We start from the raw sequence: 56,590 nt of genomic DNA, 5'->3' as shown, positions 1-56,590 counted from the left end.
GCTGTGACCGTCCCACGAGAGGCGATTTCGCGGGCCTGAGCGGCGGCCTCGTCCGGAGTCAACGTCCCTGCCTCCTCGTCGAGCAACCGCCGAACGTATGCCTGGAGCGACTGCCCTGCGCGCGCGGCGCGCACCTTCAGGGTCGTAAGAGTGTCCTCGGACACGTCACGTACGTGAATCGTTGCCACGCAAGCATATTGGTCCCCATGCTTGCGTGAAGCTGACGGGTAGGCGCGAGAGCCGCCTCGGGCCGTTCTCGGCCTGGCCGTCGGTCAGCGATTCGCCGGGGAGGAGGGTGAACAGCCAGCGGTCGGCGGCCTCGCAGTCGGGTGGACGACGTCACCGCCCCCGCCTACCGCCGGCCGCGCGGGTGTGGAACGGCCCCGTTGTGGGCGCGGGGCGAACCTCATATCGTCATCCGTCATGGATGGGTCCACTCGCCCGATGCGTGCCCTGGTCCTCGACCGTCCCGGCCCGCCCGACACCCTGCGCCGCGCCGAACTGCCGGTTCCCGAGCCTGGTCCTGGCCAGGTGCGGGTGCGGGTCGAGGCGTGCGGCCTCAACCCGGTGGACTACCAGGTCGCCGCGGGTGGGCACCCCGACTGGGGCTGGCCGCACGTCCTCGGCCTTGACGTGGCCGGTACCGTGGACGCCGTGGGCGAGGGCGTGACCGGGGTTGGTCCCGGCGAGCGGGTCGCTCATCATGGCGACCTGCGTCGCCCCGGTGGTTTCGCGGAGTACGCGCTGGCCGACGCGTCGGCCCTGGCCCACGTGCCGGAGGCGCTTGACCCGGTGGTGGCCGCCGCGTTGCCCTGCGCCGGAACCACCGCGTACCAGGCGGTGGTGCGGCGGCTGCGGGTGGGCGCGGAGCACACGGTCCTGGTGACCGGCGGCGCGGGCGGCGTCGGCGGCTACGCCGTGCGACTCGCCGCGCTGGCCGGGGCCCGAGTCATCGCGACGGCGTCGGCGGGCAACGCCGAGCACCTGCGGAAACTGGGGGCTGACGAGGTCATCGACTACCGCACCGAGGACGTCCACGCGCGGGTTCGCGAGCTGTCGGGCGGCCGAGGCGTCGACGCGATCGTCGACACCGTCGGCCCCGACTCCGCCACGGCCGGCCTGTCCCTGCTGGCCCACGGCGGCGGTATCGCGACGGTCGCCGGCCGCCCCGACCTGACGACTCTCCCGCCGTTCGGCATCGCGCCTTCGGTGCATGAGATCGCGCTGGGCGCGGCGTACAGCCACGGCGACGAACGCGCCCGCGCTGACCTGTCGTCGATCCTGACCGAACTCCTCGCGCTGGTCGCCGACGGCCGGCTGGACCCGAGGGTGACCCGCACCCTCGCCCTCGAGGACGTCCCCGACGGCCTGACCGAACTGGCCGGCCGCCACGTGCGGGGCAAGCTGGTGCTGGCCCTCGGCTGACGCGGCCTCGGACTGCCAGAATCGGGCCGCCCGATGGCAGGACAGCTGACGAGGAACACGGTGAGCGTCGTATTGGCGGAGCACGATCCCGGCTGGGCCGAGCAGGCGACACGGGCCAGGGCGGAGCTGAGCGACGCGTTGCCCGACCTCTTCCTCGGTCTCGAACCCGTGGGCAGCACCTCGGTGCCAGGACTGGTGGCCAAGCCGGTGATCGACCTGATGGCGGCGGTGACCGCGCTGAAGGACGTCACGGCCGACCGCGAGGCGGCGCCCGGGGCCTGCCCCTGGTGCCCGTCTGGGAGGAGTGGCGTCACGGCACCATGGCGAGGACGTCAGGCCAGATCGTCGGCCGTTCCCGCAGAACGACCAGGCGACGTGGCCGGTCAGCACCGCCCGCAGGCTTACCACGACCGCACCAGGTCGTCCCGGCCGTGGTCTGCGAGACGCCCGAGCGTGGCCGCCGGCTTGGCGGCTCCCTCGTCTTCCGCCCAGGCCGACAACCGGGCGGTCTGCCGTGGTGGGCAGCTGACGGTGATGTGGGTTTCCAGCGGGCCCTCCGCAGTTGCTTGGACCCTTCCAAGAAAGAACGTGGACGCGGGCTACTGCTCGTCGGGCGCCGTGGCGCGCCGGTGAACAGCAGCTGAGTAGATACTAGCGCTATCGATAGTATTCTCGGGGATAGTATCGTCGCCGCTAGAAATGGAGTCCTCGTGCGGCGCTTTATCGGACGGCAGCGTGAGTTGGGTGTGCTTCGGGATGTCCTCGACGAGGTTCGCTCCGCTAGACAGGGCCAGTGCCTTCTCATTCGGGGGCGGCGGCGTGTAGGCAAGTCAAGCCTCGTGGAGGAGTTCCTTCGGCAGGCCGATGGTGTACCCAGCGTGTTCTACACGGCGGCGGGGCAGCTGGCCGAGGAGGAGTTGGCGGAGCTCGTCGAGGCCGTCAGGGGCTCGACCCTGCCGGACCGGGAACTTTTCGTCGAGGAGGAGCCACGGCAGTGGAGCGCGGCCTTCCGGTTGCTTGCCGATGCCCTGCCCGACGACGCCCCGAGCGTGGTGGTGATGGACGAGGTGCCGTACCTCATGAACCGCGTTGAGGCCTTCGAGGGCATGCTGCAACGAGCGTGGGACCGTCAGCTGAGCCGTAAGCCGGTGCTCCTCCTGCTCATTGGCTCGGACCTGTCCATGATGGAGGCGCTCAACAGCTACGAGCGGCCGTTCCACCAACGGGGAAGTGAGATGGTCGTCGGGCCGCTCAATCCCGCCGACATCGCTGACATGCTCGACCTCACGTCGGCCGAGGCCTTCGACGCGGCCCTGGTCACCGGAGGGCTGCCGCTCATCCTGCGCCAGTGGCGCGCCGGGCAGAACGTGTGGGAGTTCCTCCAGGCATCCCTCGACAACCCGATCTCGGCGTTGACCGTCTCGGCCGAACGGTCGCTGGCGGCGGAGTTCCCGCCTCAGGCGATGGGCAGGGAGGTACTGCGGGCGATCGGTGCCGGCGAGCGGACGTTCACCAACATCGCACGGGCGGCGGGCGGAATCGCCCACACCACCCTCACCAGGGCGACCGAGCTGCTGACGCGTAAGGGCATCGTGGCCGCCGAGCTGCCGGTCTCGCTGCGCCCCTCGAAGGAGCGCCGCTACCGCGTCGCCGACCCCTACCTTCGATTCTGGCTGACGTTCCTTGAACCGCACATGGCGGAGATCGAGCGTATGCGCGGCGACCTGACACTGGCACGGATCAGGGAACGGTGGACGGCTTGGCGCGGCCGGGCGGTCGAACCGTTGATCCGTGAGTCCCTGGCCCGGCTGCTGCCGGACGGCGACCTCCCCGCGGTCCCCGTGATCGGCGGCTACTGGACCCGGGGCAACGAGGTCGAGATCGACCTGGTGGGCGCGGACCGGCAGCCGGTCGCCAAGCGGCTGCTGTTCCTCGGCTCGATCAAGTGGCTGGAGCAGTCGCCGTTCGACGCGCACGACCTGGCCGCGCTTCACAAGCACCGTGCGGCGGTCACGGAGGATCCGGTACCGATGGTCGGGGTTTCCCGCAATGGTGTGAAGTGCGCGGGGTTGACCGCTGCCTATGGACCGGACGAACTCATCGCCGCATGGCGCCACCCGGCGGTGCGTCGGTAGCCCGAAGGCGTAAGGGCGGGGACGCGGCCGCTGTTCGACGTGCGAGCCGCTCGGTCCGGAAGGCACCAGCGGCGACGGGCAGGTGGGCGGGAGGCTCCCGGCCCCAGGGTGAGCTGTCAGCCCGGAACGGCCACGACCAGCGTCATGTCGTCGCCGGAGCGCCGTTGTTCGATGACGGTGCCCTGCTCGAAGCCGTTGTCGGGCCGATCCTCGCGGGACACGGTGAAGCCCTGGGCCTCCAGCGACGCACGCGCCTCGTCGAACTGCTGACCGAGGACGTTCGGGGTCTCCTCGGGGGTGCGCGGCCCGTCCTGGCCGGTGTCCTGCCCGTTGCCGGCGGCGGTGGCGATGACGATCTGGACGGGCGTGCCGGGCGTGGTCTGGGCGCCGCCCGCGGGGGACTGGCGGAGGACGGTGCCGGGCGTGACCGACGGGTTGACCTCCTCCGACTGGACCGGCTGAAGACCGGCGTTCACCAGCAGCGCGAACGCCGACTCGAGCGGCTGGCCGACGACGTCCGGCACGGTCACGGCAGCCGGCTCGTCGTCCTGTCCCGGCTCCTCGGTGGCGGTCGGGGTCGCGGCGACGGTGAGGGTGACGGTCTCCCCGGGCGGGGCCTCCTCGCCGGACTCCGGGTCCTGACTCAGCACGGTGCCCGGCTCGGCGTCCGCCGTCTCCTCGGTCTCCTGGGCGACCCGGAAGCCGGAGTCCTGGAGCTCGGCGAGCGCCTCCTCGAACGGGTCGCCGACCACGTTCGGGACCGGCACCGGCTGGGGTCCCGATGACATCAGCAGGGTGACGGTCTCGCCCCGCTCGATCTCCTCGCCGGTCGGCGGGGCGGTCTCGCAGACCGTGTCCTCCTCCTGGGCGCACGGCCGCTGGCCCGCCTCGGCGACCACCAGGCCCTCGGCGGCGGCGCGCTCGCGGGCCTGCGCGACCGTCAGGCCGGCCAGGTCGGGCACGGCCACCAGCGTAGCGCCCTCGGCCCCGCCGTCGCCCGCGAACAGCGGGCGCCCGATCGCGACCGCGCCGATCAGGACGAGGACCGCGCCGACGGCCAGCAGGATCTTCGGCGCGGCGGACGAACGGCGCTGCGGCCGCCGCGCCGCGCGCCGGCCGCCGTCGGAGGCGCCGGCCGCCGGCACCGGCATGGTGGTGGTCGCCGGCTCGGGGGCGGGCGCCGGGGAGAACACGGCCATCGCGGACCGGCCGTCGAGCACCGCCTCGATGTCGGCGCGCATCTCGGCGGCGCTCTGGTAACGCTGCTCGCGGTCCTTGGCCAGGGCACGGAGGACGACCGCGTCGACGCCCGGGGATATCCCCTGCGCCAGCAGGCTCGGCGGCGTCGGCTCCTCGCTGACGTGCTGGTACGCGACCGCCACCGGAGTGTCGCCGACGAACGGAGGCCGGCCGGTGAGGAGTTCGTAGAGCATGCAGCCGGTCGAGTAGAGGTCGGAGCGCGCGTCGACCTTCTCGCCCCTGGCCTGCTCGGGCGACATGTAGTGCGCGGTGCCGATGACGGCCGAGGTCTGCGTCATGGTCATGCCGGAGTCGCCGGAGGCGCGGGCGATGCCGAAGTCCATCACCTTCACCTGGCCGGTGCGGGTGAGCATGACATTGGCCGGTTTGATGTCCCGGTGGACGATCCCGGCGGCGTGCGAGTACTCCAGCGCCTGGAGCACGCCCGCATGGATCTCGAGAACCCGCTCGGGCAGCAGCTCTCGGCCGGCGATCAGCAGGTCGCGCAGCGTCGAGCCCTCGACGTACTCCATCACGATGTACGGCATGGGGACGCCGTGGACGTGGTCCTCGCCGGTGTCGTAGACGGCGGTGATCGCGGGGTGGTTGAGCGAGGCGGCGGACTGCGCCTCGCGCCGAAATCGGGCCTGGAAGACGGGGTCGCGGGCGAGGTCGCCGAGCAGCGTCTTGACGGCGACCGTGCGGCCGAGACGGCTGTCGTAGGCCAGGTAGACCTCGGCCATGCCGCCCCGGCCGAGCACCTGCTGTAGCTCGTAGCGGTCGGCGAAGCGCGGCGGCGCGTCCATGTCGTGTGCTCTCCCCGTGGCAGGCGAAGTCCCGTGAGCCTAGCGGGAATTGCTCCCGGTTGTCCGCGAGTCCAGCGGCGACCGCCGAGAACCGGGCACGGGCGGCGGCCAGCGGCGCGTTCCGCCCGAGGAGAGCGACCTCGTCGGTGGCCGGGCCACCGTCATGGGGTTCGCGCCTGGCCGTCGCCTCAGCCGGTCAGCGACTTGGCGTAGCAGAACGTGCCGGGCCGGTCCGCGTACGTGCCGTACGGCTCGGTGCGCTGATAGCCGGAGGACTCGTAGAGGGCGATGGCCGCCGGCTGGAGGTGGCCGGTGACCAGGCGGAGCCGGTCGTAGCCGAGGTCGGCGGCCCGCAGTTCGATCTCCTTGAGGAGGGCGCGGGCGACGCCCTGGCCGCGCGCGGCGGGCGCGACGTACATCCGCTTGACCTCGCCGGTGCCGGCGACCTCCGTGGTCTGGACGGCGACGCAGCCGACCGTCTCGTCGTCCACGACCGCGACCAGGTAGTGGGCGCCGGGGCCGACGCCGGAGCGGCCCTCGAGGCCGTAGCGGGCGACCAGCTCGGCGAAGGCCGCGTCGAGCAGCCGGATCAGGGCGAGGTCCTCGGCGGCGCGCTCCTCTATAAACATGCCGAGGATTGTATAGGTATAAGGGGGTGCGGGCCAGAGAGGTAGGACTCCCCGGCCCGTGCCAGGCGGTCACCGCGCCCCCGTCAGGCGGGCGGCTCAGTCGTCGTCGTCGCCGCCGTTGTCGTCGTCACCGTCGTTCTGGTCGTCGTCCTGCTCCTGGGCGGTGATGTCGCCCGAGGCCGGGTCGATCGAGAACTCGTGCTCGGTGCCGTCAGCCGCGCGCAGCTCGATGTCCCAGCGGCCGTCGTCGAGGCTCACGCTCTCGACCGTGCCGTCGCCTGACACCCGGTCAAGCGCGATCGAGACGGCCTGGGCCACGTCCACCCGGGCGTCGCCGGCGGTCCGCGCGTCGTCCCGATCGTCGTCGTCGCCGTCGTCGTCCAGGTCCTCGTCGAGGCGGCTGTCGACGACCTCGGCGCCGTCCTCGCTCACCCGCACCTGGTACCACTGACCGTCGTCGCCGAAGATCTCGACGTCCCAGGTGCCGGCGTGGCGGCCGTCGTCCTCGTGGTCGACCTCGGTGACCACGCCGGCCCGCTCGGCGAGCGCGGTGGCCGCCGCCTGCTGGGCCGCAGAGCCGGCACCGCCCTCGGAGCGGTCGTCGGAGTTGTCGTCCCGGTCGTCGGAGCCGTCGTCCTGGGCCCCGGCCTCGGAGACCGTCAGGTCGTTCGACGCCGACACGAACTGGCCGCCGCCCGAGCCGGACGCGCTGTCCGAGGAGTCGGACGAACCGCCGCCGAGGGCGGCGGCCGAGAGGACGCCACCGCCGATCACGGCTGCGGCGGCGACGGCGGCGATGGTGACGTTGCGCTTCACTTCGGGTTCCTCCCCGGTACGGCTCGTGCTGCGAACGAGGACGACGATCCCCGAACCTTGCTGAAGGGGAGCTGAAGCCACCTGAAGAACTCTTCAGGAACCATTTGCCAAGCTTGGGCCCATGCGCCTGCTGATCGTGGAGGACGAACGACGCCTCGCCCGCTCCCTCGCCCAGGGGCTGACGGCCGAGGGCTTCGCCGTTGACGTGGTGCACACCGGCACCGACGGCCTGCACCAGGCCACCGAGAACACCTACGACCTGATCATCCTCGACATCATGCTGCCCGGCCTCAACGGCTACCGGGTGTGCGCCGCGCTGCGCGCCGCCGGCGACGAGACGCCGATCCTCATGCTCACCGCCAAGGACGGCGAGTACGACGAGGCCGAGGGCCTGGACACCGGCGCCGACGACTACCTCACCAAGCCCTTCTCCTACGTGGTGCTGGTCGCCAGGGTCCGCGCGCTGCTGCGCCGCAGGGGCGGCCGGGGCGCCGCCCCCGAACTGCGGGTCGGCGACCTCACCGTGGACCGCGCCACCCGCCGCGTCACCAGGGGCGACACCGAGGTCAACCTCACCGCCAAGGAGTTCGCCGTGCTCGAACACCTGGCCAGCAGGGCCGGGGAGGTCGTCTCCAAGGCCGAGATCCTGGAGCACGGCTGGGACCTCGCCTACGACGGCGACCCCAACATCGTCGAGGTCTACATCAGCGCGCTGCGTCGCAAGCTGGGCCCCGGTCTGATCTTCACGGTGCGCGGCGCCGGCTACCGACTGGTCGCGGCCCATGGCTAGCGTCCGCGCCAGAGCCACGCTGGGCGCCACGGCCGTGGTGGCCGTGGCGCTGGTCGTCGCCGGACTGCTCCTGCTCAACGCGCTGCGCGCCAACATCACCCAGCAGATCGACCTCGAGGCCGAGGTGGCGGCGCGCGGCGTGGCCACCGAGCTGGCCACCGGCACCGCCTTCGGCGACCTCGACCTCGACGCGAACACCCCCGTCCAGGTGGTGGACGAGGACGGCGTGGTCCGCGCGGTGAGCGAGGACCTGCAGGCCATCAGCGGCACCGGGAACGACCAGGTGACGCCCGTCCCGGCCAACCAGCGCCCCGACCTCGGCGACGACGATGACGAGGGCGATGACGAGGGCGGTGACGAGGGCGGTGACGAGGGCGGTGACGAGAGCGGTGACCAGGGCGGTGACGACGACGGCGACGACGATGACGTGGGCGAGAACCCGGGGCCCGGCGAGGTGTCCGAGATCCCGGGCTTCGGCAACGGCACGGCCGTCGTCGACGGCGACCGGAACGACTACCGCTTCGCCCACTTCGAGGTGGAGACGCCCCAGGGGACGCAGGCCGACGTCTACGCCGGCGCGCCGCTCGACGTCGAGCAGGCGGCCATCTCCAGCGCCCGGACCGCCATGTTCGTCGGCTTCCCACCGCTGCTCGCCCTGGTGGCCGTCGTCACCTGGCTGGTCACCAGGCGGGCGCTCGGCCCCGTGGAGGGGATCCGCCGCGAGATGGCGGCGATCACCCACTCCGAGGACCTGTCACGCCGCGTGCCGGAGCCGGCCAGCAGGGACGAGATCGGGCGGCTCGCCAGGACCACCAACGAGACGCTGGCCGCGCTCGAGTCCTCCGTCGAACGGCAGCGCCGCTTCGTCGCCGACGCCTCGCACGAGTTGCGCAGCCCGATCGCCTCGCTGCGCACCCAGCTCGAGGTGGGCGAGGCACACCCCGAACTGCTCGACGTGCCGGGCGCGGTGCAGGACACCATCCGGCTCCAGGGACTCGCCGCCGACCTGCTGCTGCTGGCCAGGCTCGACGCGGGCGAGCGACCGCTGGCCGGCGCGGTCCGGCTCGACCGGCTGGTCGCCGACGAACTCGCGCAGCGCGCCGGCGACCGCCTACCGGTCGCCTCCGGCGAGGTGGCGGAGGCCACGGTCACCGGCTCGCGCAGCCAGTTGGGGAGGGTGCTCGGCAACCTGCTGGACAACGCGCAACGGCACGCGGCCGGACGAGTCCGGGTGGGGCTGCGCCGCGAGGCCGACCAGGCGGTCCTGGAGGTGGCGGACGACGGCGCCGGGGTGCCGGCCGAGGACCGGGAGCGGATCTTCGAACGCTTCGTCCGGCTCGACGACGCCCGCAGCCGCGACGACGGCGGCGCGGGCCTTGGCCTGGCCATCGCCCGCGACGTGGCCGCCCGCCACGGCGGCACCCTGACCGTGACCGACGCCCCCGAGGGCGGCGCGCTCTTCACCCTCCGCATACCGACCCGCACCCCCACGGACGACCAACCACCGCCGCCGCCGTGACAACGCCCTCCACCAGCGCCACGCGGCTCCGCCGCGTTGCCCCCTCAGCCGTGGCGCCATACGAGCGTCCAGCCGCGACTCGCCGCGCGCCAGCGCGCTGCGGCTCCGCCGCGCGGGCGAGTCGGTGCGCCGTCGCGTTGAGGGTGAATGGTGCCGGCACGTGTCGCGCCGGCCGTCGCGGCCGTCTGGTAGGCGCCGGTGCCTGCGGATTCGCACCCACGAACGTCCAGTCGCGCCGGCGCCACGCGGCTTCGCCGCGAGGCCACGGGGGCGTTCGTATTCCCAGGGCGCCCTGCGGCTCCGCCGCGCGGGCGAGTAGTGGCGCGCCGCCGCTCAGCCGGGGCGCCTGGCATGCCGGTGTCTGCGCGTTCGCGCCACGAACGTCCAGTCGTGGCTCTTCGGGCGAGCGTCTGCCGGCCTCGTCGCGCGGCCTCCCGACGCGAGGCCGCGGGGGGCGTCCGTGTCGCCTGGCGCTCTGCGGGCGGTGCCACGGCAGCGCGCCGGGCCCGTCGGCCACGGCGTGGCCGGACCACTCGCGGCGTCCAACCCCACCAGGCCGTCGCGCTAGCGACCCCGTGCCTGGCCGAACCCGCCAGGCTGTCGCGCTAGCGACCCGGCGCTAGCGACCCCGTTCCTCGTGCAGGTGCTCGGCGACCGGGGTCAGGGCGCGGCGTAGGGCCGCCAGGTCGTCGTCGGACAGCAGGTCGAGGAAGTGCCGGCGGACGGACTCCACGTGGTGGGGGGCCACGTCGCGCATCGTCTCCCAGCCCTCATCGGTGAGGACCGCGAAGAGGCCGCGCTTGTCGGAGTCGCAGTGCTCGCGCCGCACCAGGCCGGCCCGCTCCATCCGCGTGATCTGGTGGGAGAGCCGGCTCTTGGACTGGAGGGTGGCGGCCGCCAGGTCGCTCATCCGCATCCGGCGCTCCTCCGACTCCGAGAGGTTCACGAGGATCTCGTAGTCGTTCATGGTCAGCCCGAACGGCTGGAGGTCACGCTCGAGCCGGTGCGTCAGCAGCTTGGTGACGTCCAGGTGGGTGCGCCAGGCGCGCTGCTCCGCCTCGCTCAGCCAGCGGGTCTCGGCGGGCGCGGTGGCGGTCTCGGTGTCCATGAAACCGACTCTAACCAACGGGCCACCCCACCCCCGAGGGGTCGGCGGCGCCCCTGAGAGAATGGTCGGCATGGACCTCAAGACCGCTAGCTCCCTGCGCCGGCTCCGGCTGGTGTCCGCCCCCGAGGCGGTCTCCTTCCTGGTGCTCCTGGTGGGCTCCGTGCTCAGGCGCACGACGGACATCGACATCGTCCCCGTCATGGGCATGATCCACGGCCTGCTCTTCGTCGGCTACGTGCTGTTCTGGCTGGACGCCTGGAACCGCACCAAGTGGTCGCTGAAGACCGCCGCCTGGTACTTCCTGATGTCCGTCCTGCCCACCGGCGGCTTCTTCGCCGAGCGTCGACTGCGCCGGGCCCAGGACGACGCCGTGATCGCCGCCCGCGCCCGCCGCGAGGGCGTCGTCAACGCCTGACGCGCGCCGGCCGCGCCGGCACCCGGCCGCGCGCGGCCCGCACCCGCCGCACGAGGTCGTCGGCCGCCGCCGGCCACCGCGGGTGCTCGAAGGCGAAGCCCGCCTCGAGCAGCCGACCCGGCACGACGCGGCGGCTCTTCAGCAGGAGCTCGGTGTCCGAGCGGACCGCGAAGGCGCCGAGCCCCGCCATCCACCGCGTCGCCGGCAGGCCGACCGGCACGCCCCAGGCGGCGCGGAGCGCGCGCATGAAAGCGCGCTGCGGCAGCGGCCCGGGGGACGCCAGGTTCACGGGACCGGCGAGGTCGTCCCGCTCCGCGAGGAACTCGACCGCGCGGACGAAGTCGCGGTCGTGGATCCAGGACACGTACTGGTCCCCGCCGGCGACCGGGCCGCCGAGGCCGAGCCGGGCCAGCCACAGCAGCCAGTCGAAGACGCCGCCGCGGTCCGGGCTCATCACCATCGCCGAGCGCAGGGCGACCTTGCGGGTGTGCGGGGTGTCGGCCAGTTCCTGCTCCCGCTCCCAGTTCCTCGCGATCTCGACGCTGTACGCCCAGTAGCCGGGGACACCCGGCTCCGAGCCGCCGATCAGGCCCGTGGCCTCGTCGTTGGGAGCGTCGAACCGGTGGGCGTAGACGGTGGCGGTGCTCATCTGCAGCCACAGCGCGGGCGGCCGGGCGGCGGCCTCGATCGCCCGGCCCACGACCCGGGCCGAGCGCACCCGCGACTCCATCATGGCCAGCAGGTTGGCCGTGGTGTACCGGCAGCTGACGCTGCGCCCCGCGAGGCAGACCACGACATCGCTGCCGTCGACGGCCTCGGCCCACGGGCCGAGCGTCCTGCCGTCCCAGTGGATCTCGCGCTCGCGCCTCGGCGTCCTGGTCAGCACCACGACCTCGTGCCCGGCGTCGGTCAGCGCGCGGTTCAGGATGTTCCCCACCTGCCCGGTGCCCCCGGGCAACACGACTCGCATCAGACCCCCACCTTCCGGTCGTCCGGTACCACGAGTCTAGGAGCGCCGTGCGGAGCCGCCGGCGGCGGCCCCGGGCAAAGGCGCGGAACCCGACGGCGGGACCTAACCAGCGGGTAGGGTCGCTGGCGTGTCGAAACCGCTCAGTCTTCCCTTCGACCCGATCGCCCGCGCCGACGAACTGTGGCGGCAGCGCTGGGGGGCCGTGCCGGCGATGTCCGCGATCACCTCGATCATGCGGGCACACCAGATCCTGCTGGCCGAGGTGGACGCCGTGGTCAAGCCGTACGGCCTGACCTTCGCGCGTTACGAGGCGCTCGTGCTGCTGACGTTCAGCAAAAAGGGTGAACTGCCCATGTCCAAGATCGGCGAGCGGCTGATGGTGCACCCCACCTCCGTCACCAACACCGTCGACCGCCTCGTCAGGTCGGGCCTCGTCACCAAACGACCCAACCCCAATGACGGCCGCGGCACGCTGGCCTCCATCACCGACGAGGGCCGGGCCGTCTGCGACGCCGCCACCCGGGACCTGATGGCCATGGACTTCGGCCTCGGCGTCTACGACGGCGAGGAGTGCCGGGAGATCTTCGCGCTGCTGCGCCCGCTGCGGGTGGCCGCCCAGGACTTCGCCGACCCAGACCAGGACCCAGACCAGGACCCAGACCAGGACACCGGCCCGGATCGCGCTTCGGATCGCGCCTCGGACCGCGACCCGAAGCCGGACCCCCGGGAAGATCGCCCCGAATGACCCGTTAGGCTCGGGGTCATGAAGCGGAGTGTGCTCACCCGGTACCGGACCATGGCGTATGTCACCGCGGTGATGCTGCTGGTCCTGTCCACCTGCATGGTCTTCAAGTACGGCTTCGACACCGGGGAGGACGTCACCCTGGTGGTGTCCCAGGTGCACGGCCTGCTCTACATCGTCTACCTGATCTTCGCCTTCGACCTCGGGCAGAAGGCGCGCTGGCCGTTCGGCAAGCTCCTGTGGGTCCTGCTCTCCGGGACGATCCCGTTCGCCGCGTTCTTCGTCGAGCGGCGGATCTCGGCCGAGACGGAGCGCCTGCTCGCCGCCGAGGACGCCGACCAGGCCGAACCGGTCAAGGCCTGACGGGCCCCACGTCCCCCCACCGGCCCCCGGCACGCCTGTCTTCTGGGTCTTCGCGGGCTCGCGACGAGCCCCCAGCCTGGCGGCTGGGAGGTCCCCCCAGGCATCTCGGCTGGCTGCGTTGCCGAATCGCGCGAGTACGGCCGAGTACGAGCTGCGATCCGGCGCCTTGCCAGCCGGGCGCCATCCGCCGCTCGCTGATCCACGAAGATCCAGAAGACAGGCTCTGTGTTCGACATGTGCTTGGACGTCCAAGTAAATTGGTTCCATGGACGCTGACGCCATCGCGGCGGGTCGCGCACGCTGGCAGGCCCGCTTTGACGCGTCCCGGATCCGGGACGCCGACTTCACCACGCTCTCCGGGGACACCGTTGAGCCCGTCTACGGTCCTCGGCCCGGCGACACCTACCAGGGCTTCGAGCGCATCGGCTGGCCCGGCGAGTTCCCCTTCACGCGCGGTCTGTACGCCTCCGGCTACCGGGGCCGCGCGTGGACCATCCGCCAGTTCGCCGGCTTCGGCAACGCGGCGCAGACGAACGAGCGCTACCGCACCATCCTGGCCAACGGCGGCGGCGGGCTCTCCGTCGCCTTCGACATGCCCACCCTGATGGGCCGGGACTCCGACGACCCCCGCTCGCTCGGCGAGGTCGGCCACTGCGGCGTCGCCATCGACTCGGCCGCCGACATGGACATACTCTTCGGCGGCATCCCGCTGGGCGAGGTCACCACCTCCATGACGATCAGCGGCCCGGCCGTCCCCCTCTTCTGCATGTACCTGGTCGCCGCCGAGCGCCAGGGCGTGGACCCGTCAGTGCTCAACGGCACCCTCCAGACCGACATCTTCAAGGAGTACATCGCCCAGAAGGAGTGGCTCTTCGAGCCCGAGCCCCACCTGCGGCTCATCGGCGACCTCATGGAGTACTGCGTCCAGCACATCCCGGCCTACAAGCCGCTCTCCGTCTCCGGCTACCACATCCGCGAGGCCGGATCCACGGCCGCCCAGGAGCTCGCCTTCACCCTCGCCGACGGCTTCGGCTACGTCGAACTCGGCCTCTCCCGAGGCCTGGACGTCAACACCTTCGCGCCCGGGCTCTCGTTCTTCTTCGACGCGCACCTCGACTTCTTCGAGGAGATCGCCAAGTTCCGCGCGGCACGCCGGATCTGGGCCCGCTGGATGCGCGACGTCTACGGCGCCACCAGCGAGCGCGCCCAGTGGCTGCGCTTCCACACCCAGACCGCCGGCGTCTCGCTCACCGCGCAGCAGCCCTACAACAACGTGGTGCGCACCGCCGTCGAGGCCCTCTCCGCCATCCTCGGCGGCACCAACTCGCTGCACACCAACGCGCTGGACGAGACCCTGGCCCTGCCGAGCGAGCAGGCCGCCGAGATCGCGCTGCGCACCCAGCAGGTGCTGATGGAGGAGACCGGCGTCGCCAACGTCGCCGACCCGCTCGGCGGCGCCTGGTACGTCGAGCAGCTGACCGACCGGATCGAGGCCGACGCCGAGAAGATCTTCGAGCGGATCAGGGAGCTCGGCGCCCGCGCCGTGCCCGACGGCCGGCACCCGATCGGGCCCATCACCTCGGGGCTGCTGCGCGGCATCGAGGAGGGCTGGTTCACGGGCCTCACCGCCGAGGCCGCCTTCCGCTATCAACAGGCCCTGGAGAAGGGTGAGAAGAAGGTCGTCGGCGTCAACTGCCACACCGGCTCCGTCACCGGCGACCTGGAGATCCTGCGGGTCAGCCACGAGGTGGAGCGCGAACAGGTCCGCGTCCTCGCCGCACGCCGCGCCGCCCGCGACGACGCCGCCGTGCGCGCCGGCCTCGCGGCGTTGGTGGACGCGGCCAGGAGCGACCGCAACATGATCGAGCCCATGCTGGCCGCCGTCCGCGCGGAGGCCACCCTGGGCGAGATCTGCGACGCGCTGCGCGCGGAGTGGGGCGTCTACGTGGAGCCGGCCGGCTTCTGACGGTTTCCGACGCGGTTTCCGCTTCGGTTTCCGACGAGCCCGCGCGCGAGATATTGCGCGCGGGTTTCGGCGGCCCCATTCTGGGAGCGCTCCCAAGCCGCCGCCGTCCCCACGAAGGGAACCCCCACATGGCAAGCAGGAGGCAGTTACTCGCCGGCGCGTTCGCCCTGGCCGTCGCCCCCACCGCGATCGGCGCCACCACCGCCCACGCCGCCGCCCAGCCGGCGGCCGCCGCCGGAGTCCGGGTCATGCCGCTCGGCGACTCGATCACCGACGGCTTCAACGTGCCCGGCGGCTACCGCATCGGCCTGTGGGACAGGCTGGTGGCCGGCGGCACCACCGTGGACTTCGTCGGCTCGATGTCCAACGGCCCGAGCAGCCTCGGCGACCGCGACCACGAGGGCCACTCCGGCTGGACGATCGCCCAGATCGACGCCAACGTCTCGCGCTGGCTCAGCACCTACTCGCCCCAGACGATCCTGCTGCACATCGGCACCAACGACATCTACGGCCCCGACCCGGCCGGCGCGCCCAACCGGCTCGCCACCCTCGTCAACCGCATCACCACCCAGCTCCCGCAGTCCTGGCTCTTCCTGGCCACCATCACCCCGCTCCCCGCCTTCGACCCGGCCGTCCGCTCCTTCAACGCGACCATCCCCGGCATCGTCCGGAACCAGGTCAACGCGGGCCGCAGGGTCCGCCTCGTCGACATGTACGCCGCGTTGACCAACGCCGACATCGCCGACGGCGTCCACCCCAACGCCACCGGCTACAACAAGATGGCCGCCGCCTGGTACAACGCCCTCCGCTCCGTCCCCGGCAGCACCGGCACGACCGCGGCGGCGCGCACGGCGTAGCGCCAAGCGGGTCACCAGCGTTGGCGCCCCGAGTCGAGACGCGGGCCTCGTCCGCCGACCGCCCAGGGGGAGCGAGTCGCGTCGCCTCTGCCGCGGCGCGCGGTGCCCGCGTCCGGTACGGGTGTGGAGTGCGACGTTCGGCCCGCGAAACCGCCAGGAAAAGGGGCCCTACGTCGCACTGTCGGACACACGTCGCCAACCCCGCCCCTCTACGCCCGGGCCACGCGGCGCGGGTCGTCCGGTTGCTCGTGGCGGGGTTGGAAGGTCGACACATCGTCGGTGAGCGGGTGACCGGGGAACGTGACGCTGGCCAGGAGCACGCTGACTCCACACGGCGTTGCCTCGTAGTGTCCTGCGGAGTGGTCCATGGTGAACCGCGCCGGCTCCGACAAGATGGCCGCCGCCTGGTACGACGCACTGCGGTCCGTGCCCGGCGGCACCGGCACGACCGCGGCGGCGCGCGCGGCGTAGCGCCAGCGGGTCACCAGGGTTGGCGCCCCGACTCGAGGTAGCGGGCCTCTTTCGCCCGCAAGGCTTCGAGTGCCTGGGCCACCCGGCGCCGGATGCGGGGGCGTAGCGCCGCTATCGCTTCCTCTGGAGGAAAGAACGCGCAGGCGGACAACTCCTCATCGTGGGGAGCGAGGCCTGCCGCCTCCTCGGGGGCCAGCTCCCCGCCGTCGAAGATCAGCACGAGCTGGTCGTCCCACGGTCCGTGCGCCGGGTCCCAGTCCACGGTCAGGATGCCCCTGAGTCGCGGCCGGATGCCCAGTTCTTCCCACAACTCGCGTCTGGCACCGTCGAGTGGCGACTCGTTCGCCTCGACCATGCCGCCGGGGAGGTCCCAGCCCTCCTTGTAGGTGGGATTGACGAGGAGCACCCTGCCTGTGACGTCACGCAGGATCACATCAGCCGCGACGCGCTTGCGGGCCTGCTTGGCGTTGCCCTCGGCGAGGTAGGCGTCCCATGCGCCGGTTCCTGGCTGCGGGGAAGTCGTCATGAGGAGGGCCCTCCGGGATCGGACGACGGGATTCCGGCCAGCAGCAGACTCCTCTGACGCTTGACCTCACCAAGCGCGTCGAGGAGCCGAGCCACCCGCCGTTCCGATGCGAAAGGTCGCAAGGTCCCCGCCAGCTCGTCGAGCTGCTGGGTGATCCGCAGCGAGCCCAACACGCGACAGGAGTCGAGGAGCTGGTCGCCGACCTCGCACGCCGACTCCAGCTCACCCATCTCCGCGTGGATGACCGCCTGCGAAATCTGACCGAACACCCGGCTGCGCGCCCGGTCTCCGCCGCGGAGCCGCACGGCCCGTTCGGCCTGCTCGGCAGCCGCGGGATGTCGTCCGAGATCGCGCAGGCACAGAGTCGCCTCGCTGGCGAGAGAGGCCTCATCGAAGTGGCTGATCCAGACGGACGGGGGCTCCTCGGCGTCCTGGCTCAGGGACTTCTCCGCCGCTTCGATGGCCCGACCGGCGGCGGCCTCCTCACCGGCCCGCGCCAGAGCTCGCGCTTCCATCGCGTGCAGCCGCGCGATGAGCGTGGGAACGAACGCCCCGGCGGCGGTCTCGCTCCGTCCGGCTCGCGCAAGCCTCGCGGCCTGTCCCGGCTGGCCCAGTTGCAACGCGAGATGGCTCATGCTGGCCAGGATATGAGCGGTGAGCGCGCTGTCCGATCCGGCTCGGGCAAGCGGCAGGGCATGCTCGAAATGTCGCTGAGCCCGGTCGTCCCGCCCGGGTCATGTGCCATCCAGCCAGCCATCTCGGTGAGGGCCGCTGCCGCGAGGAAAGTCTCGTTCATGCCGGGCACGGCCCGCGAGCCGAAAATCTTCGGCCCCATGGTCGCGGCGAGGTAGTGGGTCACTGCGTTATAGAGATGGCCGCTGCCAAGCTGGCGGTCCGCCATGCGAAAGAGTCCATCGCGGCCCGGTCGACGTGCGGATCCTCGGGCGGCAGTCCTGGCGCCGCGATCCACCCTGCGTTGGCAATGCCGACATCCTCGTGGGTCGCCGTGTCAGGCTCACCGCGTGCCCGTGTGGCCGCTTGCTCCAAGACCCCCAGTGGTACGTCGAGTGCCCGCGCAAGGAACGGCAGCCAGGAATCCGGAATGCGTTCGCCACGCTCCCAGCGGGAGATCTCGTTGCGGGTCAGGATGGAACTCCGGACAGCGCGCACAGCCGTTCGGCGAGCTGTCGTTGACTTCTTCTGCTCGCTCGACGGAGCTGCGCGAGGTACGCACCGAATTCCTGGCGTCGGGTCCCCATCCGGCCCCCTCTGCCGTATCAGCCCTGGCCTCTCCCTGGCCCCCGGTCTGGCCCCTCCACCCACTCCCTGTGCGGAGTTCTATGGGAGACCCCCGAACAGGGGACCCCGCAGCCGCTGACAGCGCGATGCGGGGGCGTGGTCAACGCTGTGGAGGAGCGTCAACGTGCGGAAGGGGATCGACCGCCTGGCGGTGCGGTTGCTCGATGTCCTGCTGCCCGCGCCCGGTCGTCACCGGGCCGCCGCCGAACGGAGGCGGTCCCGTGGCTGAGAGGGAAGGGCCGAAGATCGGCGCCCTGGCGCGCGACGCGCGCGGAATGGTGGGCCGGGTCGTTGACCAGGAAGCCGGCCGCGTCTGCGGCGGCAGCCAACGCGGCGGCGTACGCGGCAGAGACGGCGCGAAGCGCCGCGCAGGCCAGCGCGGCGAACAGCGCGACGCTGCTGTCCCTGGCCCAGACCCGGGCGCACGCCGTACAGACCGAGTTTCGGCGCGCCGCGGCCGAGGAAGCGGCGGATCAGGCGCGGGCTGCGGCCCAAGCCGCCGCCGAACACGCCGAGCGTGCCGAACAGGCGGCGGGCGAGGCCGAGACTGGTGAGGCCACGGCCGTGGCCGCCGAGGCGGAGGCGCGGGAGGCCGCGAATACCGCGCGCGTCGAGCGGGAGGCAGCCGAGGCGGCGCGCGATGAGGCTGCCGCAGCTCGCGCTGAGGCGGCCGATCGCCGTGCCGGGGCTGCCGAGGCGTTGGGCCGAGCGCAGGATGAGCATGCAGTAGCGAGAGCTGCCGCTCATCAGGCCGCCGACGCCGGGCTTCGGGCTGCAGCGCAGCGGCGTGGCGCCGAAAACGCCGAGGCCCGAGCTCGTCAGGCCCGGGACGATGCCGTCCGGGCCGAGCGAGATCGGGATGAGGCAGTGGCCCGCTTGGCCGCGATGCGGGCAGCCGTCGCGGCGACCGAGGGCACGGAAAATGCTGCCGAGGCTCGTGCGGCGGCCGATGAGGCTCAGGTCCAAGCCGATGAGGCGACCGAAGCGGCCACGTCGGCCAGAGCGGCAGCTGACCAGGCGGGGGCCGAGGCGACTGCGGCCCGCGCCGCGGCGACCCGAGCCACAGCAGCCGCGGAACGTTCCCGGTCGCACGCATCCACCGCATGGGATGCCGCACACGTCAGCTACGCGGCGGCTGACCGGGCCACCTCGGCGGCGGCCAACGCCATTGACGCGTATGAAGAGGCGGCCGCCCTGGCAGCTCTGCCAGGGCGGCCGCCTCGCGTCGTCGCCGACCGCCACCACCCGGCCTATCCGACCAATCATCCGCTCCGAGACGCGACCGCGTGGCGGGTGCGTGTCGGATCGGTTCCGGAAGGGGGGAGACTGGTGCCATGCAGCCACGCAACATGTCCATGAGCGGAGCCGTTGACCTCTCCGCGGTGAAGGCGGCCGCCGAGGCCAAGCAGAAGGCCGAGCAGGCCCGGGCCCAGCGGGCGGCCCAACCGGGCGGGCAGCAGGCGGCTGCCGCCGTGCAACTGGTCGTCGACGTCGACGAGGCCGGGTTCGAGCAGGAGGTGCTGCAGCGCAGCGCCGAGGTGCCGGTCGTCATCGACTTCTGGGCCGAGTGGTGCCAGCCGTGCAAGCAGCTCAGCCCGATCCTGGAGCGGTTGGCCGAGGAGTACGCCGGCCGCTTCGTGCTCGCCAAGATCGACGTCGACGCCAACCAGATGCTCTTCCAGCAGTTCGGCGTCCAGGGGATCCCCGCGGTGTTCGCGGTGATCGCCGGGCAGGCCCTGCCGCTCTTCCAGGGCGCGGCCCCCGAGCCGCAGGTGCGCCAGGTGCTTGACCAGCTGATCGAGGCGGCCGAGCAGCGGTTCGGGATCGTCGGCACCCCGGTCGACCCGGAGCAGGCGGCCGCGGCGCGCCAGCAGCAGGCCGGGCCGCCGCAGCCGCCGGCCAACCCGACGCTGGCCGCGGCGCACGCCGCGCTCGACGCCGGGGACCTGGGCGGCGCGATCCAGGCCTACGAGAACGTGCTCTCCGACGAGCCGGCCAACCTGGAGGCCAAACTGGGCCTTGGGCAGGCGCGGTTGCTCCAGCGGGTGCAGGGCGCCGACGCGGCGAAGGTCCGCAAGGCCGCGGCCGACAACCCGAGCGACGTCGACGCGCAGCTCGCCTGCGCCGACCTGGACCTCGTCGGCGGCCATGTGGAGGACGCCTTCAGCCGGTTGGTGTCCACCGTGCAGCGCACGGCGGGGGACGACCGGGAGACGGCGCGGGTGCGCCTGCTCGAACTGTTCGAGGTGGTCGGCCCCGACGACCCCCGGGTCGTGGCCGCGCGCGGGGCGCTCTCCCGCGTGCTCTTCTGAACGGTTCGCCTCTTCTACACCCCAAGGCGGCCGCTCTTTGCCAAAACTTGGCAATCGCGGCCGCCGTCACATTCGGTCACAAGGGCAGGGGGTTACCCGGGAGTTGTGTCCGGTTGGTGGACGGTCTGCGGCTTTCGCTCGGCCGCGATGGTCCGCCTGTCGGCACATGATCACCATCTATTTGCCACATCGTTATTACCCGCAAGTAACGAACCCCTTGTGCCGCGACGTGAGATGCACCACGATCGGCCCAGCCGATGACGCCACGCATCGGCCTCGGAGCAGGGGGGTTCCCGCCGATCCGAACGGGCCGGAGGGACCTGTTTCGCTGTCAGCCGCGTCCAATCGACGGTCAGTGGCTGTCGCCGGGGTGCAAGCCCGGGGATACGTGCTTCTCCTCTCCAGGGCCCCGGACGGCTTGGCAGGCCACGGCTTTTCGGAGTCCGTGGAGTAGTTCGTCCGAGAAGGAGGAAAGTCATGGAGTCAGAGGCTCGCGGCGGCACCAGATGGCGGCGGTTCGGCCTCGTCATGGTGCCGAGCGTGGCCGCAACCGCTGCCATAGGTCTCGCCCTCGCGCAGGGCGCGTTGGCCGCTTCGTTCTCCGTGTCCGGCCAGGAGTTCAAGGTGCGTGTCGACTACCTTGACGGGCGCGGCTTCAACCAGTACGGCACGATCGTCTCGCCGAGTGGCAGCGGTTCTTCCAGGCCCGTCGCCGTCTCGGCGTTCGATTCCGCCACCATCGAAGACCTCTGCCAGTCGGTGGTCATCCCCACGCCGATCGGCGATGTCACCGTGCGGATCACCGCCGGAACGGACCCCGACAACCCGGTGACGGCGGAGAACCTCTTCATCGACCTGGAACAGCTCAACGCCCAGGCGGTCTTCTCGAACATCGACATCGGTGTGGCGGTGGGCGAGATGACGCGTGGGCCCGACCCGAACACCCCGGACGTGGATCCCAACTCGTTCGGGCAGCAGTCGGAAAGGGCGCAGCTCTGGGATGTCGAGCAGGTCGCCTGGGCCACGTCCGCCGGCACCTTCCGGCTGACCGACCTGAGTCTGAGCCTGCACCGGGGCTCGGACGAGGAGTGCTTCTGACGGCCTGAACCACGCCTGGGGCAGGGAGCGGAGACGCGCCTCTCTGCCCCAGGGCGCACCGCCGTATCGTGCATCCCGCCACTGAACGCGCCACCAGGGGAGTACGTGCCGTGAGCACCAAGATCGAGGAAATGCCCAGAATCTCTCTGTTCGCCCGGGGGCGCGTCGCGTTCCGGCACTTCCGGTGGCGGCGCCCGTTCTGGGCCGGGCTCTTCGTCCTCATAGGAGGACTGCCCATCGCCTACTTCCCGTATGCCCACCTGACATTCGGTCAGCTCACCATTCGGATGGCCACCACGGCCGGTGCCGGATCTCTGGTCATCGGCGTTCTGCTGGTCGTGCTGGGGCTGACCATATGGTTCCAACCGCATGTGCGGATATTCGCGGGCGTCGCCGCGATCCTGCTGGCTCTGGTCTCCCTGGTGGTCTCCAACTTCGGTGGCTTCCTGATGGGTTTCCTGTTCAGCATGATCGGCGGGGCCATGAGCATCGCCTGGATGCCGGGCGAAGCGCGGCCGGCCGCGGCTCGGGACGCCGCGGCGGCGGATGGGGAGCCGCCGGCCCATGTCCGGGGGACGGGCAGCGCGCTGGAGGCCTTCGAGGGAACCGCACCGGAGCGGGGGAAAAGTCCGGGGAAGGGGAACGAAGGTGCCGAGTGAAGAGATAACCACCTCGGACGACGAGGGATCACGGCACGCCGCGCCGCGCAGACCCCTGCTGCGACGTCTCCAGATGCCGGTGGGGAAGGCCATCGCCCTGGCGGCCATGCCGACCGCCGCGTTGATGGGCGTGGGCTTCGGCTCCCCGCTGGCCGCCAGGGCCGAGCAGCAGCCGGAGAACCCGTTCCAGGACGGCCCCTGCGTCGAGATGTCGGACGAGACGCCGGCGGAGGAGCCGGAGGAGCCGGAGGAGCCGGCCGAGGAGGAGACCGAGGAACCGGCCCCTGAGGAGACGGAGGAACCCGCGGAGCCCGAGGAGGAACCGGCCGAGGAGCCGACGACCGAGCCGACAGGGGACGCCGCGGCCGATCAGTCGGAGCCGGAGCCGGAGGCCGAGACCGAGCCTGTCGAGGGGGAGACCGAGACCGGGGCCGAGGCCGGGGAAGAGGAGCCGGCCGAAGGGGAGGAGCCGAACCCCTGGGACCCGCTGGGGCTTGGCGAGAGCCTGGAGGACCTGGGCGACACCATCGGCGACATCCTTACCCCGGGCCGGGACGAGCAGCCCGAGGATCCGGTGGATCCCGAGGACCCGGAGGAGTCGGAGGAGCCGCAACAGCCTGAGGAGCCGCAAGAGCCCGAGGAGTCCGAGCCGGAGGCCGTCCAGCCGCCAGCCGAGGCAGAGGAGCCGGAGGAGACGGAGGAGCCGAGCGCCGAGGAGACGCCGGAGGCCGAGACCGAGCCTGCCGAGGAGGAGGAAGACGCCGAGGCCGAGGAAGGGGAGCCCGTCGAGGTCGAGACGGTCGACCCGCTCGCGCCGGACGAGCAGGGCCGGCTGCCCTTCCCCTGCCCCGAGGAACTCAGCGTGCCCGGCACCGACGAGCAGACGGCGCTGGTGCTGCCGGACGAGCCCTGGTACCTGGACGCCACCTCCCTCACGCTGCGCGGCCTCGACTACCACGGCGTCGTCAACGTCACCACGGCCAACGGCACCGTCAAGCAGGTGCTGAAGTTCACCGCCGAGAAGATCGACATCGGCGACCTGCACCAGATCGTGGACGCCCCGGACGGTGTGCGCTACCACATCGGGACGGAGCCGGGCTCCAACTCGACGTTCAGGGGCGGCACGGTGACGATGTACACCGAGCGGCTCGAGGGCAATCTCTTCGGCGTCATCCCGGTGGTCTTCGACCCGGAGCACCAGCCGCCGCTCGACCTGCCGATCGCCTACTTCACCGATGTCTTCGTCACCCAGGCCGGCCAGTTCGGCGGGACGCTCACGATGCGGGGGATGACGAGCTACATGACCAACGACGGCCCCACCACGGTGGGTTGATCCGGATTGCGTGACGCGGGGCGGCCATCGGCCGCCCCGCACGCGTTACCAGGAGAACCTGGGGGACTCAGACGCCCTGCTGGTTGCCGATGTGGTGGACGCGGACCATGTTGGTGGTGCCGGGGACACCGGGCGGGGAGCCGGCGGTGATGATCATCGTGTCGCCCGGCTCGTACCGGTTGAGGCGGGACAGCTCGGCGTCGCAGAGCTCCACCATCTCGTCCGTGTGGTTGACGTGCGGCACCACGGTCGTCTCGACGCCCCAGCTCAGGGTGAGCTGGTTGCGGGTGGCCGGCTCCGAGGTGAAGGCCAGGATCGGCTGGGGAGCGCGGTAGCGCGAGAGGCGGCGGGCGGTGTCGCCGGACTTGGTGAACGCGACCAGCGCCTTGGCGTCCAGGAAGTCGGCGATCTCGGTGGCCGCGCGGGCCACCGAACCACCCTGAGTGCGGGGCTTCTTGCCCGACACCAGCGGCTGGAGGCCGCGGGAGAGCAGCTCGGTCTCGGCGGCGACCACGATCTTGGACATGGTCTTGACCGTCTCGACCGGGTAGCGGCCGACCGAGGACTCGGCCGACAGCATCACCGCGTCCGCGCCGTCCAGGATGGCGTTGGCGACGTCGGAGGCCTCGGCGCGGGTGGGGCGGGAGTTGGTGATCATCGACTCCATCATCTGGGTCGCCACGATCACCGGCTTGGCGTTGCGGCGGCACATCTCGATCAGCCGCTTCTGCACCATCGGGACCTTCTCCAGCGGGTACTCGACCGCCAGGTCGCCGCGGGCCACCATCACGCCGTCGAAGGCCAGGACGACCTCCTCCATGTTGTCGACCGCCTGCGGCTTCTCGACCTTGGCGATCACCGGCACCCGGCGGCCCACGCGGTCCATCACGCGGTGCACGTCCCGCACGTCCTCCGCGTTGCGCACGAAGGACAGCGCCACCATGTCGGCGCCCATGCGGAGCGCGAACTCCAGGTCCTCGACGTCCTTCTCGGAGAGCGCCGGCACGTTGACCGCGACACCGGGCAGGTTGATCCCCTTGTGATCGGAGATCACGCCGCCCTCGATCACGATGGTCCTGACCCGCGGCCCGTCCACCTCGGTGACCTGGAGCGAGACGTTGCCGTCGTTGATGAGGATCGTCTCGCCCTTGGCGACGTCACCCGGCAGACCCTTGTAGGTGGTGCCGCAGATGGTGCGGTCGCCCGGCACGTCGTCGGTGGTGATGGTGAACTCGTCGCCGCGCCGCAGCTCGACCGGCCCGTTGGCGAAGGTCTCGAGACGGATCTTGGGGCCCTGAAGGTCCGCCAGCACGCCCACCGCGACGCCGGTCTCCTCGCTCGCCTTGCGGACCCGGTGGTACCGCTCCTCGTGCTCCTCGTGCGAGCCGTGGCTGAAGTTGAACCGGGCCACGTTCATGCCTGCGTCGATCAGCGCCTTCAGCTTCTCGAAGGAGTCGACGGCTGGGCCCAGGGTGCAGACGATTTTGGAACGGCGCATGCTGGCGATCCTACTCGTTTTGTTCCGTGCCGGAATAATGTGGTGTCTGGCCGGTGCCGAGCAGGGCGAAAGCCTGGGTGGCGATCTCCAGTTCCTCGTCCGTGGGCACCACGGCGACCGCGACCCGAGCGTACTCCGGGGAGATGAGCCTCGGCCCCCCGGCTCGCGCCGAGTTCAGCCGCTCGTCGATTTCGATTCCCAGTCCGGAAAGCCCCGCGACGGCCGCCGCCCGCACCTCGGCCGAGTTCTCGCCCACGCCCGCCGTAAACGCGACGGCGTCCACCCGGCCGAGCACCGCGACGTACGAGCCCAGGTACTTCCGCAGCCGGTAGGCGTAGACGTCGAACGCCAGCCGCGCCGCCGGGTCGCCGGCCGCGATCCGGCGCGAGATCTCCCGCATGTCGTTGTCGCCGCAGAGCCCTTGCAGCCCCGACCGCTTGTTGAGCAGCACGTCGATCTCCGCCACCGGCATCCCGGCCACCCGCGCCAGGTGGAACACCACCGCCGGGTCCACGTCGCCCGAGCGGGTGCCCATCACCAGGCCCTCAAGCGGCGTCAGGCCCATCGAGGTGTCGACGCAGCGGCCGCCGGCGACCGCCGAGGCCGAGGCGCCGTTGCCCAGGTGCAGCACGATCACGTTGACCTCGGACGGGTCCCGGCCGAGCAACGCTGCCGTGCGGCGCGACACGTAGGCGTGCGAGGTGCCGTGGAATCCGTAGCGGCGGATCAGGTGCCGGTCGGCGGTCGCCACGTCGATGGCGTAACGGGCCGCGTGCTCCGGCATGGTGGTGTGGAACGCGGTGTCGAACACGGCCACCTGTGGGACGTCCGGGTTGAGCGAGCGCGCGGTGCGGATGCCCGCCAGGTTGGCCGGGTTGTGCAGCGGGGCGAGCGGCACGAGGCGCTCGATCTCCGCCAGCACCGTGTCGTCCACCACCGTCGGCGCGGTGAACGACTGGCCGCCGTGCACCACCCGGTGGCCGATCGCCGCGAGCTCGGGCGAGTCGACGCCGTGCCCGTCGGCCGCCAGCTCCTCGGCCGCGAGCCGCAGCGCCGCGCCGTGGTCGGGCACCGGCAGCTCGCGCTCGCGGCGGGGGCCGCCGGACGGCGTGTGCGCGAGCCGGCCGACGCGCTCGCCGATCCGCTCGACGAGGCCGACGGCGAGCCGGGACTCGTCGCGCATGTCGAGCAGTTGGTACTTCACCGAGGAGGATCCTGAGTTGAGCACCAGCACCCGGGTCGGCCCTGTCATGCCGCGCCGCCTTCCTTCATCGAGGCCGCCTTGTCCTTCTTGTCGGTGCGCGCCTGCTGGGCCTGGATGGCGGTGATTGCCACGGTGTTGACGATGTCCTGCACCAGCGCGCCGCGCGACAGGTCGTTCACCGGCTTGCGCAGCCCCTGGAGCACGGGGCCCACGGCCACCGCGCCCGCCGAGCGCTGCACCGCCTTGTACGTGTTGTTGCCGGTGTTGAGGTCGGGGAAGACCAGCACCGTGGCCTTGCCGGCCACCGGCGATCCCGGTAGCTTCGCCGCCGCCACCGTGGGCTCGACGGCCGCGTCGTACTGGATCGGACCCTCCACCAGCAGGTCGGGCCGCAGCCGCCGGACGATCCCGGTGGCCTCCCGCACCTTGTCGACGTCGGCCCCCGAGCCTGAGGTGCCGGTCGAGTACGACAGCATCGCGACCCGGGGCTCGACGCCGAAGCCGGCCGCGGTGACCGCCGACTGGATGGCTATGTCGGCGAGCTGGGCCGCGTCCGGGTCCGGGTTGACCGCGCAGTCGCCGTAGACCAGCACCCGGTCGGCCAGGCACATGAAGAACACCGAGGAGACGATCGAGGCGCCGGGCCTTGTCTTGATCACCTCGAACGCCGGACGGATGGTCGCCGCCGTCGAGTGCGCGGCGCCCGACACCATGCCGTCGGCCAGTCCCTCCTCGACCATCAGCGTGCCGAAGTAGGACACGTCGGCCACCACGTCGTACGCCAGCTCGTAGCCGACGCCGCGGTGGGCGCGCAGCGCGGCGTAGCGCTCGGCGAACCGTTCACGCAGCGGGGAGGTCTCGGGGTCGACGACGCGGACGCTGGGCATCGGGGCGCCGCCGTCCGCCGCCTCGCCCGCGTCGAGCAGCCGCAGGTCGAGGCCGAGGTCGGCGACCGCCTTGCGCACCGCGGCCCCCGGGCCGAGCAACGTCAGGTCGCACACGTTGCGGCGCAGCAGCACCTCGGCCGCGCGCAGCACCCGCTCCTCGGTGCCCTCCGGCAGCACCACGTGCCTGCGGTCGGCGCGGGACCGCTCGATCAGTTCGTGCTCGAACATCATCGGCGTGACCCTGTCGCTCCTGGCCACCGAGAGGCGGCTGGTGAGGGCGGCCGTGTCCACCCGCGACTCGAACAGGCCGAGCGCGATCTCCGCCTTGCGCGGCGTGGCGGCCGTCAGCTTCCCCTCGAGGCCCGAGAGCGCGGTGGCCGTGGAGAACGAGTCGTCGGGAACCGAGAGCACCGGGATGCCGGGCGCGAGCCGCTCGGCAAGCGCCATCGTGCGCGCGCCGGGGCGCTCGCCCAGGGTGAGCAGAAGCCCCGCGATGCGCGGCGACCCGGCCGAGTGCGCGGCCAGCGCGCCGACGACCAGGTCCTCGCGGTCCCCCGGCGTCAGCACCAGACAGCCCTCGCTGAGCGCGGCCAGGAAGGTCGGCAGCATCGCGCCGCCGAAGACGAAGCCCCGCACGTCCCTGGCGAGCCCGGTCGGGTCGCCGCGCAGCGTCTCGGCGCCGAGCGCGGCGGCCACCTGGGCCACCGTGGGCGCCGAGAGCGCCGGGTCCTCGGGCAGCACGTAGACGGGGACCGGCAGCTGGCCGGCGCCCAGGTCGCGGGCGGCGCGCACCGCCTCGTCGTCCCGCACCCGGTTGGCGATCATGGCCAGCACGTCGCAGCCGAGCGAGGCGAAGGCGTGGTGGGCGTTGCGGACGTCGGCGACGATCGACTCGGCGCTCTGCCCGGTGCCGGCGACCACCGGCAGCACGGGAGCGCCGCACTCGTTGGCGAGGCGGGCGTTGAGCGCCAGCTCGGCGGGGAGCTGCGTGTCGGCGTAGTCGCTGCCGAGGACGAGCACCACCTCGTAGTCGCGGGCGACCTCGTGGAAGCGGTCCACCAGCCGGGTGACCAGCTCGTCGGTGCCCAGCTCGGCCTGGAGCGCGGCGGCCTCGGGGTACGTCATGCCGCGCGCGTGCTCGGCCGTCTGGGAGAGCCGGTAGCGGCCCTTCAGCAGGCCGAACACCGGGTCGGGCGCCTCGTGGTCGAGGGGCCGGAAGATCCCGACGCGGTCCACCTGTCGGGTCAGCATCTCCATGATGCCGAGCTCGATCACCTGTCGGCCATCTCCCCGACCGATGCCGGTCACGTACACGCTGCGCGTCACAGCACCCGTCCCTGTCGCTTTGTATGGTCCCCCTCTGGCGCCGTCGCTCAAGGTGCGGGCAGCATGCCCGCGTGGGCCTTCATCCCGACCGTACCCGGGGGTGGGGAGAGGGCGCGCGCCGGGTAGGCGAGCACGGTAGGAGAGGTTCCGGGCCCGTGAAAGAATTCCCATCGTCCGTATTGCGCCCCTGGCGCTGCCCGAGTCGTCCCGATGCCGTCGGGCCACGTACCCATGTCAAACCGAGCAGGAGAACGCACCATCATGCGTATCGGAGTACTGACCGCGGGCGGTGACTGCCCCGGCCTCAACGCCGTGATCAGGTCGGTCGTGCATCGCGCCGTGGTGGACCGCGGGGACTCGGTGATCGGCTTCGAGGACGGCTTCAAGGGCCTCCTCGAGGGCCGCTACCGGGAGCTCGACATCGATTCGGTCAGCGGCATCCTGGCCCGTGGCGGCACCATCCTCGGCTCCAGCCGGCTCGAGCGCGCGCGGCTGCGCGAGGCCTGTGACAACGCGGAGGCGTTCCGCCGCAAGCTCAGCCTCGACGCGCTGATCCCGATCGGCGGCGAGGGCACGCTGACCGCCGCCCGGATGCTGGCGGACGCCGGGATCCCGGTGGTGGGCGTCCCCAAGACCATCGACAACGACATCTCGGCCACCGACCGCACCTTCGGCTTCGACACGGCGGTCGGCGTGGCCACCGAGGCGATCGACCGGCTGAAGACCACCGCCGAGTCGCACCAGCGGGTGATGGTGGTCGAGGTCATGGGCCGACACGCCGGCTGGATCGCGCTGGAGGCCGGCATGGCCGGCGGCGCGCACGGCATCTGCATCCCGGAGCGGCCGTTCCAGGTCGACGACCTGTGCAAGATGGTCGAGGACCGGTTCGCGCGCGGCAAGAAGTTCGCGGTGATCTGCGTCGCCGAGGGCGCCCGCCCCGCCGAGGGCTCCATGCCGTACGAGCGCGGCGAGATCGACCCCTACGGCCACGAGCGGTTCGCCGGCATCGGCAACCGGCTGGCCGCCGAGTTGGAGAACCGGCTCGGCACGGAGGCCCGCCCGGTCATCCTCGGCCACGTCCAGCGCGGCGGCACGCCCACCGCGTACGACCGTGTCCTGGCCACGCGCTTCGGCTGGCACGCGGTCGAGGCCGCGCACCGCGGCGAGTTCGGCATGATGACGGCGCTGCGCGGCACCGAGATCGTGATGACCCCGCTGGCCAACGCGACGATGGAACTGAAGCGGGTCCCGCAGGACCGGATGGACGAGACCGAGGCGGTGTTCTGACCGCACGGGCTTGGCCGGCGGTTTCCTGGCCGAACGGGCTTCGACAGCAGGGGCGCCACCGGGCCGCCGGCGCCGGCGGCCCTCCGGGCCGGCCCGACGTCCGGCCCGACCGCTACCGGCAGACGTTGCTCCAGGGCGCCGAGGCCGCCAACGAGAGCGCGTTGCGCGGCTGGGCCGCGTGGGCCGCCGAGCGGCACGCCACCTAAGGGCTCGGCGCCAGCCGGGAGGCGGTGCTCGCCACCGTGGACCGCGTCCACGACGCCGCGGCCGAGGAGCCGCTGCGCATCCGGGGGTTCCGCCTCGACGCGCACCTGCTGCCTCGTCTTCTTCGGCGGCCTCGGCAGCGACCTCGACGCGCGGCGGGCCGCGCTCGCCGAGTCGGCCGCCGTGCTGGCGCGTGCCGCCGAAGGGGAGCGGGTCGAGCCCACCCCCGAACTGGCCGAGGAGCTGGCGTGGCTCACCACCGGGGCCGGCTCGCCGCAGGCGAGCGTGCAGATGGCGATCCTCTGCGGGGACGTCGCGGAGCGGCGCGGGGTCGGCTCGTACTGGCGGGACATCGAGGCGACCCGGGCGGCCCATCCGTTCGCCGGTCCGCTGGCGAGCAACGTCAACCCCTGCGAGTTCTGGGGCCGCCCGGCCGAGGCGCCGACCGCGCTGCCCGGCGACGTGCCGGCGCTGCTCGTGGCCGCCACCGGCGACCCGCGCACGGTGTACGAGGGGACCGTGCGGGTGCGTGCCGAGTGGCCCTCGTCCCGGCTGGTCACCGTGGAGGGCGCCGCCCAGCACGGCCTGTTCGGCGAGTACGGCGACGCCTGCGTGGACGGGCGGGCCAACGCCTACCTGGCCAGCGGCAGGCTGCCGGCGCGCGACGTGACCTGCCGCCCATGACGTGTCGCCCGTGACCTGTCAGACCGAGCCGGTCCCTGTCAGCCCGCTGTGCGCCGGCTGACAGGGCGCCCCGGGAGCCTGGCGTCGTCAGTGAACGACGAGACGACGTGAGAGGAGTCCCCATGCGCTACGCCTTCCAGGCCCAGGGCCTGGTCAAGCGCTTCGGCGACACCACCGCGCTGAACGGGGTGGACCTGGCCGCCAGGCCGGGCACCGTGCTCGGGGTGCTCGGCCCCAACGGCGCGGGCAAGACGACCGCGGTGCGGATCCTGGCGACGCTGCTGCGGCCCGACGCGGGCCGGGCGGAGGTGGCCGGGTTCGACGTGGTGCGGCAGGCCGAGGAGGTGCGTCGGCGGATCGGTCTCACCGGCCAGTACGCGTCGGTGGACGAGGACCTGACCGGCACCGAGAACCTGGTGATGATCGGGCGGCTGCTCGACCTGTCCCGGGCCGAGGCCAGGACGAGGGCGGCCGAGCTGCTGGACCGGTTCGACCTCGCCGACGCGGCCGGGCGCCGCGCCGGCACCTACTCGGGCGGCATGCGCCGCCGCCTCGACCTGGCCGCCAGCCTGGTGGCCAGGCCCGAGGTGGTGTACCTGGACGAGCCCACCACCGGGCTCGACCCGGCCAAACGGGACGACGTCTGGGGGCTGGTGCGGGAGCAGGTGGCAGAGGGCGCCACGGTGCTGCTGACCACCCAGTACCTGGAGGAGGCCGACGCGCTCGCGGACGAGATCGCCGTGATCGACCGGGGCGCGGTCATCGCGCACGGCACCCCGCACGAGCTCAAGGCCGTGGTCGGCGACCAGACCCTCCAGGTGCGGCCGCTCGACGAGGACCGGCTGCCGGAGGTGGCCGAGCTGCTCGAACGGATCGCGGGGCAGCGCCCCGACTCGCCTGGCCGGGGGGTGCTCAGCGTCCCGGTCGACGGCGACGCCACGTTGCGGCCCCTGGTGGCCGGGCTCGCCGAGCGCGGCATCGTCGTCACCGAGCTGTCGCTGCGGCTGCCCAGCCTGGACGAGGTCTTCCACGCCCTCACCGGCGACCGGCCCGGCGCCGGCCGCCAGGCCGCGAAGGCCGCGATGGACTCGAAGGCCTCGAAGGAGGTGGTCGCATGAGCACCCGCCTCCTCTCGCACAGCCTGACCCTGGGCCGGCGCAGCCTGGTCAAGATGCTCCGCACCCCCGAGCAGCTGGTCGACGTGACGATGCAGCCGATCATCTTCGTCGTGATGTTCGTGTACCTGCTGGGTGGCGCCGTCTCCGGGTCGACCAGTGAGTACCTGACGTTCCTGCTGCCCGCGATCATGGTGCAGACGGTGGTCTTCGCCTCGGTGCCCACCGGGGTCAACCTCAACGCGGACATCAAGAAGGGCGTCTTCGACCGCTTCCGCAGCCTGCCCATCGCGCGCTCGGCGCCGCTGTTGGGCGCGGTGCTCGGCGACATGGTCAGGTTCGTGGTCTGCGTCGTGGTGCTGCTCGGCTTCGGCTACGCGCTCGGCTTCCGGATCGGCACTGACCCGCTGTCCGCACTCGCGGGCTGCCTGCTGGTGATGGTGTTCGCGTTCTCGCTGATCTGGGTCTCGGTGCTGCTCGGGGTGACCGCGAGGGAGCCGGGCAGCGTGCAGGGGATCATGTTCCTCGCCATGTTCCCGCTCACCTTCGGCACCAACATGATCACGCCCACCGAGACCCTGCCCGGCTGGCTCCAGTGGTGGGTCAAGGTCAACCCGGTGACGGACGTGATGGAGGCGGCCCGCGGACTGCTGACGTCAGGACCGGTCGCCGGCCCCGTCACCAGCACCCTGCTGTGGTCGGCCGGCCTGTTCGCGGTGTTCTTCCCGCTCGCCGTCCGGGCCTACCGCCGCACGACGTAGTTCGCCGTCCCGCCCCGCCGCCGCGGCGCGCAGCACGTTGATGGCGGCGTCGCGGTCGAGGCCCCTGCCCCGTCCGAGCGCGGCGGCGTACGACTCGGCGCCGAGCGCGGCCGGCAGGCGGACGGCGAGCGTGGTGGCGTCCCGGCTGCCCAGTTCTGGCATGCCGCGCAGCGCCTCCGCCGCGCCCAACGTCTCAGCGGCCAGGGCGGGTTCGCCCCGCTCCTCGCACAGCCGGGCCACGGCGACACCGACCCTGGCCGCCACCGGCATGTCCCAGGCCGTGATCGCCTCCTCAAGTGCCGGGCGGAGGAGGGCGCCGGCGGCGCCCGGGTCGTTCTCGGCCATGGCGACCATGGCCAGGCCGGCCCGCACCAGCGCGCTCAGCTGGGGCTGGACGAAGGTGCGGCGGTTGACGTGCCGCATCGCTGTCTCGAAGTGCTTCCTGGCCTCGGCAGTGTCGCCCGCCCGACGGGCCAGATCGCCGAGGGCGAGCCGCAGGTGCCCCACCCGGTAGCCGGCGCCGCGCCGGTCCGCCTCCTCGGCGAGCGCCATCAACTCCTGGCGGACGCTGTCGAGTTCGCCCTGCTCGGCCCGGACGACGGCCAGCAGCGCACGCAGCTGGTGGATGTCGGACTCGGCGCGCAGCTCGCTCATCAGCCGCAGCGCCTCGGTCAACGCGGCGCGCGCCTCGTCCAGTTCGCCGCGCTGGCGGCGCAGCTCGCCCAGCGTGGTCAGCGCCATCCCGAGTCCCCAGCGGTCCCCGGCCTCCCGGAAACCGGCCACCGCAGGACCCAACTCCTCCCAGACTCCGCCGGGATCGCCGTCGTTCTCCCGGATCGCGGCCCGCAGCAGCCGCAGCATCGCCCGGGTCCACGGGTCCGGGTGGTCGAGCGCCGCCGCGGAGAGCCGTAGCCCGTCCACGGTGCGGTCGTCGAACATCGCGAGTGCCGGCTGCAACGCCCCGATCAGGGGCAGCAACCCCGCGTCCACGTCGGGGCGCGCCAGCTCGGCGCGCAGCCGCTCGGCCTCCGGCCGGGCCTCGTTCGGGCGACCGGTCGCCCCGGCGTTGAGCACGAACAGGCCGCGGGCCACGGTGCGTGCCACCCACGGGGACTCGCCCGGTACGGCGAGCGCGAGCCGCAACCAGTGGGCGGCCTCCGCGTGGTGGCCGCGCATCGTCCAGTACAGGCCGAGCGCCGCGACGAGACGGACGGCGGTGTCCGCGTCCCGCACGGCCACCGCGTGGTGCAGGGCGGCCAGCAGGTTGTCCCGCTCGACGTTCAGCGTGGCCAGCCAGATGAGTTGGGCCGGCCCGCGCAGGTGCGGCTCGGCGGTCTCGGCCAGCCGCAGGAAGTACGCGGCGTGCGCGTCCCGCATCTCGCGGGTCAGCCCGGCCGCGGCAAGACGTTCGCCGCCGAACTCGCGCAAGGTCTCCAACATCCGGAACCTGGGACCCGACTCTCCGCCCCCTTCCGCGAGTTGGAGCAGCGACTTGTCGGCGAGCGAGGTCAGCGCCTCCAGCGCCTCGCCGGCCGGCAGCCCGCAGACCCCCTCGGCGCTCTCCGCCGTGACCCCGCCGGCGAACACGGCCAGCCGCTCGGCGAGCCGCCGCTCCGCCTCCGGCAGCAGCTCCCAGCTCCAGGCGACGACGGCGCGCAGCGTCTGGTGGCGGGGTAGCGCGGTGCGGCTGCCGCCGGTCAGCAGCCGGAACCGGTCGTCGAGGCGGGACGCCAGGTGCTCCGGGTCGAGGGCGCGCAGCCGGGCCGCGGCCAGCTCGATGGCCAGCGGCAGCCCGTCGAGCCGGCGGCAGATCTCACGCACCGCCGCGACGTTGCCGTCGTGCACCGCGAAGCCGGGCCGCACGGCGGCGGCCCGGTCCGCCAGCAGCCGCACGGCGGGGGAGGCCGCGGCCTCGGCGGCCCGCGCGCCCGGCGGCGGCAGCCGCAGCGGCGGCACGGGGGACAGCGCCTCGCCGAAGACGCCGAGCGGCTCCCGGCTGGTGGCGAGCACCCGCAGCTCGGGGCAGCGGCCGAGCAGCTGGTCGGCGAGCCGGGCCGCCGCGTCCACCAGGTGTTCGCAGTTGTCGAGCACCAGCAGCGCCCGGGCGCCGGACAGCGCGTCGACGAGCAGGTCGAGCGCGTCCCGCGGGGTGGCCGGCGGGCGGCGTTCGAGGATGCCCTGCGCGTGCCCGCCCAGCGCGTCGAGCGCGGCCCTTGGCACGTCGTCCGGCTTGCCGACCGAGGCCAGCTCGACCAGCCAGACGCCGCCGGGGAAGTCGCTCGCCTGCTCGGCCGCCGCCGTGGTGGCCAGCCGCGTCTTGCCGGCGCCGCCGGGGCCGACCAGCGTCACGAGCCTGGCCTCGGCGAGCCGCTTGCCGACCAGACGCAGCTCCTCCTCCCGGCCGACGAAGCTGGTGAGGGCGGCCCGCAGGTTCCCGGCCGGCGGCCGGGGCTCCGGCGCGAGCGCCGGATCGGCGCGCAGCACCGACAGGTGCAGCTCGCGCAGTTCGGGCGCCGGGTCGGTGCCCAACTCCTCGGCCAGCAGCGCCCGGTACTCCTCGTAGCCGGCCAACGCCTCGGCCTGCCGGCCGGCCGCGTAGCGGGCCCGCATCAGCAGCGCCCGCGGCCGCTCCCGCAGCGGGTGCTCGGCGACCAGCGCCTCGAGGTCGGCCAGCACGGCCCCCGGCCGCCCGGCGGTCAACTCGGCCTCGGCCAGGTCCTCGACGGCGGCGTCGCGCAGCTCGGCGAGCCGGGCAGCGGCCGCCGCCGCGTAGGGCGCGTCCCCCGCGTCGGCCAGCGCGGGCCCCCGCCACAGCGCCAGCGCCTCGCGCAGTGCCCCGACCGCCGCGGCCGACTCGCCACGGCCGAGCGCGCGCCGGCCCGCGTCGGCAAGCCGCTCGAACCTGGCCGCGTCCACCCTCTCCGGCTCCACGGTGAGCCGGTATCCGCCGGGCTCCGAGACGACGAGCCCCGGCTCGGGCAGCACCCGGCGCAGCCGGGAAACGAGGGACTGCAGCGCGTTGGCCTGGTCGCCGGGCGCCGCGTCCCCCCGGTCTCCCCACAGCGCGTCGGCCAGCGCCTCGCCGCTCACCCGCGCCCCGGCGTCCAGCGCCAGCCTGATCAGCAACGCCCGCAGCCGCGCGCCGCCGACGCCGACGGCCTCGCCCTGCGCCGAAGTGACCTGAAGCGGCCCGAGGATGCGGATGTGCACGTCGGTCAGTCTCTCACTGGCCGAAGGAACCGGCCGAAGGAAAACGACTGGACAGGCGGTCGCCGCGCTCCCTACAGTCGGCGATCATGCGCAGCCCTGAGCCCGCCGCCCCCGAGTCCGACAGAGCCTAGCCACCGGCGTCCGGTGGCTGTCCGCGCTCTCCACTCCGCCCCCTTCGAGGGGCGTCGCGCGCCCTGATCCCCTCCGCACGCCGGCGTGACCGTTCGACGTCATCCGCTCCTTGTCCGTGGCTGTGGGGTTCCGCTGTGCCTTTCGTGCTGTACGTACTCGCCCTGGCGATCTTCGCCCAGGGCACCTCCGAGTTCATGTTGGCCGGCCTGGTGCCGGACATCGCCGCCGACCTCGGGGTCTCGGTCGGCGCCGCCGGTGCGCTGACCTCGGCCTTCGCGGTCGGGATGATCGTGGGCGCGCCGTTGATGGCGGTCCTCGCGATGCGCTGGCCGCGCCGGCTCGCGCTGCTGGCCTTCCTGGTCGTCTTCCTGCTGGTGCACGTCGTGGGCGCCGTGACCACCAGCTATCCGGTGCTGCTCGCCACCCGCGTGGTGGCCGCCCTCGCCAACGCCGGCTTCCTGGCCGTGGCCCTGGCCGCCGCCACCGCGCTGGTGGCGGCCGACGCCAAGGGCCGCGCCACCTCGGTTCTGCTCGGCGGCGTCACCCTGGCCTGCGTCGCCGGGGTGCCTGGCGGCGCGCTGCTCGGCCAACTCTGGGGCTGGCGCGCGGCGTTCTGGGCCGTGGCGCTGATCTCGGTGCCGGCGGTGGTGGCCATCGTGCGGTCCGTGCCGGGCGGCGCGGCCGACCCGGCGGGGGCCGGGGGCGCGCGCGGCGAGCTGCGCGCGCTGCGTCGGCCGCGCCTGCTGCTCCTGCTGGTGCTCGGTGCGCTGGTCAACGGCGCGACCTTCTGCACCTTCACCTATCTCGCGCCGCTGGCCACCGAGGTCACGGGGCTCGGCGACGGCTGGGTGCCGGCGCTGCTCGCGCTGTTCGGCGTCGGCTCGTTCCTCGGCGTGACGCTCAGCGGCCGGGTCGCCGACGCGCGGCCGACGCCGCTGCTGGTCGGCGGCGGCCTCGCGCTGCTCGCCGGCTGGACGGCGCTGGCGCTGGCCGCCGGCACGCCGCTGGCCGTCGTGCCGCTGGCCCTGGTGCAGGGCACGCTGTCGTTCGCCGTGGGCTCCACGCTGATCGCGCGCGCCCTCTACGCGGCGACCGAGGCGCCCCGCCTCGGCGGCGGCTTCGCCACGGCGGCGCTCAACGTGGGCGCGGCGCTTGGCCCCTGGGCCGGCGGCCTCGCCATCGACGCCGGCCACGGCTACCGGTCCGCTCCCTGGGTGAGCGCCGCGCTGCTGGCCCTGGCCCTGGCGGGTGCGGCGCTCACCGCGACGCGGGCCCTGCGGGCGGCCGAGCCGGTCGGCTAGCCGCCGACAGCTCAGGCGCGTGCGTCGCCCGCCTTCGCCGTTCGTCCGCGACCAGGCCGGCTCGGTGAGGCGCGGACGAACGGCCGCGACCAGGTCGGCACGGAGTGGTCCCCGGCCTCCGGCCGGAGCGCGCTGCGGCTCGGCCGACCGCAGGAGCCCGAGGTGTCAGCCGGCGTCGTTCAACCAGACGTGTTCGACGAACGGCGGCCCCGGGCTCTCCGGCGCCTCCGCTCCCCCCGCTCGTGGGCCTCCTCGCGGCGGGGCCGGCGGCAGCCGGGACGTAACCTTGGCCAACGCTCATTGGGGGAGCGCGGCGGCGAGCAGCGCCTCGGCGGCCTCGAAGGCCGTGGCCGCCGCGTCGGCCTCGCCGGCGATGGCGAAGCTGACGATCGAGCCCTCGTGCAGGCTGAGCAGCTGCACGGCGAGCCGGTCGGGGGCGGCGGCCCCGGCCGCGGTGAGCTCGCGGTGGAAGAGATCGCGCAGCCACTTCTTCTCGGCGACGATCACCTGCCGGCCCGGGTGCTCAGGCTCCGGCAGCTCGGCGAAGGCGTTGATGAAGCTGCAGCCGCGGTCGGAGTCGCCGAGCCACTCCGGCAGCACCTCGAACGGCACGAGTGCCCGGCGCACCGGGTCGCCCTCCGCCGCGTCGAGGCGGTCGGTGATCAGGTCGCGCCAGCGCTGGTCGCGGGTCTCCAGATAGGCGACCAGCAGGCCCTCCTTGGAGCCGAAGCGGTCGTAGAGGGTGCGCTTGGTGACGCCCGACTCGGCCGCGATGGTGTCGACCCCGACCGCGTGGATCCCGCGCCGGTAGAACAGCTCGGACGCGACGGCCAGGATGCGCCGGGCGCCCGGAGTCAACTGGTCGGCGCGCGTGGCGCCGTCCGTCGCCTGAGCCATCGGTTTCCCCCTTGACTTCACAGGTCTGTATACCTAGTCTCGACTACGGAACTTCACAGATCAGTATAGTCGGAGGCAATCATGGAGCGGATGCTGCGACCGCTGGCCCGGTTCGTGCGCGAGGTCGGTTACGGCGTCCACGCGGGGAACGCCATCCGCCACGGCCAGCCGCTCGACCCGCCCACCCGCCAGGCCACCGGCCTCGCCGAGCCGCCCCCGGCCCCCGCGCGCCGTGACCGGCGCCGCCTCGGGGGCTAGGCTGCCGGCGAGGGGAGGCAGCGTGTACTACGTCCTGAACGTCACCGAGGAGTTGTTCCTGCCGGGCAGCCGCCACACCCACGCGGAGCGCAAGCGGCTCGAGCTGAGCAAGGTGGAGGAGGGCACCGCCGACCCCGGCCGCGGGCCCATAGACCTCGACTCGGGCCGCGTCCTCATCAGCCTCCCGCCGGCGGTCGGCTAGCCGACGTCAGTCGGCCGCGAGCCGCTACGCGCGGCCCAGCAGGGTGTCGACATCGAGCTCCACCGCGGCGCCGATCGACTCGGGCAGGGTGAACGACTCCCCGGGGCGGTAGACCGACCGCGACCGGTACTCGCCCTCCAGGGGGTCGGTGAGCAGCACCGCCTCGCGGTTCTGCCGGTCGCCGATGAGGTAGACCGGGACCTCCGCCTGGGCGTAGACGCGAGGCTTCATCATCACGTCGTTGGCACGATTCGTCGAGGTGATCTCGACGACCAGGCGGAAGGCGGACGGCGCGTAGCAGTTGTACGGCATCTGGTGGTCCTCGAAGTCGCCGTCCACGACGGCGAGATCGGGTACCACGTGGTCGAACGTGCCGGTGGGAAGCCATAGCCCCACGCCTTGGACGACCAGGGTCTCCTTCCCGTGCAACGCGGCCAGGGCCAGGGTCAGGCCGGTGAGGGACCTGGCGTGTTGGCCGTCTGCTGGTGGGCTCACGGTGAGTGCTCCTCCGATGATCTCCGGGCGGAAGCCGGGCATGTTCCGATGCACCGTCTCGGCGAGATCCAGCAGATTGGGTGTCACTTCCAGGGCGGCAGGCGGCTCGAAGGGCGTGACGGGGCGTTCAGGGGCGATGGTCATGTCGGTGCTCCTGTCTCCCTCGCGGGGCATGGACCTCACCTCTGATCTTGGAGTCGGACAACGGTCACCAGAATCGATTCTGCCAGGTCAGGAGGGGTGAACGCGGGATGATTCGACGTTGAGATAGGTTCATGGGCCATGGATATAGCGATCAGATCGGGTCATGTCGTGCCCGTGGACGGGGAGTCCATCGAGGGTGGGACCGTGCTCGTCATCGGAGGGAAGATCGCCGCCGTCGGGCCCGACGCGGAGGTCAGCGTGCCGGAGGGGGTGCGCACGGTCGACGCGGCCGGGAAGTGGGTGCTGCCCGGGTTCGTCGAGGCGCACGGGCACATCGGCGTGCACGAGGAGGCCGAGGGCTGGGCCGGCCAGGACACCAACGAGATGACCGACCCCAACGGCGCCAGGATGCGGGCGCTGGACGCGATCAACCCGGCGGACACCGGCTTCGGGGACGCCCTCGCCGGCGGCGTCACCAGCGCCGTGATCAAGCCGGGTTCCGGCAATCCGATAGGCGGCCAGACGGTCGCCGTGAAGTGCTGGGGCCGCAGCGTCGACGAGATGCTGGTCAGGCAGCCGGTGAGCGTCAAGAGCGCGCTGGGCGAGAACCCCAAGCGGGTGTACGGCGAGAAGAAGCAACTGCCCTCCACCCGACAGGGCGTGGCCGCCGTGATCCGGGACGCCTTCACCAAGGCGCAGGACTACCAGGCCAAGCGGGACCACGCCGCGGAGGAGGGGAAGCCGTTCGAGCGCGACCCCAGTCTCGAGGTGCTGGTCAAGGTGCTCGACGGCGAGCTGCCCTGGTGCCAGCACACCCACCGGGCCGACGACATCGCCACCGCGCTGCGGCTCGCCGACGAGTTCGGCTACCGGGTGGTCATCAACCACGCCACCGAGGCCCACCTGCTCGCGGACGAGATCGCCCGCCGCGGGGTGCCGGTGATCAGCGGCCCGCTGTTCACCACCCGCAGCAAGGTCGAGCTGCGCCAGCGCACCCTGGCCAACCCGGGCATCCTCGCCCGCGCCGGGGTCAAGGTGGCGATCACCACCGACCACCCGGTGGTGCCGATCAACTTCCTGGTGCACCAGGTGACGTTGAGCGTCAAGGAGGGCCTCGACCCGGCCGAGGGCATCCGCGCCATCACGGCCAACCCCGCCGAGATCATGGGCCTCGACGACCGCGTCGGCTCGCTGAAGCCCGGCCTCGACGGCGACGTGGTGATCTGGTCGGGCGACCCGCTCGACGTGATGAGCCGCGCCCTGCGGGTCTTCATCGAGGGCCGCGAGGTCTACACCTACGACGAGGAGAAGCGGGCGGGCCAGGTGCTCGACCCGTACTACCGCGAAGCGGCCTGACGGCCTTCGCGGCGGTGGGGTCCGCACCGTGGGCCCCACCGCCGGTCACCGCAGGGCGACGGCGTTGGCGGGGGAGCCGACGCCGCCGGTCAGGTAAGGGCTTCACCGTGACCAGCAGGCGGGCCTCGGTCGGAGGGCGGCCGGCGGCACGAGCGAGGCCCTCTAGAAATTTGCCGCATCGGAAACTTTTCCGTTGCAGCAAGTTTTCTGTAGGGTGGTCGGCATGACACCGGACGCCGACGCTCCCCTCGGTCTGCGGGAGCGCAAGAAGCGGGAGACCCGGGTCGCGCTGAGCCGCGCCACCATCCGGCTGTGTGTCGAGCGCGGCTGGGGGAACGTGACGGTGGAGGACATCGCCGCCGCCGCGAACGTCTCGGTCCGCACCTTCCGCAACTACTTCTCCGGCAAGGCCGAGGCCATCGCCGCCAGCCACGTGGAGCGCATGCTGCGGATCGCGGACGAACTCCGTGCCCGACCGGCGGCCGAGCCGCTGTGGGACGCGATCACTGGCGTCGTGCTCGCCGAGTTCGGCGGGCCGGCCGAGCCGGCGGGCGCCGAGTCGCCGCGGGAGCGCCGCTGGCGTGACGGGGTCCGGCTGATGCTCGCCGAACCGGCCTTGCAGGGCGAGATCGTCAAGGCCGACGCGGCGGCGCAGGGCGAGTTGGCCCAGGCCGTCGCCGAGCGCATCGGTTCCGACGCGGCGCACGACGTCTATCCCAAGCTGGTGGCCGCCGTCGTCGGCGCCGCCAGCTCGGTCGCCGTCGAGCACAGCCTGACGGCCGAGCCGCCGACCGCCGTCGGCCCGGTCCTGGCCGAGATGCTGGAGCGGCTGGCCGTGGGCCTCCGCGCACCGTCGTAGGCGCGTACCGGCACATTGATCGATCCCACCCGGTTGTTCCCCGGGCGATCCGCCCTGCCCTTTTCTCTTCGAACCCATCCCTCAGAGAGGCGCGTACTCGTGATCGTCGATGTCGTCATAGCCGGCGGTGGCCCCAACGGGCTGATGCTCGCCTGCGAACTCAGCCTGGCCGGCAGCCGCCCCGTCGTGTTGGAGCGGCTGCCGGAGCCCAGCGAGGAACCGAAGGCCAACGGCCTGCTCGGGCAGGTGGTGCGCCTGGTCGACCACCGCGGGCTGCACGAGCGGCTCGGCGGCGGCCAGAACCCGCCCCAGCCCAACACCCACTACTTCATGTTCGCCGCGATGGGCCTGGACCTGGGCCTGCTGCCCGCCAGCCCGATCTTCGGCCTGCCCGTGCCGCAGCGGGAGATCGTGCGGGTCCTCGAAGCACGCGCCGCCGAACTGGGCGTGGAGATACGCCGGGGACACCAACTCGTCGGACTGGCCCAGGACGACGATGCCGTCACCGCCGACGTCATGGGCCCCGAAGGGGACTACCGGCTACGGGCGCGCTACCTCGTCGGCGCCGACGGCGCGCACAGCGTCACCCGCAAGCTGTCCGGCATCGGCTTCCCCGGCGTCAGTTACGACCGAAGGACCTCCCGCACGGCGCACGCCACGGTCCCGGCGGAGTGGGTGGACCCCGCGACGGGCGCCCTGACCGTGCCGGGCCACGGCACCATCCGGCCCTTCCTGCCGCTGCGCACCGAGCACGGCGGCTTCTCCTACGCGCCGTTCCCCGGCCACCCGCCGCTGATCAGCACCACCGAGTGGGACCAGACGGAGAGCGAGGAACCCATGAGCCTCGACGAACTCCAGGCCAGCGTCCGCCGCGTGCTCGGTGCCGACCTGCCGCTCGACCCGCCCGTCGGCGAGGAGCACCCCGTGCTGCGCCGGCTGACCGGCGGCAACACCCGGGTCGCCGAGCGCTTCAGGGACGGCAGGGTGTTCCTCGTCGGCGACGCCGCCCACGTCTACGCCGAAGGCGGCGGCCCCGGCCTCAACCTCGGCCTGCAGGACGCGGTCAACCTCGGCTGGAAGCTCGCCGCCGAACTGCGCGGCGGCGCCCCGGCCGGGCTGCTCGACACCTACCAGGCCGAGCGCCGGCAGGCCGCCGACCGCATGGTCATGAACGCGCAGGCGCAGTCCGCGCTGTCCGCCCCCGGCGGCGACGTCACCGCGCTGCGCCGGCTCTTCACCGAGCTGCTGGGCCAACGGGACGTCGTCCAGCACCTGGCCGCCCTCGTCGCCGGCGCCGACGTGCGCTACGACATGGGCGTCGAGGAACCCCACCCGGCCGTTGGCTGGTTCGCCCCCGAGCTGGCGATCGACACGGCGAGCGGCACCGTCCGCCTCGCCGAACTCACCCGCGCCGCACGCCCGTTGCTGCTCGACCTCACAGACGAAGGATCGGCCGCCCGGGCCTTGGAGGGTCGCGAGGAGCAGCTGGACATCGTCACCGCGCTGCCCGGGACGCCCACCCCGGAGGTCACGGCCCTGCTGCTCCGCCCGGACTGCCACGTGGCCTGGGCGACGGGCTCGCGGCAGCCGGCGGCGGACGAACTGGAATCGCTCCGCGCGGCGGCCCGCCGCTGGTACGGCACGCCGTAACCGCGGGGGCCGCTCGCCGTCCGTGTCGTTTTCCTGGACAAGTGGGCGCAGAGAACGTGGAGTTCGGCTGGACTTCACGATAGAGACGCCCGTCGTACATGATCGCGTTCGCGGGCGTTCCCGCGCTGGCGGCACCGTGCCGGGGCATGAGAATCGTTAACTGGCGCAAGCGTTCGGTGTTCGTCGCCGCGTGCGTCGCCATGCTGTTCACGGCCTCCGGCTCCCTGACCTCGGCGTCGGCTGCGAACGTTTACTGGACCTTCAAGAACCATGGGAACGGCAAGTGCCTGACGGCCTCCTCCCAGGGGACCGTCTGGGTCGCCGCCTGCACCGGTGGTAGAACCCAGCAGTGGGACTTCTGGGGCGGCTCCGAATACGCGATCCTGCAGAACCGGGAGACCGGCCAGTGCCTGCGGACCGACGCCAAGTCGGACCGGAACGCCGTCTGGACCACCGCCTGCGACGTCAACCACGCCGGCCAGTACTGGTCTCTCCAGTCCGGCCGCATCCGCGCGTGGGCACACGAGGGGGGCCAGCTGCGGACCAGCCCTTCGGACAGCAACGCCGTCTACAACCAGAGGCCGTCGGACAGCGACGTCCCCGCCGCCTACTACACGTGGACGGGCACGCACACCTGAGCCCATGACCCCGGCCCCACGAGATCACCCGCGGAGTCCTGACACGGCACTAGGCCGGCCGTAGCCACAGGGTGGCCAGCGGCGGGAGCGTCAGCGTGATGCCGTCGTCGTGGTGCTTGATCGGCTCGGAGTGGGTGAGGCCGGTGCCGCCGTAGCGCTCCGCGTCGGTGGTGAGGAGTTCGGTCCAGGCGGGGATGTCCGGCGGGGCGGGGACCGGGTAGTCCTCGCGGACGACGGGGCAGAAGTTGCTGATCGCGAGCAGCGGCGGGCCGGCGGCCGGGTGGCGGAGGAAGGCCAGCACGTTGTCGTCGGCGCGGTCGGCGGTCAGCCAGCCGAGGCCCCCGGGGTCGTGGTCGAGCTCCCAGAGGGCCGGGGTGGCCAGGTAGTGGTGGTTGAGGTCGGCGACCAGACGCTGGACGCCGCGGTGGTCCTCGGCGGCCGGCCAGTCGTCGTCCAGCACCCACCACTGCGGGCCCGCGACGTCCGACCACTCGGTGCCCTGGGCGAACTCCTGCCCCATGAAGAGGAGTTGCTTGCCGGGGTGGGCCCACATGAAGGCGAGGTAGGCGCGGTGGGTGGCCCGGCGCCGCCACCAGTCGCCGGGCATCTTGGCGACCAGCGGGCGCTTGCCGTGGACCACCTCGTCGTGCGAGACGGGCAGGACGTAGTTCTCGCTGAAGGCGTAGGAGAACGAGCAGGTGATCTCGTCGTGGTGGAAGCGGCGGTGCACCGGGTCGCGCGAGAGGTAGCGCAGCGAGTCGTGCATCCACCCCATGTTCCACTTGAGGTCGAAGCCGAGGCCGCCGGCCGCCGTCGGCCGGGTGACGCCCTCCCAGGCGGTCGACTCCTCGGCCATGGTGAGCACGCCGGGGCAGCGGGCGTGCACGGTCGCGTTGAGCTCGCGGAGGAAGGAGACCGCCTCCAGGTTCTCCCGACCGCCGTGCGCGTTGGGGGTCCACTGGCCGTCGCCGCGCGAGTAGTCGAGGTAGAGCATCGAGGCGACGGCGTCCACCCGCAGGCCGTCCAGGTGGTACTCCTCGCACCAGTAGACGGCGTTGGAGATCAGGAAGTTGCGCACCTCGGGGCGGCCGTAGTCGAACTCCAGGGTGCCCCAGTCGGGGTGTTCGGCGCGGCGCGGGTCCGGGTGCTCGTAGCAGGGGGTGCCGTCGAGGCGGGCCAGCGCCCAGTCGTCCTTGGGGAAGTGGGCGGGGACCCAGTCCATGATCACGCCGATGCCGGCCCGGTGCAGGGCGTCGATCAGGTGCTTGAGGTCGTCCGGCGTGCCGAGGCGGGCCGTGGGCGCGTAGTAGCCGGTGACCTGGTATCCCCAGGAGCCGCCGTAGGGATGCTCGGCTACGGGCATCAGCTCGACATGGGTGAAGCCCAACTCGTTGAGGTAGGGCGGGAGTTCGCTGGCCAGCTCGCGGTAGCCGAGGCCGGGGCGCCAGGACGCGGCGTGCAGCTCGTAGACGGCGAGCGGGGCGCGGCGCGCGTCCCGCCGTCGGCGCTCGGTCAGCCAGGCCGCGTCCCGCCAGCGGTACCTGGAGGCGTGCACGACGGAGGCGGTGTCCGGCGGCCGCTCGGTGCGGCGGGCCATCGGGTCGGCGCGCAGCGAGCGGTCGCCGTCCGCGCCCACGATGTCGAACCGGTAGCGGGCGCCGGGGTCGAGACCCGGCACGAACCCCTCCCAGACACCGGAGTCCCCGAGGCGGCGCAGCGGGTGGCGGGTGCCGTCCCAGTCGTCGCGTTCGGTGGCGAGGCCGACCCGGCGGGCGCCCGGCGCCCAGAGCGCGACGTGGCTGCCGCGCACCCCCCGGTGGCGCGTGGGATGGGCGCCCAGGACGTCCCACAGCCTGGGGTGGCGGCCACGGGCGATCAGGCGGAGGTCCGACTCGGTGAGGAGGGGAGTGGTGCGGGGCACGACGGATGGGCTCCTGCTCGGCTCGGTCGGTGGCGGTGGGTGGTGTCGGGTGGGTGGCGTTGGTCGCCGACGTCAGTCGGCGGTCGCGGCCAGCCGGCGGATGGCCGTCATCGGGACGTGCAGCCAGTGCGGGCGGTGCCTGGCCTCGTACAGCACCTCGTAGACGGCCTTCTCCGTCTCGTGGGCGCGCAGCAGCGCGAGCTGGTCCATCGGGTCGAGCCCCGACGCCTCCGCGTAACCCCGGCAGTAGGCGGCCCGGTTGGCGCGTGACCAGGACTCGGCCCAGGAGCCGCCGGTGCCCTGCTGGCAGGCCGCGTAGTCGAACGACCGCAGCATGCCGGCGATGTCGCGCACCGGGGGCCCCGGGCGGCGACGGTCGGTGAGCGGGCGGGCCGGCTCGCCCTCGAAGTCGATCAGCGACCAGCCGCCGCCGGCGGTGCGCAGCACCTGGCCCAGGTGCAGGTCACCGTGGAGCCGCTGCACCCGGCACTCGCCGCCGCGCGCCGCGAAGTCGACCAGCGCCTGGTAGGTGCGGCGAAGACCGGCCTGGTAGGGGCGGAGTGCGGGCACCGCGGCGGCTGCCTCGGCCAGCCGCTCGGCCATGCCAGCCGCGGCCTCCTCCAACTCTGGGCGGCCGAGGGTGGCGGTGGGCAGCGCGGCGGCCAGGGCGGTGTGGACCTCCGCGGTGGCCCGGCCGAGGGCGCGTGCGGCGCCGGTGAAGTCGGTGCGCTGGGTGAGCGAGGCGAGGGCGAGCTGCCAGCCGTCGGCCGAACCGGCGAGGTAGGGGGCGAGCACGCCGAGGGTCAGCGGCTCGGTCGGCTGGCCGAGGAGGGCGGCGCCGGGGAAGGACGCCTCGAACCAGGCGGCGGGCGCCGGCACCCGGGCACAGCCGGCGGCGGCCAGCGCGAGGGGCAGTTCGAGGTCGGGGTTGACCCCGGGGCTGACCCGGCGGAACAGCTTGAGGATGTGCGCCTCGCCGTAGACCACCGAGGAGTTGCTCTGTTCGCCGGTGAGCATCCGGGCGGTGAGCCCCGAGGGGATCGTGGCGCCGGGGGCACGGCCGAAGCTGAGGGTGCCGTGCCGGCCGGGCGCGCGCAGCCGCTCCAGCATCAGGGCGGCGAGCCGGGTGTCGTGCAGCGCCTCGTAGACGACCCGGCCGCGCAGCGGGCCCTCGTTCGGCCGGCCGACGAAAGCCGGGGAGAGCGTGGGCGGCAGCACCGGGCGGACGCCGAGCAGCAGTTGGTAGCAGTCGTCGGGGGTGGTGTCGCGGGCGCCGCCGTGCCGGGCGCGGACCAGCAGGTGCAGCAGCCCGGGTCCTTGGCCCACGCCCGAGCAGGGCAGCAACTCGGTGGCGGAGACCAGGGTGAGGGAGCTGAGCGGCCGGCCCTTGCCGGCGAACCAGCGTTGCCTGGGCAGCCAGCGGGCGAGCGGTCCGGTCAGGGAGCGCAACAGGGCGCTGCCGTGCGGCGCGGAGAGCTGTGGGAGGCGGGCGTGCACCGTCCGGGGCGAGGAGCTGTCCGTCATGGCGTCCTTTCCCCGGGAGAAATATGTCCCGAAGTGTCCCGGAAGATGGGCCGGGTTGTCCGGCGGTTCGGGACGTGTCGTGAAGGAACGGCCGTGCGGGTGAGCTCGGAACCGCCCGGATGGCGGCCCACGGAGGCCCCGGGCCGCGGCCCTGCGGCTGCGGCCCGTGGTCGTTGGTCGGGTCAGGACGCGTCGGTCGGCGCGGAGGCGCCCCGCTCCGGCCTGCGGAGTCGGAACCAGTAGAAGCCGTGCCCGGCGAGCGTCAGCAGGTAGGGCAGTTCGCCGACGGGCGGGAAGCGGACGCCGCCGATCAGTTCCACCGGGACGCGGCCGACCCAGGAACGCAGGTCGAGCTCGGTGGGTTGGGAGAAGCGGGAGAAGTTGTGGACGCACATCACCAGGTCGTCCCCGTGCTCGCGGAGGAACGCCAGCACGGCGGGGTTGGACGAGGGCAGCTCGCTGTAGGAGCCCAGCCCGAACGCCGGGTTCTGCTTGCGGATCTCGACCATCCGGCGGGTCCAGTGCAGCAGCGAGGCGGGCGAGGCCATCGCCGCCTCCACGTTGGTGACCTGGTAGCCGTAGATCGGGTCCATGATGGTCGGCAGGAACAGTCGGCCCGGGTCGCAGGAGGAGAAGCCCGCGTTGCGGTCCGGCGTCCACTGCATCGGGGTGCGCACCGCGTCCCGGTCGCCGAGCCAGATGTTGTCGCCCATGCCGATCTCGTCCCCGTAGTAGAGGATCGGCGAGCCGGGCAGCGACAGCAGCAGCGCGGTGAACAGCTCGATCTGGTTGCGGTCGTTGTCCAGCAGCGGCGCGAGCCGGCGGCGGATGCCGATGTTGGCGCGCATCCTCGGGTCCTTGGCGTACTCCGAGTACATGTAGTCGCGCTCCTCGTCGGTGACCATCTCCAGGGTCAGCTCGTCGTGGTTGCGCAGGAAGATGCCCCACTGGCAGTGGGCGGGGATCTGCGGGGTCTTGGCCAGGATCTCGGAGACCGGGTAGCGGGACTCGCGGCGCACCGCCATGAAGATGCGCGGCATCACGGGGAAGTGGAACGCCATGTGGCACTCGTCGCCGCCCTTGTCGTAGTCGCCGAAGTAGTCGACGACGTCCTCCGGCCACTGGTTGGCCTCGGCCAGCAGCACGGTGTCGGGGTAGTGGGTGTCGATCTCCTCGCGCACCCGGCGCAGGAACGCGTGGGTGGCAGGAAGGTTTTCGCAGTTGGTGCCCTCCTGCGCGAACAGGTAGGGGACGGCGTCGAGGCGGAAGCCGTCGATGCCGAGGTCGAGCCAGAAGCGGAGCGCGGAGAGGATCTCCTCCTGGACGGCCGGGTTCTCGTAGTTGAGGTCCGGCTGGTGGGAGAAGAAGCGGTGGAAGTAGTACTGCTTGCGGATGGGGTCGAAGGCCCAGTTGGAGGTCTCGGTGTCGACGAAGATGATCCGGGCGTCCCCGTACTGCTTGTCGTCGTCGGCCCACATGTAGTAGTCGCCGTAGGGGCCCTCCGGGTCACGGCGGGACTCCTGGAACCAGCGGTGCTGGTCGCTGGTGTGGTTCATGACGAAGTCGATGATGACCCGCATGCCGCGCTGGTGGGCGGCGTCCACGAACTCGACGAAGTCGGCCAGGTCGCCGAACTCCGGGAGCACGTCGGTGTAGTCCGAGACGTCGTAGCCGCCGTCGCGCAGCGGCGACTTGAAGAAGGGCGGCAGCCACAGGCAGTCGACGCCCAGCCACTGGAGATAGTCGAGTCTGGCCGTGATCCCCTTCAGATCGCCGACCCCGTCACCGTTGCTGTCCTGGAAGGAACGGACCAGGACCTCGTAGAAGACCGCGCGCTTGAACCACTCGGGGTCCAGCTCGCGGGCTGGCGTGTCCTCGAAGGTGTCGAGGACCGGCTCATTGACGCTCATGGTTGGGTGACCCTCCGGTCTGTGAGGACGGTCGCAGGGCCAGGATGTGGGCGGACGAGGCGTACGCATCCGCACGGCCCGGCTCAAGCCGCACATAGTTGTCCCTGCCCCAGTAGTAGGTCGCACCGGTGAGCTCGTCGCACACCGGAAAGGGTTCGGCGCCACCCACCTGCGCGGGCGTGAGACCGCACCCTTCGAGTTGCGCCAAGTCCAACGAGATCGTCGCTTCGTGGGTGTGGTGCGGATCGAGGTTGACCACGATCAGCACGCAGTCGGCGTGCGGTGTCCGGGTGCGCTTGGAGTAGGCCAGGATGTGCTCGTTGTTGGTCCGGTGAAAGTGCAGGTCGCGCAGGCGGCGCAACGCCGGGTGGCGGCGGCGCAGGGTGTTGAGCGTGGTGATGAGGGGGGTGAGGGAGCGACCCTCGGCGTCCGCTTTGTCCCACTCCCGGGGGCGGAGTTGGTACTTCTCGGAGTCCGCGTACTCCTCGCTGCCCGGCTCGGCCGGGGTAGCCTCGCACAGCTCGTAGCCGGCATACATGCCCCAACTCGGGGAGAGCGTCGCCGCGAGGACGGCGCGCGTCTCGAAGGCCGCGCGCCCGCCGCGCTGCAGGTAGGCGTGCAGGATGTCCGGTGTGTTGACGAAGAAGTTGGGGCGCATGTAGGCGCTCGCGGGGCCGGTGAGCTCGGTGAGGTACTCGGTGAGCTCCTGCTTGGTGTTGCGCCAGGTGAAGTAGGTGTACGACTGCTGGAAGCCGATCTGGGCCAGGGTGTGCACCATCGCGGGCCTGGTGAACGCCTCGGCGAGGAAGATGACGTCCGGGTCGGTGCGGTTGATCTCGGCGATCACCTTCTCCCAGAAGACCACGGGCTTGGTGTGCGGGTTGTCCACCCGGAAGATCCGCACCCCGCGCGCCATCCAGAAGCGCAGCAGCCGCAGCGTCTCGTTGACCAGGCCGCGGAAGTCCTGGTCGAACGAGATCGGCACGATGTCCTGGTACTTCTTCGGCGGGTTCTCGGCGTGCGCGATGGTGCCGTCGACGCGTCTGCGGAACCACTCGGGGCGCTCCTTGACCCAGGGGTGGTCGGGGCTGCACTGGAGGGCGAAGTCGAGCGCCACCTCGAGGCCGAGCCCGGCGGCCGAGGCGACGAAGTGGTCGAAGTCCTCGATGGTGCCGAGGTCCGGGTGGATGGAGTCGTGGCCGCCGGCCGGCGAGCCGATGGCCCACGGCGAGCCGACGTCGTCGGGCCCGGCCGTGAGGGAGCCACCGGGGCCCTTGCGGAAGGAGGTGCCGATGGGGTGCACCGGCGGCAGGTAGACGACGTCGAAGCCCATCCGCGCGATCGCGGGCAGCCGCTCGGCCGCGGTGCGCAGCGTGCCGGAGACGGGGGGCGCGCTCCGGCGCGGCACGGCGCCCTCGGAGCGCGGGAACATCTCGTACCAGGAGCCGAACAGCGCGCGCTCGCGCTCCACGACCAGGGGCAGCGGGCGTGAGGTGGTGAGGAGTTCGCGCAGCGGGTGCCGGGTCAGCGCCTCGACCACCTCGGGCGCGCACGCGGCGGCGAGCCGGTCGGCGTCCTGGCGGTCGGCGTCGCCCAGCGCGGCGGCGGCGACCAGCACGGCGTCCCGTCCCGCGGCCCGCGGGATCTGGGCGGCGGCCTGGCGCAGCAGCGTCGCGCCCTCGGCGAAGGTCAGCTCGGTGTCGGTGCCGGCCGGGATCTTGATCAGGGCGCGCTCGCGCCAGGTGGTGACCGGGTCGCCCCACGCCTCCACGGCGTAGGTCCAGCGGCCCTCGCTGTTCGGGGTGACGTCGGCGCCCCAGCGGTCGGTGCCGGGGGCGAGTTCACGCATCGGAGTCCAGGGTCCGCCGCGGCCGTTGGGGTCGCGGAGCACCACGTTGGCGCCGACCGCGTCGGCGCCCTCCCGGAAGACGGTGGCGGTCACCTGGAACGTCTCGCCCGGCACGGCCTTGACGGGGCGTCTGCCGCAGTCGATGCGGGGCTGGACGTCGAGGACGGGGATGCGACCGATCATCTGAGTATCACCTGAGCCGGCTTGGGGATTGAGGGTCTTTGTCCTTTGTATCTGTTTCATCCCTGAGTGGTGGCGAGTGGGCGTGTTCGTGCGGTGGCGTGTCCAGCCGGCGTGTCCGGCCGGCGTGGCAACGCGAAGGGGCCCGGACCGAGGTCGGTCCGGGCCCCCGCGCCGCGTGGCGCGCGCCTGCTACCGCGCGTCGTCCACGCCGAAGATCTCCGCCATGTCGTCGAGCACCTGGTTGGCGCCCTGGAGGGACACGGACGTCATCCAGATCTCGTCCCGGACCTCGTACGCGTGCCCGTTCTGGACGGCGGTAAGGCGCTCCCAGAGGGGATTGGCGAGGAATCTCTCCCGCCGCTCCTCGCCGCCCGAGTAGGAGGTGTAGAAGAGGACGTCGGCGTTGGCCTGTTCGATCTGCTCCTCGCTGATCTCGATGTTGAACTCCTCGGGGTCGCGCTGGTTCTCGGGCCGCGCGAGACCCATGTCGGAGAGGATGATCCCGCTGAAGGTCTTCGGCAGGTAGATGCGGGTGGGGCCGTCGAGGAAGCGGACGATGGAGACGGTCGGGTCGCCGAGCTCCTCGTTGACGGCCGCGCCGATCGCGGCCGCGCGGCTCTCGTACGCGGCGATCTGCTCGGCCGCGCTGTCCTCCTCGTTCAGCGCCTCGGCGACCAGTTCGATGTTCTCCTTCCAGCTTGGGCCCGTGGTCGCGACGAAGACGGTGGGCGCGATCGCGGAGAGCTGGTCGTAGAGGTCGTCGTGGCGGACGGTCGCGGAGATGATCAGGTCGGGCTGGAGACTGGCGATCAGCTCCAGGTTCGGGCTCTCCAGCGGGCCGACCTCCTCGGTCTCGGCCACGGCGTCGCCCAGGTACTCGGGGAAGCCGCCGAGGTCGCGGTAGGAGGAGATGCCGCCGACCAGGTTGCCGTCGAGCGTGACCACGGCCTCGACCAGGCTGTTGTCCAGCGCGACGATCCGCTCCGGCCTGGCCTCGAGGACCGTCTCCCCCTTGTCATGAGTGATGGTGCGGGGGTAGGCGGCGTCCGAGGCGCCCGCCGAGGCCGCCGGGTCGTCCGCCGCGCCGTCGTCCTCGGACCCGCCGCAGGCGGTCAGGGCGCCGGCCATGGCCAGCGACAGCAGCAGGGTCGCGAGCCGGCCGCGCCGGCGGCCGCTCCGGTTGAGGGTGCTGATCACGAAACTCTCCATCGTGTAGTTAGGCAAGCCTAACCTTCATAGGATCCGTGTGAGAATACCCGTTGGTCCGGTCCCACACCATATGGGGTGGAGGACGGGGTGACTTAGGTCTGCCTTACCGTGTCCTGGTGCACCTGAAGCCCGTCCCCGTCCCCGTGGCCGCGAAGCCGCCACCTCCCGCCCCGCCGGGGCCGCCGCGCGCCCGGCGCGCGCTGGCGCTCCCGGTCCTGTGCGTCGCGCTTCTCGTCGTCTGCTGCGCCTCGTTGGCCATCGGCACCAAGTCGGTACCGCTCTCCGACGTGTTGGCCGCCATCACCGGCAGCGAGGAGGGCGACGCGGTGGTGGTCCGCGAACTCCGCGTGCCGCGTACCCTGCTCGGGCTGCTCGCCGGGCTCGCGCTGGGCGCGGCGGGCGCCGTCGCCCAGGACATCACCCGCAACCCGCTCGGCGACCCCGGGCTCATCGGGGTGAGCGCCGGCGCCTCGTTCGCCGTCGCCGCCGGCATCGGCCTGCTCGGCCTCACCCACTCCTACCAGTACATCTGGTTCGCCTTCCTGGGCGGCGCCCTGGCCGGCCTCGTCGCCTACACGGTCGGCGGCACCGGCTACGGCGGCGCCACCCCCGCCAAGCTCGCGCTGGCCGGCGCGGCGGTCACCGTGCTGCTCGACGCCTTCACCAACGCCCTGGTGCTGCTCGACGTCCGCACCCTCGACCAGTACCGCGCCTGGGCCGTCGGCTCGTTGGCCGGCCGCGACCCCGAACTCGCCCCACAGCTCGCCGTGTTCGTCGTCGTCGGCCTGGTGCTGGCCGTCGCGCTCAGCGGCCGGCTCAACGCCCTGGCCCTCGGCGACGACCTGGCCACCACGCTCGGCACCCGCGTCAGGACCACGCGGGCGCTGGGAGCCGTCGTCGTGATCCTGCTCACCGGCGCCGCCGTGGCCGCCTGTGGACCCGTCACCTTCGTCGGCCTCGTCGTGCCGCACGTCGTGCGCGCCTTCACCGGGCCCGACGCCCGCTGGCTCGTGCCGTGCTCAGCGCTCGGCGGCGGCGTGCTGCTGATCGGCGCCGACGTCATCGGGCGCGTCGTCGCCCGACCCGCCGAACTGGAGGCCGGCGTGGTCACCGCGCTCGTCGGCGCGCCCTTCCTGGCGCTGCTGGTCAAGCGCGGCAAGCTGCGGGAGCACACCCGATGAGCCCGACGAGGGAACTGCGCCTGAGCGTTGGCCCCGCCGGCGCCCGCCTGCGGCCGAGGGTGGCGCTCACCGTCGGCCTCCTGGCCGCCACCGGCTTCGCCGGCCTGGTCGCCTCCGTCTCCTTCGGCACCTTCGCGATCCCGGTCGGCGACGTGCTCGGCGCGCTGTTCGGCGGCGGTCCTGCCGACGCGCGGCTGATCGTCCACGACCTGCGGCTGCCGCGGGCGTTGACCGCGGTGCTCGCCGGGACCGCGTTCGGCCTCGCCGGCGCGGTCTACCAGGCCGTCACCCGCAACCCGCTGGCCAGCCCCGACCTGATCGGCGTTTCGGCGGGCGCGGGGGCCGGCGCCGTCGCCACCATCATGTTCGGCGGCGTCACGGCGGCCGGCGCCGCCAGCTTCGGCGCCGTCCCGTTCGGCGCGCTGGCCGGGGCGCTGGCCGCCGCCACGCTCATCTACCTGCTCGCCTACCGGGGCGGCACCGTCTCCGGCTACCGCTTCGTGCTGGTCGGCATCGCGGTCAACGGCGCGCTGGCGGCGCTCACCCGCTGGATGCTGGCCCGCGCCGACATCGACCAGGCCGCCCGCGCCATGGTCTGGCTCACCGGCAGCCTCAACGGCCGCGGCTACGAGCACGTCCGCTGGGCCGGGCTCGCGCTGCTGCTGCTCGTCCCGCTCACGCTGGCGCTGATCCGGCCCTACCAACTGCTGCAGTTCGACGACGACACGGCGCGCGGCCTCGGTATGCCGCTGGCCCGCGCGCGGATCGCGCTGCTGGTGCTGGCCACGTGCCTCGCGGCGCTCGCCACCTCGGCGGCCGGACCGGTGGCCTTCGTCGCGCTCGGCGCGCCGCACATCGCCCGCCGCCTCGCCGGCACGGCCGGCATCCCGCTGATCACCAGCGGCCTCACCGGCGCGGCGCTCCTCGTCCTCGCCGACCTGGCCGCGCGGCTCGTCCTCGACCCGATCGAACTCCCGGTCGGCATCATCACCGGCGCCGTCGGCGCCCCCTACCTGCTACTGCTCCTGGCCCGCGCCAACCGGGCCGGAAGGGGAGGCTGACGTGTCACTACCGTTGGGTGAAGCGGAGTCCAACCACCACGGCCCGCCGCCGGCGCCTGCCGGCGGGGACGGGGCCACGTCCGGCGCCACCGGTTCGCCTGGCGGCGAGCCTGAGGCCGGCGCGGCCGGCCCGACGGCCGAGCCCGCCGTGTCACCCGCGCTGACCGGCGCCCTCCCGGCCGATCGCGCCGAGCCCGGGCCGGGCTCGGCACCTGTCCGGCCTGGCGGCCTGCCGCCCAGCCGCCGGCGGGGCCCGGCCGACTCGCCTGGCGGTGGGCCCGGTTCGGCGCCGGCGCCTGCCGGCGGGGGCCAGGTTGTGTCCGGTTTGGCCCGCCCTTCGGCCGGCCTGCCGCCGGGTGCCGTTGGTTCGCCCGGCGGTGGGCCCGGCTCGGCCGGGCCGGTGGTCCGGCCACCGGCCGGTGAGGCCGGCTCGGTTCGCGCGGCGCGCGCGTCGGCACCGGTCGGCTCGCCCGGCGCCAACGGCGCCAACGGCGCGGCCCCCGCCGGGCCCGCGCCGGTAGGCGCTCCGCTTCGGGGCGAGGGGCTGCGGCTCGGGTACGGGGAGCGGATCGTCGCTGAGGGGCTCGACCTGGAGATTCCCGGAGGGCTCGTCACCGCGCTGGTCGGGCCCAACGCGTGTGGCAAGTCCACCGCGCTGCGCGCGCTCGCGCGGCTGCTCAGGCCGTCAACGGGCGCCGTCCACCTGGACGGCGCGGACATCGCGCGGCTCCCCGCACGTGCACTCGCCCAGCGGCTCGCGCTGTTGCCCCAGAGCCCGGCGGCGCCCGACGGGATCACCGTGCGGGACCTGGTGGCGCGCGGCCGTACCCCGCACCAGCGGTGGTGGCGGCAGTGGTCGCGGGAGGACGAGGCCGTCGTGGACGCGGCGCTCGCCGCGACCGGCACCGCCGAGCTCGCCGAGCGGTCCATCGACGAGCTGTCCGGCGGCCAGCGCCAACGCGTGTGGATCGCGATGGCGCTGGCCCAGGACACCGGCGTGCTGCTGCTCGACGAGCCGACCACCTACCTCGACCTCGCGCACCAGGTCGACGTCCTGGAACTCGTTGCCGGCCTGAACCGGAACGACGGCAGGACCGTCGTCATGGTGCTGCACGAGCTCAACCTCGCCTGCCGCTACGCCGACCACCTGATCGCCATGCGCGACGGACGCGTGGTCGCCGCCGGGTCGCCGGGGGAGATCGTCACGCCTGAGCTCGTGGAGGCCGTGTTCGGCCTGCGAGCCGCCGTGATCGCCTGTCCCGTCGCCGGGACTCCCCTGGTGATCCCCGAGGGGGGACGTCACCGGTAGGTGATGTCCGAGGCCGAGTAGCGGCAGTGGGTGCCGTCCGCGTCGGAGCCCGCCTCGTCGGGCTCGTCGCCGTCGTCGTTGCCGACGTACTTCTGGCAGGGCACGACGTCGCGACCCGAGTCCCCGACGATCGTGACGTTCCGCAGGGTGGCGGTGTCCCCGTAGTTCTCGTTGATGCCGACGAGGCGGTCGGCGGGCACCGTCACCTCGACGCCGTCCAGCACGATGTCACGCTGGTACTGCGTCGAGCAGTTGCCGCACGAGCGGACGAGGGTGGCGAAGTCCTCGGCCACGAAGTTCCGCACCGTCAGCGTCCCGCCGCCGTTGTGCTGGAACACCTTGTCGTCGCCGGCCACGGCCGCGCCGCCGGAGACCGTGAACTGCGAGCCGTCGCCACCCCGGAAGGTGGCGGCGTCCTCGCCGATGTTCTCCCACCAGACGTTGGTCAGCGTGCAACTGTCGTAGCAGTGCACGCCGTCCACGCCGGGTGAGCCGATGATGACGTTGGACAGCGAGCCGCCGTCCTCGACGCGGAAGACCGGCAGCTGGTCCTCGTTCTGGTCGCCGGCGCCCAACTCGGGTCCGGGGACGTAGCGGACGTTCTCGCCGTCGAACGGCTCGTCGACCAGGATGGTCTCGTTGACGACCACCTCGTCGGTGGGGGTGGGGAAGTCGGCGGCCAGCGGACGTTCCGCGGCCGGGGTGCTGGTCGTCGGCTCCTCGGCGCCGGCGCCGCCGGCCAGCGTCGTCAGACCCGCGGCGGCGAGCACCGCGGCGAGGCCGATCGACAGCAGCGACCGGACGCCCCGGGTACCGGGTTGGCGATGTGGGGATCGCACGTTGACGCTCCAATGTCT

Annotated in this window: 49 protein-coding genes and 1 pseudogene (1 of these 50 cut by a window edge); 29 read left to right on the top strand and 21 right to left on the bottom strand. The window is 72.7% G+C overall.

What is annotated here, in order from left to right; all coding sequences use genetic code 11:
• Positions 1-188: the 5' portion of a hypothetical protein gene (locus E1265_RS03090; protein WP_132928631.1), read on the bottom strand. 52 nt of this gene lie to the left of the window's left edge; the window shows 188 of its 240 coding nt (coding positions 1-188); the start codon lies at positions 186-188; its stop codon lies beyond the left edge, outside the window.
• Positions 189-423: 235 nt separating this feature from the next.
• Between E1265_RS03090 and E1265_RS03085 the strand changes: the two genes are divergently transcribed.
• The 3 genes from E1265_RS03085 to E1265_RS03075 all read left to right on the top strand — a co-directional run bounded on the left by E1265_RS03085 (position 424) and on the right by E1265_RS03075 (position 3,560).
• On the top strand, positions 424-1,425 hold the full coding sequence (locus tag E1265_RS03085; protein ID WP_207930932.1) for a zinc-binding dehydrogenase: 1,002 nt from the start codon (positions 424-426) through the stop codon (positions 1,423-1,425).
• Between the two features lie 60 nt (positions 1,426-1,485).
• Positions 1,486-2,058: a GrpB family protein gene (locus tag E1265_RS03080; RefSeq protein ID WP_207930931.1), complete on the top strand. Its 573-nt coding sequence runs from the start codon at positions 1,486-1,488 to the stop codon at positions 2,056-2,058.
• Positions 2,059-2,135: 77 nt separating this feature from the next.
• Complete coding sequence (locus tag E1265_RS03075) at positions 2,136-3,560, top strand: DUF234 domain-containing protein (RefSeq protein WP_132928629.1); 1,425 nt, start codon at positions 2,136-2,138, stop codon at positions 3,558-3,560.
• 116 nt (positions 3,561-3,676) lie between these two features.
• On the opposite strand, the gene pknB is transcribed toward E1265_RS03075, so the two are convergent.
• From pknB to E1265_RS03060, 3 genes are all read right to left on the bottom strand, one after another.
• Entirely contained in the window at positions 3,677-5,605 is a 1,929-nt protein-coding gene (pknB, locus tag E1265_RS03070) for a Stk1 family PASTA domain-containing Ser/Thr kinase (protein WP_132928628.1), read from the bottom strand.
• A 188-nt stretch (positions 5,606-5,793) separates the two neighbouring features.
• Positions 5,794-6,234 carry a GNAT family N-acetyltransferase gene (locus E1265_RS03065; RefSeq protein ID WP_132928627.1) on the bottom strand — a complete coding sequence of 147 codons (441 nt, stop codon included), beginning with the start codon at positions 6,232-6,234 and terminating at the stop codon, positions 5,794-5,796.
• Between the two features lie 96 nt (positions 6,235-6,330).
• On the bottom strand, positions 6,331-7,050 hold the full coding sequence (locus E1265_RS03060; RefSeq protein ID WP_132928626.1) for a PepSY domain-containing protein: 720 nt from the start codon (positions 7,048-7,050) through the stop codon (positions 6,331-6,333).
• Positions 7,051-7,171: 121 nt separating this feature from the next.
• Here E1265_RS03060 and E1265_RS03055 point away from each other — a divergent pair, with 121 nt between their 5' ends.
• Together E1265_RS03055 and E1265_RS03050 are read left to right on the top strand one after the other, a co-directional pair.
• On the top strand, positions 7,172-7,840 hold the full coding sequence (locus E1265_RS03055; RefSeq protein WP_132928625.1) for a response regulator transcription factor: 669 nt from the start codon (positions 7,172-7,174) through the stop codon (positions 7,838-7,840).
• Complete coding sequence (locus tag E1265_RS03050; protein WP_132928624.1) at positions 7,833-9,359, top strand: HAMP domain-containing sensor histidine kinase; 1,527 nt, start codon at positions 7,833-7,835, stop codon at positions 9,357-9,359. Before E1265_RS03055 ends, E1265_RS03050 begins: the two co-directional genes overlap by 8 nt.
• A gap of 619 nt (positions 9,360-9,978) precedes the next feature.
• On the opposite strand, the gene E1265_RS03045 is transcribed toward E1265_RS03050, so the two are convergent.
• On the bottom strand, positions 9,979-10,467 hold the full coding sequence (locus tag E1265_RS03045; protein ID WP_132928623.1) for a MarR family transcriptional regulator: 489 nt from the start codon (positions 10,465-10,467) through the stop codon (positions 9,979-9,981).
• Positions 10,468-10,537: 70 nt separating this feature from the next.
• Between E1265_RS03045 and E1265_RS03040 the strand changes: the two genes are divergently transcribed.
• Positions 10,538-10,882: a DUF3817 domain-containing protein gene (locus E1265_RS03040; RefSeq protein ID WP_132928622.1), complete on the top strand. Its 345-nt coding sequence runs from the start codon at positions 10,538-10,540 to the stop codon at positions 10,880-10,882.
• Here E1265_RS03040 and E1265_RS03035 read toward each other — a convergent pair.
• Entirely contained in the window at positions 10,872-11,852 is a 981-nt protein-coding gene (locus tag E1265_RS03035) for a DUF1731 domain-containing protein (protein ID WP_132928621.1), read from the bottom strand. The two genes, E1265_RS03040 and E1265_RS03035, sit on opposite strands and share 11 nt — an antisense overlap.
• 127 nt (positions 11,853-11,979) lie before the next feature.
• On the opposite strand from E1265_RS03035, the pseudogene E1265_RS03030 reads away from it, so the two are divergent.
• The 4 genes and pseudogenes from E1265_RS03030 to E1265_RS03010 all read left to right on the top strand — a co-directional run.
• Positions 11,980-12,477 (top strand): annotated as a pseudogene (locus E1265_RS03030) (MarR family transcriptional regulator); the annotation flags it as partial.
• Positions 12,478-12,615: 138 nt separating this feature from the next.
• Positions 12,616-12,957, top strand: coding sequence for a DUF3817 domain-containing protein (locus E1265_RS03020; protein WP_132928620.1), 342 nt, complete (start codon positions 12,616-12,618; stop codon positions 12,955-12,957).
• Between the two features lie 265 nt (positions 12,958-13,222).
• Positions 13,223-14,923, top strand: a complete 1,701-nt coding sequence (locus tag E1265_RS03015) for a methylmalonyl-CoA mutase family protein (RefSeq protein WP_132928619.1) — start codon at positions 13,223-13,225, stop codon at positions 14,921-14,923.
• A gap of 128 nt (positions 14,924-15,051) precedes the next feature.
• Positions 15,052-15,780, top strand: a complete 729-nt coding sequence (locus tag E1265_RS03010) for an SGNH/GDSL hydrolase family protein (RefSeq protein ID WP_132928618.1) — start codon at positions 15,052-15,054, stop codon at positions 15,778-15,780.
• A 481-nt stretch (positions 15,781-16,261) separates the two neighbouring features.
• On the opposite strand, the gene E1265_RS03005 is transcribed toward E1265_RS03010, so the two are convergent.
• The 3 genes from E1265_RS03005 to E1265_RS36775 are packed head-to-tail and all read right to left on the bottom strand — an operon-like array spanning position 16,262 to position 17,678.
• Complete coding sequence (locus tag E1265_RS03005) at positions 16,262-16,777, bottom strand: NUDIX hydrolase (RefSeq protein ID WP_132928617.1); 516 nt, start codon at positions 16,775-16,777, stop codon at positions 16,262-16,264.
• Positions 16,774-17,412 carry a hypothetical protein gene (locus tag E1265_RS03000; protein ID WP_132928616.1) on the bottom strand — a complete coding sequence of 213 codons (639 nt, stop codon included), beginning with the start codon at positions 17,410-17,412 and terminating at the stop codon, positions 16,774-16,776. The genes E1265_RS03005 and E1265_RS03000 overlap by 4 nt, the downstream gene beginning before the upstream one ends.
• On the bottom strand, positions 17,409-17,678 hold the full coding sequence (locus tag E1265_RS36775; RefSeq protein ID WP_165953628.1) for a hypothetical protein: 270 nt from the start codon (positions 17,676-17,678) through the stop codon (positions 17,409-17,411). Before E1265_RS36775 ends, E1265_RS03000 begins: the two co-directional genes overlap by 4 nt.
• 689 nt (positions 17,679-18,367) lie before the next feature.
• On the opposite strand from E1265_RS36775, the gene E1265_RS02990 reads away from it, so the two are divergent.
• The 5 genes from E1265_RS02990 to E1265_RS02970 all read left to right on the top strand — a co-directional run bounded on the left by E1265_RS02990 (position 18,368) and on the right by E1265_RS02970 (position 23,478).
• The gene (locus tag E1265_RS02990) at positions 18,368-19,435 is read left to right on the top strand and encodes a hypothetical protein (RefSeq protein ID WP_132928615.1); all 1,068 of its coding nucleotides are present in this window, start codon (positions 18,368-18,370) and stop codon (positions 19,433-19,435) included.
• Positions 19,411-20,388 (top strand): tetratricopeptide repeat protein, encoded by a 978-nt coding sequence (locus tag E1265_RS02985; protein WP_132928614.1) that lies wholly within the window; start codon positions 19,411-19,413, stop codon positions 20,386-20,388. Before E1265_RS02990 ends, E1265_RS02985 begins: the two co-directional genes overlap by 25 nt.
• Positions 20,389-20,865: 477 nt before the next feature.
• Entirely contained in the window at positions 20,866-21,486 is a 621-nt protein-coding gene (locus tag E1265_RS02980; RefSeq protein WP_132928613.1) for a DUF6230 family protein, read from the top strand.
• Between the two features lie 131 nt (positions 21,487-21,617).
• Complete coding sequence (locus tag E1265_RS02975) at positions 21,618-22,145, top strand: DUF6114 domain-containing protein (protein ID WP_132928635.1); 528 nt, start codon at positions 21,618-21,620, stop codon at positions 22,143-22,145.
• Positions 22,135-23,478, top strand: coding sequence for a hypothetical protein (locus tag E1265_RS02970; RefSeq protein ID WP_132928612.1), 1,344 nt, complete (start codon positions 22,135-22,137; stop codon positions 23,476-23,478). The genes E1265_RS02975 and E1265_RS02970 overlap by 11 nt, the downstream gene beginning before the upstream one ends.
• A gap of 67 nt (positions 23,479-23,545) precedes the next feature.
• On the opposite strand, the gene pyk is transcribed toward E1265_RS02970, so the two are convergent.
• From pyk to pta, 3 genes are read right to left on the bottom strand one after another with little or no spacing between them, the layout of a single operon-like run.
• Positions 23,546-24,976 carry a pyruvate kinase gene (pyk, locus tag E1265_RS02965; RefSeq protein ID WP_132928611.1) on the bottom strand — a complete coding sequence of 477 codons (1,431 nt, stop codon included), beginning with the start codon at positions 24,974-24,976 and terminating at the stop codon, positions 23,546-23,548.
• A 10-nt stretch (positions 24,977-24,986) separates the two neighbouring features.
• Entirely contained in the window at positions 24,987-26,228 is a 1,242-nt protein-coding gene (locus tag E1265_RS02960; RefSeq protein ID WP_132928610.1) for an acetate kinase, read from the bottom strand.
• The gene (gene pta / locus E1265_RS02955; protein ID WP_132928609.1) at positions 26,225-28,393 is read right to left on the bottom strand and encodes a phosphate acetyltransferase; all 2,169 of its coding nucleotides are present in this window, start codon (positions 28,391-28,393) and stop codon (positions 26,225-26,227) included. Before pta ends, E1265_RS02960 begins: the two co-directional genes overlap by 4 nt.
• A 261-nt stretch (positions 28,394-28,654) precedes the next feature.
• On the opposite strand from pta, the gene E1265_RS02950 reads away from it, so the two are divergent.
• The 4 genes from E1265_RS02950 (at position 28,655) to E1265_RS02935 (ending at position 32,444) form a co-directional block, all read left to right on the top strand.
• Positions 28,655-29,680: an ATP-dependent 6-phosphofructokinase gene (locus E1265_RS02950; protein WP_132928608.1), complete on the top strand. Its 1,026-nt coding sequence runs from the start codon at positions 28,655-28,657 to the stop codon at positions 29,678-29,680.
• A 387-nt stretch (positions 29,681-30,067) separates the two neighbouring features.
• On the top strand, positions 30,068-30,568 hold the full coding sequence (locus tag E1265_RS02945; protein ID WP_132928607.1) for an alpha/beta hydrolase: 501 nt from the start codon (positions 30,068-30,070) through the stop codon (positions 30,566-30,568).
• Positions 30,569-30,690: 122 nt separating this feature from the next.
• Positions 30,691-31,686 carry an ATP-binding cassette domain-containing protein gene (locus E1265_RS02940; RefSeq protein ID WP_132928606.1) on the top strand — a complete coding sequence of 332 codons (996 nt, stop codon included), beginning with the start codon at positions 30,691-30,693 and terminating at the stop codon, positions 31,684-31,686.
• Positions 31,683-32,444 (top strand): ABC transporter permease, encoded by a 762-nt coding sequence (locus E1265_RS02935; RefSeq protein WP_132928605.1) that lies wholly within the window; start codon positions 31,683-31,685, stop codon positions 32,442-32,444. Before E1265_RS02940 ends, E1265_RS02935 begins: the two co-directional genes overlap by 4 nt.
• Here the strand turns inward: E1265_RS02935 and E1265_RS02930 are convergent.
• Positions 32,340-35,654: a BTAD domain-containing putative transcriptional regulator gene (locus E1265_RS02930; protein ID WP_132928604.1), complete on the bottom strand. Its 3,315-nt coding sequence runs from the start codon at positions 35,652-35,654 to the stop codon at positions 32,340-32,342. The genes E1265_RS02935 and E1265_RS02930 overlap by 105 nt on opposite strands.
• Before the next feature lie 266 nt (positions 35,655-35,920).
• On the opposite strand from E1265_RS02930, the gene E1265_RS02925 reads away from it, so the two are divergent.
• Positions 35,921-37,087 (top strand): Cmx/CmrA family chloramphenicol efflux MFS transporter, encoded by a 1,167-nt coding sequence (locus tag E1265_RS02925; protein WP_132928603.1) that lies wholly within the window; start codon positions 35,921-35,923, stop codon positions 37,085-37,087.
• 297 nt (positions 37,088-37,384) lie between these two features.
• Here E1265_RS02925 and E1265_RS02920 read toward each other — a convergent pair whose 3' ends face one another.
• The gene (locus E1265_RS02920; RefSeq protein WP_132928602.1) at positions 37,385-37,984 is read right to left on the bottom strand and encodes a TetR/AcrR family transcriptional regulator; all 600 of its coding nucleotides are present in this window, start codon (positions 37,982-37,984) and stop codon (positions 37,385-37,387) included.
• Between the two features lie 90 nt (positions 37,985-38,074).
• On the opposite strand from E1265_RS02920, the gene E1265_RS36770 reads away from it, so the two are divergent.
• Positions 38,075-38,242 (top strand): hypothetical protein, encoded by a 168-nt coding sequence (locus E1265_RS36770; RefSeq protein ID WP_165953627.1) that lies wholly within the window; start codon positions 38,075-38,077, stop codon positions 38,240-38,242.
• 22 nt (positions 38,243-38,264) lie between these two features.
• Entirely contained in the window at positions 38,265-38,444 is a 180-nt protein-coding gene (locus tag E1265_RS02915; RefSeq protein ID WP_132928601.1) for a DUF6191 domain-containing protein, read from the top strand.
• 24 nt (positions 38,445-38,468) lie between these two features.
• Here the strand turns inward: E1265_RS02915 and E1265_RS02910 are convergent, their stop codons facing one another.
• Positions 38,469-39,083 carry a Uma2 family endonuclease gene (locus tag E1265_RS02910; protein ID WP_132928600.1) on the bottom strand — a complete coding sequence of 205 codons (615 nt, stop codon included), beginning with the start codon at positions 39,081-39,083 and terminating at the stop codon, positions 38,469-38,471.
• A 138-nt stretch (positions 39,084-39,221) separates the two neighbouring features.
• Between E1265_RS02910 and E1265_RS02905 the strand changes: the two genes are divergently transcribed.
• The 4 genes from E1265_RS02905 to E1265_RS02890 all read left to right on the top strand — a co-directional run bounded on the left by E1265_RS02905 (position 39,222) and on the right by E1265_RS02890 (position 43,586).
• Positions 39,222-40,439 carry an amidohydrolase gene (locus E1265_RS02905; RefSeq protein ID WP_132928599.1) on the top strand — a complete coding sequence of 406 codons (1,218 nt, stop codon included), beginning with the start codon at positions 39,222-39,224 and terminating at the stop codon, positions 40,437-40,439.
• Positions 40,440-40,662: 223 nt separating this feature from the next.
• On the top strand, positions 40,663-41,298 hold the full coding sequence (locus tag E1265_RS02900) for a TetR family transcriptional regulator (protein WP_132928598.1): 636 nt from the start codon (positions 40,663-40,665) through the stop codon (positions 41,296-41,298).
• A 99-nt stretch (positions 41,299-41,397) separates the two neighbouring features.
• The gene (locus E1265_RS02895; RefSeq protein WP_132928597.1) at positions 41,398-42,948 is read left to right on the top strand and encodes an FAD-dependent monooxygenase; all 1,551 of its coding nucleotides are present in this window, start codon (positions 41,398-41,400) and stop codon (positions 42,946-42,948) included.
• A 146-nt stretch (positions 42,949-43,094) separates the two neighbouring features.
• A complete protein-coding gene (locus tag E1265_RS02890) occupies positions 43,095-43,586 on the top strand; it encodes a ricin-type beta-trefoil lectin domain protein (RefSeq protein WP_165953626.1) in 492 nt (163 codons plus the stop codon).
• 49 nt (positions 43,587-43,635) lie between these two features.
• Here E1265_RS02890 and glgB read toward each other — a convergent pair whose 3' ends face one another.
• The 5 genes from glgB to E1265_RS02865 all read right to left on the bottom strand — a co-directional run bounded on the left by glgB (position 43,636) and on the right by E1265_RS02865 (position 52,170).
• A complete protein-coding gene (gene glgB, locus E1265_RS02885) occupies positions 43,636-45,507 on the bottom strand; it encodes a 1,4-alpha-glucan branching protein GlgB (RefSeq protein WP_132928595.1) in 1,872 nt (623 codons plus the stop codon).
• Between the two features lie 72 nt (positions 45,508-45,579).
• Complete coding sequence (locus tag E1265_RS02880) at positions 45,580-47,031, bottom strand: phosphotransferase (protein WP_132928594.1); 1,452 nt, start codon at positions 47,029-47,031, stop codon at positions 45,580-45,582.
• A 182-nt stretch (positions 47,032-47,213) separates the two neighbouring features.
• On the bottom strand, positions 47,214-48,941 hold the full coding sequence (gene treS, locus E1265_RS02875) for a maltose alpha-D-glucosyltransferase (RefSeq protein ID WP_132928593.1): 1,728 nt from the start codon (positions 48,939-48,941) through the stop codon (positions 47,214-47,216).
• The gene (locus E1265_RS02870) at positions 48,928-50,973 is read right to left on the bottom strand and encodes an alpha-1,4-glucan--maltose-1-phosphate maltosyltransferase (protein WP_132928592.1); all 2,046 of its coding nucleotides are present in this window, start codon (positions 50,971-50,973) and stop codon (positions 48,928-48,930) included. The genes treS and E1265_RS02870 overlap by 14 nt, the downstream gene beginning before the upstream one ends.
• Before the next feature lie 189 nt (positions 50,974-51,162).
• On the bottom strand, positions 51,163-52,170 hold the full coding sequence (locus E1265_RS02865) for an iron-siderophore ABC transporter substrate-binding protein (protein WP_243740496.1): 1,008 nt from the start codon (positions 52,168-52,170) through the stop codon (positions 51,163-51,165).
• Between the two features lie 128 nt (positions 52,171-52,298).
• On the opposite strand from E1265_RS02865, the gene E1265_RS02860 reads away from it, so the two are divergent.
• From E1265_RS02860 to E1265_RS02850, 3 genes are all read left to right on the top strand, one after another.
• Positions 52,299-53,363, top strand: a complete 1,065-nt coding sequence (locus E1265_RS02860) for an iron ABC transporter permease (RefSeq protein WP_347877144.1) — start codon at positions 52,299-52,301, stop codon at positions 53,361-53,363.
• Entirely contained in the window at positions 53,360-54,424 is a 1,065-nt protein-coding gene (locus E1265_RS02855; protein WP_132928591.1) for an iron chelate uptake ABC transporter family permease subunit, read from the top strand. Before E1265_RS02860 ends, E1265_RS02855 begins: the two co-directional genes overlap by 4 nt.
• A gap of 544 nt (positions 54,425-54,968) precedes the next feature.
• Positions 54,969-55,733, top strand: a complete 765-nt coding sequence (locus E1265_RS02850) for an ABC transporter ATP-binding protein (RefSeq protein ID WP_207930933.1) — start codon at positions 54,969-54,971, stop codon at positions 55,731-55,733.
• Here the strand turns inward: E1265_RS02850 and E1265_RS02845 are convergent.
• The gene (locus E1265_RS02845) at positions 55,724-56,572 is read right to left on the bottom strand and encodes a pectate lyase (protein ID WP_243740495.1); all 849 of its coding nucleotides are present in this window, start codon (positions 56,570-56,572) and stop codon (positions 55,724-55,726) included. The two genes, E1265_RS02850 and E1265_RS02845, sit on opposite strands and share 10 nt — an antisense overlap.
• Positions 56,573-56,590 lie beyond the last annotated feature (18 nt).

It is taken from the genome of Streptomyces sp. 8K308 (assembly GCF_004348315.1).
Taxonomy (GTDB): domain Bacteria; phylum Actinomycetota; class Actinomycetes; order Streptomycetales; family Streptomycetaceae; genus Streptomyces.
Note: the sequence above shows the minus strand (reverse complement) of the source record. Positions and strands in the feature narration are given on the sequence as shown.

What these genes read in the sequence shown, in the direction of transcription:
- E1265_RS03085 (WP_207930932.1), top strand. Translation starts at nt 424, where the DNA reads ATGGATGGGTCCACTCGCCCGATGCGTGCCCTGGTCCTCGACCGTCCC.
- pknB (WP_132928628.1), bottom strand. Translation starts at nt 5,605, where the DNA reads ATGGACGCGCCGCCGCGCTTCGCCGACCGCTACGAGCTACAGCAGGTG.
- E1265_RS03065 (WP_132928627.1), bottom strand. Translation starts at nt 6,234, where the DNA reads ATGTTTATAGAGGAGCGCGCCGCCGAGGACCTCGCCCTGATCCGGCTG.
- E1265_RS03055 (WP_132928625.1), top strand. Translation starts at nt 7,172, where the DNA reads ATGCGCCTGCTGATCGTGGAGGACGAACGACGCCTCGCCCGCTCCCTC.
- E1265_RS03050 (WP_132928624.1), top strand. Translation starts at nt 7,833, where the DNA reads ATGGCTAGCGTCCGCGCCAGAGCCACGCTGGGCGCCACGGCCGTGGTG.
- E1265_RS03045 (WP_132928623.1), bottom strand. Translation starts at nt 10,467, where the DNA reads ATGGACACCGAGACCGCCACCGCGCCCGCCGAGACCCGCTGGCTGAGC.
- E1265_RS03040 (WP_132928622.1), top strand. Translation starts at nt 10,538, where the DNA reads ATGGACCTCAAGACCGCTAGCTCCCTGCGCCGGCTCCGGCTGGTGTCC.
- E1265_RS03035 (WP_132928621.1), bottom strand. Translation starts at nt 11,852, where the DNA reads ATGCGAGTCGTGTTGCCCGGGGGCACCGGGCAGGTGGGGAACATCCTG.
- E1265_RS03020 (WP_132928620.1), top strand. Translation starts at nt 12,616, where the DNA reads ATGAAGCGGAGTGTGCTCACCCGGTACCGGACCATGGCGTATGTCACC.
- E1265_RS03015 (WP_132928619.1), top strand. Translation starts at nt 13,223, where the DNA reads ATGGACGCTGACGCCATCGCGGCGGGTCGCGCACGCTGGCAGGCCCGC.
- E1265_RS03010 (WP_132928618.1), top strand. Translation starts at nt 15,052, where the DNA reads ATGGCAAGCAGGAGGCAGTTACTCGCCGGCGCGTTCGCCCTGGCCGTC.
- E1265_RS03005 (WP_132928617.1), bottom strand. Translation starts at nt 16,777, where the DNA reads ATGACGACTTCCCCGCAGCCAGGAACCGGCGCATGGGACGCCTACCTC.
- E1265_RS03000 (WP_132928616.1), bottom strand. Translation starts at nt 17,412, where the DNA reads ATGAGCCATCTCGCGTTGCAACTGGGCCAGCCGGGACAGGCCGCGAGG.
- E1265_RS36775 (WP_165953628.1), bottom strand. Translation starts at nt 17,678, where the DNA reads ATGGCGGACCGCCAGCTTGGCAGCGGCCATCTCTATAACGCAGTGACC.
- E1265_RS02985 (WP_132928614.1), top strand. Translation starts at nt 19,411, where the DNA reads ATGCAGCCACGCAACATGTCCATGAGCGGAGCCGTTGACCTCTCCGCG.
- E1265_RS02980 (WP_132928613.1), top strand. Translation starts at nt 20,866, where the DNA reads ATGGAGTCAGAGGCTCGCGGCGGCACCAGATGGCGGCGGTTCGGCCTC.
- E1265_RS02975 (WP_132928635.1), top strand. Translation starts at nt 21,618, where the DNA reads ATGCCCAGAATCTCTCTGTTCGCCCGGGGGCGCGTCGCGTTCCGGCAC.
- pyk (WP_132928611.1), bottom strand. Translation starts at nt 24,976, where the DNA reads ATGCGCCGTTCCAAAATCGTCTGCACCCTGGGCCCAGCCGTCGACTCC.
- E1265_RS02960 (WP_132928610.1), bottom strand. Translation starts at nt 26,228, where the DNA reads ATGACAGGGCCGACCCGGGTGCTGGTGCTCAACTCAGGATCCTCCTCG.
- E1265_RS02950 (WP_132928608.1), top strand. Translation starts at nt 28,655, where the DNA reads ATGCGTATCGGAGTACTGACCGCGGGCGGTGACTGCCCCGGCCTCAAC.
- E1265_RS02940 (WP_132928606.1), top strand. Translation starts at nt 30,691, where the DNA reads ATGCGCTACGCCTTCCAGGCCCAGGGCCTGGTCAAGCGCTTCGGCGAC.
- E1265_RS02935 (WP_132928605.1), top strand. Translation starts at nt 31,683, where the DNA reads ATGAGCACCCGCCTCCTCTCGCACAGCCTGACCCTGGGCCGGCGCAGC.
- E1265_RS02920 (WP_132928602.1), bottom strand. Translation starts at nt 37,984, where the DNA reads ATGGCTCAGGCGACGGACGGCGCCACGCGCGCCGACCAGTTGACTCCG.
- E1265_RS36770 (WP_165953627.1), top strand. Translation starts at nt 38,075, where the DNA reads ATGCTGCGACCGCTGGCCCGGTTCGTGCGCGAGGTCGGTTACGGCGTC.
- E1265_RS02910 (WP_132928600.1), bottom strand. Translation starts at nt 39,083, where the DNA reads ATGACCATCGCCCCTGAACGCCCCGTCACGCCCTTCGAGCCGCCTGCC.
- E1265_RS02905 (WP_132928599.1), top strand. Translation starts at nt 39,222, where the DNA reads ATGGATATAGCGATCAGATCGGGTCATGTCGTGCCCGTGGACGGGGAG.
- E1265_RS02900 (WP_132928598.1), top strand. Translation starts at nt 40,663, where the DNA reads ATGACACCGGACGCCGACGCTCCCCTCGGTCTGCGGGAGCGCAAGAAG.
- E1265_RS02890 (WP_165953626.1), top strand. Translation starts at nt 43,095, where the DNA reads ATGAGAATCGTTAACTGGCGCAAGCGTTCGGTGTTCGTCGCCGCGTGC.
- E1265_RS02880 (WP_132928594.1), bottom strand. Translation starts at nt 47,031, where the DNA reads ATGACGGACAGCTCCTCGCCCCGGACGGTGCACGCCCGCCTCCCACAG.
- treS (WP_132928593.1), bottom strand. Translation starts at nt 48,941, where the DNA reads ATGAGCGTCAATGAGCCGGTCCTCGACACCTTCGAGGACACGCCAGCC.
- E1265_RS02870 (WP_132928592.1), bottom strand. Translation starts at nt 50,973, where the DNA reads ATGATCGGTCGCATCCCCGTCCTCGACGTCCAGCCCCGCATCGACTGC.
- E1265_RS02855 (WP_132928591.1), top strand. Translation starts at nt 53,360, where the DNA reads ATGAGCCCGACGAGGGAACTGCGCCTGAGCGTTGGCCCCGCCGGCGCC.